The organism is Nocardia sp. NPDC004260 (assembly GCF_053603155.1).
This window is the reverse complement of record NZ_JBSGEZ010000011.1, coordinates 1-57,671: the sequence shown is the minus strand read 5'-3', so window position 1 is coordinate 57,671 and position 57,671 is coordinate 1. Positions and strand designations below refer to the sequence as shown.

Below are 57,671 nucleotides of genomic sequence, written 5' to 3'. Positions count from 1 at the left end.
TCGCCGATGGTGGTGACGATGAAGTCGGTCTTGGCGAACGGCACCTGGTTCGGCCTGCCGCTGCCGAGGCCGGTCCCGGCGAGACCGCCGGTGGCCAGGCCGAACAGCGACTGCGAGATCTGATAGCCGGTGTTGTTGTAGTCGTCGAACGGGTGCAGCCAGGTCTCCACCCGGACCCGCACGTGGCCGAACAATTGGTAGGCGAAGACGAATCCGAGCGCGAGCAGTCCGCCCCCGATGACCAGCCAGCCGACCCGTTCGGTGGCGATGTAGAGCATCACGAGCACCGTGCTGAAGATCAGCAGCGAGGTGCCGAGATCCTTCTCGAACACGAGCACGCCGATGCAGACGACCCAGACGGCCAGGATCGGTCCGAGGTCGCGGCCGCGCGGGAACTCCATGCCGAGCACATGGCGACCGGCGGCGGTGAAGATCTCGCGCTTGGCCACCAGGACCGAGGCGAAGAAGATGATCAGCAGGATCTTCGCGAACTCACCCGGCTGGACACTGAACCCGGGCAGCCGGATCCAGATCTTCGCGCCGTTGGTCTCGGAGAACGCGCTCGGCAGCAGAGCCGGAATGGCCAACGCGACAAGGCCGATGAGGCCGAGGGTGTAGCTGTAGCGGGCCAGGGTGCGGTAGTCGCGCAGCGCGATCAGCAGCGTGATGAACACGAGCGTGCCCAGCGCGGTCCACAAGATCTGCTGATTGGCGTCGGGGGAGGGGGTCGCCCACGAGTTGTAGGCGGCGGTCTGCTGGTCGGCCAGGTCGAGCCGGTGGATCAGCACGAGACCGAGTCCGTTGAGCAACGCCACGATCGGCAACAGCAGGGGGTCGGCGAACGGGGCGAACCGCCGCACGGCCAAGTGCGCCACCGCGAACAACGCCAGGTAGGCCAAGCCGTATTTGGCGATATCCAAGGTGATCGACTGTTCCTGACTGGCCTCGACCAGGAACAAGGACACCGTGGTGATCACCGCCGCCGCCCCGAGCAGCAGAAGTTCGACGTTGCGTCTGGTGCTCGGCGGTGGCGCGGGAGCGAAGCCGCCCGGGGGACTGGGAAAAGCCCCAGCCGACGGCGGTGCCGGCGCGGACATCAGTCCGTCACCCGGCAGTTCTCCCCCGCGGTCTGGGGGGCGGGCGACGTGCTCGACGGGGGGACAGGAGCCTCCGACTTCGTCGGTGTCTTGATTTCGGTGCCCCTGGCGTCACCCTGTTCCGGCGCCGGCGCCGGCGCCGGTGCCGGTGCTGGCGCGGGCGCGGCGGTGGCCGGAGCGGGCTGAGCGCCGTTGGGTGCGGGGGCCGCGGTCTCGGCAGGCGACGGGACGACACCCGGCTGCGGCGCCGATTCCTTGACCGGGCACGGCGGCAGCAGTTCTCGCTGGGCGAGGTAGGTCATCGAGTCTCTGGCCTTGTCCAGCGAGCCCGGCGGCAAGCCCTTGTCCACCTGCTCGCGGCCGGTCTGCTTCAGATCGGTGACCTTCAGCGGCTTACACGCCGACGGCAGACTCTCGCCGGGCTCGGTCAGGGTGAGTTCCCCATTGCGGGTCACACATCCGACGAGATTCACGTCGTGGATCGAGTAACCGATGATCGAACCGGGCAGCCCGCGCAGGATCACCACCGAACCGTCGGCGGCGCCGACGTAGTAGTTGCTGCGAATCATCTTGTAGCCGACCACGAGCCCCACGCAGACCGCGACGATGAGCGCCAGCGCGAGCACGATCCAGCGCAGCCGGTGCGACTTCTTCGCGGGTGGCTCGGGCGCGGCGGCGGCGCGCCGCGGCGCGGCGCGCGGCGGGCGCAACGCGGAGGCCCGGCCGGCGGCGGTGTTCGGCGGCGGCGTGTCCTCGTCGACGCCGGAGGCGGCGCCCGCGACGATCGGGTGGCTCTGGCCGTAGTCCAGGTCGATGACATCGGCAACGACGACGGTCACGTTGTCCGGACCGCCGCTGCGCAACGCCAACTCGATGAGCCGGTCGGCGCACTCGTCGGTGCTGCCCTCGCGCATCGTGTTCGCGATGGTCTCGTCGCTGACCACGTCGGAGAGACCGTCGGAACACAGCAGGTAGCGGTCACCGGCGCGCGCTTCGCGCATGATCAGCGTCGGCTCGATCTCGTTGCCGGTGAGCGCGCGCATGATCAGCGAGCGCTGCGGGTGCGTATGCGCCTGCTCCGGTGTGATCCTGCCCTCGTCGACCAGCGATTGGACGAAGGTGTCGTCCCGGGTGATCTGGCCGAGCTCGCCGCCGCGCAGCAGGTAGGCGCGCGAGTCGCCGATGTGCACGAGGCCGAGTTTCTTGCCCGCGAACAGGATCGCGGTGAGCGTGGTGCCCATGCCGTCGAGCTCGGGCTCCTCCTCGACCTGATCGGCGATGGCGGCGTTGCCTTCCCGGGTGGCCGCGTCGAGCTTGCCGAGCAGATCGTCGCCGGGCTCGTCGTCGTCGAGGTGGGCGAGCGCGGCGATCATCAACTGGGACGCGACTTCTCCCGCGGCATGGCCGCCCATGCCGTCGGCGAGTGCGAGCAGCCGGGCGCCCGCGTACACGGAATCTTCGTTGTTGCCTCGGACGAGACCGCGGTCGCTGCGCGCTGCGTAGCGGAGAACAAGTGTCACGATCGCAGCTCGATCACTGTTTTGCCGACACGGACGGGTGTGCCGAGCGGAACACGGACGGCGGTGGTGACTTTCGCGCGATCGAGGTAGGTGCCGTTCGTCGAGCCGAGGTCCTCGACGTACCAGTCGTCACCACGCGGAGACAGTCGCGCATGCCTGGTCGAGGCGTAGTCATCGGTGAGTACCAGCGTGGAGTCGTCCGCACGCCCGATCAGCACCGGTTGGGTGCCGAGCGAGATGCGAGTGCCGGCGAGTGAACCCTGAGTCACCACAAGAAATTTGGCGCCCTTCTGGCCCCGGCTGAAGGAAGGCAGCACCGCGGAACCGCGTGCGGCCCTGGGCTGGATCCGAATGCCGGATGCCGCGTAGATGTCGCTGCGCAACGTGCGCAGCACAGCCCACACGAACAACCACAACAGCAGAAGGAACCCCGCACGGGTCAGTTGCAGGATCAGTCCCTGCACGGCGCTCCACCTCCTGTTCGACCGTGTACGTCGGTGCCGTAGGTGCGGTTCGACCACCCCCACCAGCTTGCTGGTCTTGCCGGCCCCGGGGTCGGCGCCGCGCGTGTGTTGGCAGCATCATAGGGCCGTCGGTCGATTTCGATCACGATACGACCGACGAATCCCTCGAGAGCCATGTCGTGACCTGCACCGCGAGCTTACGGGATCAGACGATACGGATCAGGATCTCGGAGTGCCCGGCACGGATGACGTCGCCGTCGGCGAGCTGCCAATCCTGCACGGGGGAGCCGTTCACCAGGGTGCCGTTGGTGGAGCCGAGGTCGGACAACATCGCGGTCTGCCCGTCCCAGCGCACCTCGATGTGCCTGCGTGAGACGCCTGTGTCGGGCAGCCGGAAGTGCGCGTCCTGGCCGCGGCCGATGATGTTGCTGCCTTCCCGCAGCTGGTAAGTGCGGCCGCTGCCGTCATCCAGCTGGAGCGTCGCCGAATAGCCCGAACCGGCCTGCGGCGCGGCGCCGTAGCCTTGCCCGCCCGCGTAGCCCTGCTGCGCGCCGTACCCCGGTTGCTGTGAGTATGCCTGGCCGTAGCCGCCCTGGTCGTCCTGAGCGTAGCCGCCTTGGTCGGCGTAGTTCTGATCGCCGTAGCTCGGATCGGTGTATCCCGACTGCCCGTAGCCGGGCTGACCGTATCCTGGCTGGCCGTAGCCTTGGTCGCCGTATCCTGGCTGGCCGTAGCCCTGGTCGCCGTATCCTGGCTGGCCGTAGCCCTGGTCGCCGTAGCCCTGCTGGCCGTAGCCCTGGTCGCCGTAGCCTTGCTGGCCGTACCCGCGCTCGCCGTAGCCGCTCTGCTGGCCGCCGTAGCCGGACTCGCCGTAGCCGCTCTGCTGGCCGCCGTAGCCGGACTCGCCGTAACCACCCTGCTGTCCGTAGCCCTGGCCACCCTGCGGGTAGTCGTAGCCGTTCTGATAGTCGCCGTAACCCTGCTGCGCGTCCGGCGCCTGGTAATCCGCCCCGTATGCGCCGCCACGGCCGTAGTCGTCGCGGTACGCGCCGTTCTGCGGGCCGCCGCGTCCGGCAGGCGGTGGAGCGTACCCGCGGTTGCGTGGATCGGACTCCGCGGGCTCACGGCTCGGGTCGTAGCCTGAGTTCTGCGTCATGGGGCCAGCTCCTGGTTGCGGGTGTGCAGGTCGTTGTGGCGGTGATTCGGGGCCGCGAGCCGCGCTGGCTCTGTGTCCGGCGTCGGGATCGACGCGGCCACTCGCCCTGAACTGTCCGGTGTGCAGCGTAGGTGATGCCTCGAACGCCACGTGTACTTCGCCGTAGGTCTGCCAGCCTTGCTCGCGGATGTAGTCCTGTAGATGTTTGGCGAATGCGCGGGTGGTGAGGTCGTGGTCGGCATCCAGCTGCTGGTGATCGGAGGTGTTGATCGTGATCACATAGCTGTTGGGTGCCAGCAGGTGCCCGCCGCCCAGGTCCTGGACATGATCGGCGGCCTCGCGTTGCAGCGCCGCCTCCACCTCCTGGGGTACGACACTGCCGCCGAAGACTCTGGCGAACACGTCACCGACGGCGCCTTGCAGGCGACGCTCGAATCGCGAAACGATGCCCATCTCGGCCTCCCTTCGGTGCGCGTCTCTTCCTGATTCGTAACAACGACACGCGTGTATGGCGTGTCGTTAATCGACCACGTTCATTGCATGATATCCACGATCGTCCACACCTGTAACTCTTGGCGACGGCCCCAGGTTCCCGTACCCGTTCAGCCCCCCGGTCAGGTTTCTGAAATGGCGATTTCGTATCCAGCGCGAGGCCGTGATACTGTCTCCCAGTCGCTCGGGCGAGTGGCGGAATGGCAGACGCGCTGGCTTCAGGTGCCAGTGTCCTTCGGGACGTGGGGGTTCAAGTCCCCCTTCGCCCACAGGCTGAAGCCGCGCATCAGGTGTTGATGCGCGGTTTCTCTTTTGTAGTCGGAAGGCCGCGTCGATCGTGTGACGGATGTCCCGACCCGGGCTAGTCAGCGTCTTCCCACTGCGGGTAGCACTCCCAACTGTTGCAAGAACCCGAGCACGTCCCTGTCGGACCACTTCTCGGCGAGCTTGCCGTCGGCGATCCGGTGGATCGCGGTACCCGTCACCGTCAGTTCGCGCCCGGTCGCCGGTATCCCGGGCAGGTCCCTGGTGTGACGCCCGTACGCGGTCAGCCGCGTGACGACGCGGTCGCCTTCCGCGACTTGGTCCTCGATCTCGTGCCGCCCTGGAGTGGCGGCCCAGAACATGCGAAATGCCTGCTTCAGGCCTTCTCGGCCGGGGCCGATGCCGGGAAGCGGCGGCGGCGAGTGATCGATGTAGTCCTCCGCGACGAGGTCGTCCATGGCGTCGATGTTTCCCGTGTCGATCTCCCGATAGAACCTGCGGACCAGCGCCTTGTTGGTTTCCAGCGACATGATCGGGCCTCCTCCTCGCGGGTCGAGCGAACCGTCGAGGCGGTTCGCCGAGTCTCGCGTCGCGTGACAGCAACCTATCCCATTCGAGATGGGGATACCCAGGAAGATTTATGGCGAACTGTCAGCAAATATCCGGCGCCGAGTCAGACCACCAGCCCGTGACGGTCCAGGAAGCGCTGTTCGAACGCGGCGACGAATTGCCCATGATCGATGGCCGACGACGCGTGCACGAATTCGCCGTCGTCGGCGATATAGAAGACCGCTCGGTGGGCTTGTGTGTTCTCGGGAGCGGGCACGTGCACCATCCAGCCGAAGCGCAAGCGGTCGGCGGTCAGCCGGGCCAGCGGGTATCCGGCGGTGTCCAGCTGCCGACCGGTGATGTAGTCGCGTACGCGGCTGATCGCCTGTTCGGCGGGCATCGGCTCGGGCGCCGTGGACAGTAGGCCTGCGGCCGAGAATTGGTAGAGCGCGCCGTCGAGGTCGAAACGGCCGTCATCGCCGAAGACGGCGATCAGCGCCGCTCGCGTCACCCCTCCCGTCTCTGCGGCGGACAGTAGGGCTCCGATGGCCTCCGACGCGTCCTGGGTGCCCGGGAGCAGGCCCGCCACGACCTTGATGGTCGTTTCCCGCGTCCACACGCCCGGCACCGCGGGCGCGCATTCCTGCGCGGACGGTGACTGCCCGCGGTACCAGCGCCCCGCTTCCCACCAGTAGCAGAAGGACAGCAGGCCCGAAGCAGCCCGCGGATTCAAAACCGGGTCGGCGACCCAATCCGGCGCGCCGCCGTACAGCTCCGGCATCGGTGCGCCCGCGTTGTACACGGCGTCCAAGGTCGGCGCATTCCATACTCCGCCGGACAACACGGCTCGCCCGGCCGGAAGCGCGTGCAACGTCGATCCACCGCGTGCGGTGCCTTCGAACACGCCGACCCAGGGCAGCATCCGCGGACCCCATTCCGACTTCGCTGCCACGAAGGCCGCCGCGATGGTCGTCCATCGGGCCCACATCTGCGGGAACGGCGGGAACTCGTTCTCCGCGAGCACCGCCCACACCTGTTCGGCCCGGTCGGCACGCGCTCGGGCGGCGGCCTGCTGTGGAGTGCGCCGCTGCCGGTCGCCGTGGCCGATATAGGCGGCCAACCACACAGGTACTTTTCGGCGCGGATACGCCTCGAGGTCGGCGCGGTACGCCTCCGGCACGAACAGCTGACCGTCCGGGAAGGGCTCGTCGCCGTAGTCGTATGCGACGTCGATCTCGCCGGAGTTCGTCATCGCGATCATCATCCGCCACCACGGTTCCCGACCGGAACTTGCGGCGACCGCACGATGCTCTCGCACTAGGGCAAGCGTCGGCTCCGGCGGGTCCACCGGCATCACTTGCTCGCCGACCGTGTACACGAGCTGGGCGAGCTCACCCGCCACCGTGACCGCGAACACCGCGTCCACCCGCTGCCACCCCGTCGGCGCGTGCGCCGCCAGCGCTCGAGCGAGCGGGTGTTCGGCGGTCAGTCCACCGGGTTCGTCTGCCACGTAGTCCTCCATATCGCTGGTCGCGCCGCACACGGCCGAGTAAGCAGTCCGTACCGGCAACGCGAACGTCGAAGATAGCCGGGACGCGACGTGTGTCCATCTGCTTCACGGTCGCCATGAGCGGAGAATTTCGAGTTGCGCGCGTGGCGGCAGCAGCTTGGTATGACCGGATAGCTGACGCACCTGGATCACGGCCTCAGTGAATTCGGTGTCGATGAATTCGATCAGTTGAGGAGTGAGTAGTCCGGCGACAGCCAGCGGCGCCAGTTTGACGGTGTCGTTCATGACCCGCTTGAACTTCTCGAGCCGTGCGAATTTGACCATGTCGGGTCCACCGAGTTCGCGAGGCACCTCGATGGCGGGAACGAGATGCCCCAACCGGGCCCAGTCGTAGGCACTCGGACCGGTGACGGCGAGCTCCCAGTCGAGCAGTGTTACATGCAGTTCGTTGCTGATGAGGAAGTTTCCCTCGTTCGGGTCGGCATGCAGGATGTGGTGGCGGGAGTCCCGCATCGACCGGGCATCGTCGACCAGCGGTTCGAAAGGATTTCCGCGGAGCAGGCCGAACTCATCGAACAGGGCACCGAAGCGGTCATGGTGCCGCCGATAGAAATTCTCTGTGTACCAATCGATATGGTTCAGGTACCACCCGCCGGTGTCACCCCTCGCGACGCCTGGTGGTGTCAGTTGGACCAGCAGCGGATGGTCCTCCCGCATCGCGAGTAGCTGCTCGTGGATGTTCGCGAAGGTCCGCAGTATCAGACCATGGTGGGACCGGATCGTTCTCCGGTCGGCTCGCCGGAATGTCTCGGCGAGATCTTCTCCCCCGGCGAGCCTTTCGATGAGAATCGGCGCCGATTCATCGACGATGCGCCCGTCCGGCATGCGGCCGATGAGGACTTGCAGAAGTTGAGGTGCGTTCCGAACGTATTGAGAGATGACGGGGAGGGTTTTGTGCTCGGGTCCGAAACGGGGATCGAAACTTGCGGTATGGGGGTGACCGACACGCAGGACCAAGCCGAGATCTTCAAGGAGGACTGTCGTGTTGTAGGTTCCCGACAGCGCGTCCTGGAGCAGTGGTTGTGCTGCTCGGTACACCGTCAGGCCCTCGTCGCGAGTCATGGTCCATCCCCGGTGGCCCCCCAACGGTCGGTATTCGTGCGCGGAGAGCAACTGAGAGATATCACGGACGGTGGTGGGCGTCTCGATCAGCGGAGCGGCCGATCGACTCGAGGCGTCGGTGGCGGTCTCGATATCGTCGCCGTGCCCGACCATGATGAGTCCTATGGTGTTCGGATCGTCGTTCCGTTCGCGGTAGGGGTTGAGCGTGTACACATTTTCGGTGCCGATTTGGAGCTGACTGGCGGTGAGGAGCCGGTCGTCGGCCGAGCCGGGAACGAGAACGATCTGGTCCACAGCCGCACTCAGCCGTAGAGTATCGGCGGCTCCGCGCAGCACACCCATACCGTCGCCGTGCCCGATCGCGGTGAATATCTGGGACCTTCGAGCCCAACTTTCATTGCTGCTGTCAAGGGCCAATTCGCGGGTTGCCTCGTAGGTGATGAGTTCCCGCGCCACGATGGGCCCCGCTACGTTCGGGGCTTCGCCGACATTGCCCTGTGCCGGGGTATGCGGCCCAGCGGTGCGTGCAGGTGCACCGATCCCATGCGGTGAGCCGACCGTGAACATGATGGCTACGCGGGCGTCGCCCGGCGCATGCTGCTGCGCTTTCTCGTACTGCTGGGCGGCGTGCACCGACCAGTGCGCCAGATCTGTGACAGGGGTGTCGGCTCCGATGACGTTGAATGCGATGAAGGATGCGCTGTCGGCTTCGCCGATCGAGACGACAGCTCGGCCCGTACCGCCTTTCGCGACGGGATCATAGGAGACCAGCAGTACCGGTGGCGCGCTGGATCCGGGGATGGCGAGTCCGTGCGCACCTCGTCCGACCTCCGCCAACTGGTCGCGCAGCACGGCGAGTTCCTCCCGCTGCTGGGGCGCGAGGCGGGGGGACGCGAGGTCACGGGCGAGCGATAGCCGATTCGCCAGATCCCGCGCCCGGTACTCGATGCCCCCGGCAGCCCCGATGATGTGGGGATACTGTCTCAGCACCGCCAGCTGTATCTGGTTTACGGAGAAGTCTGCGGCTCCCTCCAGCAGGGTGCCGATCGATACGTGCCCGCTGGTCCATCTTCCGAGCCGGTACCACCACCGCATGTTCTTCCCGACGCTGTCGAAGATGCTCTCGACCAGATCGGGGGAATCGCTGTGGCGTAGCAAGGACTGGATGTCGGCCTCCGGTCCGTGCATATTTTGTAGCAAGTCCAGTGCGGTTCCGGCGAGGGCACGCTCGTCATCGGTGGTATCCCAGTCCCACGGCAGCACGGCATCCCGAGTATGCCACTCGAACGCGTAGTCGATCCCCGGCTTCTGACTGCCCAGTCCCCACAGCGCCCGTATTCCCCAGCGGAAGGATCGGTTGAAGGCGGAGTCCAATTCATCGCTGAAATAGTCCGACAGGATTTCATGCATTTGCTGCGCTCGAACTTCGAGCGGACGGCGGGAATTCGCGACGACGATGTCTTCGTACAGTCTGTGTACGCTGTCGGCGGCATCCTCGAGCGCATAGATGGCAAAGTCAGGGAAGCGAGTGGCGGCGTCGGCCAGCAGGGCGTCGGCCTGCCTCAGGTAGCCCAGCCCCAAGGCGAAATTGCTCGTGGGGAGCAGGTAGAACGCCGCATCGAGTAGATCCGGCAGGGCAGTGGCGATCGTCGCAGCGAACAGTCGGTCCGAGCCGGTTCGTGCCCGATCGAGCGCAGCGGCGTGGACGGGCAGCGACTCGAAGATTGCCTCGTACCTCGGTGAGAAGAACTCACTGGATCGCGGCTGTAGCAGTGCGTCCATGACATAGGCCCAGTCCATGACCATTCGAGCCACCGTGCCGCCGCGCACCCCGTCTCGCAGGAAGGACTCCACCAGCCGCACATGTTCCGGAACGAGGGCGTCACCCGGTGGGAATGAACTCTCCTCGAGCCGGATGCCGGGCTGGTCGGCCTCCTCGATACTGCGCGCTATTTCCGCGACATGTGCCGGGACCGTATGCTGCCCCGCAGCCACAGACCAGCGGTGCGCAGTGGACGTGCGGGTCACGGCGTATGCGGCGTCGAGCACGGCGGTCATGGCGCTGTGCAGGTCGGCAACAGTGCGCCGGTTCGCTTGCAGCCAGGGTGCGATAGCGAACAACTCCCGGTAAGTGGTCGGGGTGGTAGCAGGAACACTGTCGCTGAAGCGGAAAGTCACTTCCGTCACGATCGCGCCCAACAGGCGTGCGGGATCGATCACACGGTCGGTCACCGGTGGCGGATCGCCGCGATGAATGGCCGCTATCCGCTCGGTGACCATGTGGGTGAACATGGCCAGCAGGTGGCGAAGGTTGTCGTCGGAGAGGCGTGCGGCCCAATCTCGGAGGTCGTCGAATGTGGCCTCGACGCGGAAGGTCGACAGCGCAGCGCGGGCGATTCGCTCGGCTTCGCTTCGTCCGTCGCCGAACGCGCCGCCATTCGGGTCACCTGCAATCGCGGCATGCGCCACCACGCCGGCGGGCAAACCGGGCGGCGCGTCGCCGAAGCGATTCACCACTGTCGGTGGCGGACCGAAACCGAGCCCATCCATACCACTGGCACGTTGCGCCGGGAGATCGAGTGCGAGAGCCGGATCGGGCGGTTCGTGTCGGCTGCCACGTGCCCAGCTACCGCCAACGATGGGCTCCTGATCGGGCGCGGACGACTGCCTGCCGTCTGTCAGCGCGCCTGTGGAAAGGCCAGTCCCCGGCTGTGGCAGCGGGTTACGAATCTCGAACCAGACTGCCTGACGCCAGCGCGGCGCTGAGCGGTCGAACAGGTCGACACCGGACCGTACGAGGGGGGAATCGCCCTCGGCTGCAATCGGGCCGGGCAAGGCAGCGACGTGGTCGCGGGTGGTGTCGAGCAGAGTGACGCGCAGCGTGTCGGCGGTTTCCTCGGCGACGATGTGCACCTCGCCCTTACGCTGCGCCAGCGCGTCGGTCACCATCGACATGAGCGTGGAACGGGCGACCCGCACCTCGCGGGGCGGCCAAGTGGTGAACTCGGCGGCCAGCCAAGCCGCGGCGCGCTCGGCCGCGGCGACCGCTGTCTCGGCTTCGTGCAACTCCCCGTTTTCGGCGCGCACCACGAGTTCCGCCGATCGGGTCGGCGCGTCGGCCGGCGAATGCGCGGCGTCGTGCAGCGATCGGTCGCCGAGCGGTGGGGTGGCGGAGTTCGCGGTGACGAACTCACCCGTCGCCAGCACCAGGAAAGGCTCGCCCTGCTCGTTTTCGGTGTGGTAGGGCTCGTCGTCGGGCCCGAGGAGCGCACCGTTCGTGTCCACTGTCGGCCGCACCAACTCGACATCGGATGCGCTGACGAGTGGGATCGTCGGCGGGGAAACCGTCTTGTACCCGCCGTTGTGGCGGGGACTGGTGGCGCCATCCGGCAGCGCAGCATGCCTTGGTTCGGGGTTGTCGCCGGTGCGGTCGGTGGGTGGGGTGGTCTGCGGCTCCGGGTCCGCCGGGCGGCCCTGCATCTTGTGCGGGTGTCGGATATGCCGATATGCCGGGACGGGTTTGCGGACGGGGGAGGGGGTGCCTGCGATGCTGGTGTAGTAGGCGTCGAAGACCTTTACGACCTTGTGGTACTTGGGCTCCCATTTATTTTCGCCGTTTTCGTCGCCGTCGTAGTTTCGTACGCGGGGGAGGCCGCTCTCGGCGTCGTCGACGAGGGTGTCGAAGACCAGGACTTGGCCTTCGACATTGACGAAGGTGTAGGGGTGTGCGTTCTCGCCGTCGTCGACCACGACGACGGCCAGGTCGATGCCGTCTCGTTTGGTGCGAACGGTTTCCGCGACGGCGGAGAAGCGGGGGTCGCCGTCGTACTCGGCCGGGCGAAGCTGTGTGCCGAGCGTGGCCTCGACAAGTTTCCAGTTCTTGCGGGCATCCCATCGCGAGTCGGTGTCGTCTGGCTCGGGCGAGCCGTCGTGCATCAGCGCCAGGGCCCGGAACACGCGAGCGAGATGAATGGCGCAGTTCGCGATGACCTCGGGGTCGACAGTGGACGCGTCCCGTGCCGCGCCAAGGCCTCGTCTCACGAGAGTGAGCACGCCGTAGCTCGCCGCGGCGGCCACGGTGATGCCCGCTCCCATCGTGGCGGCGTCGCCGCCGTGTGCGCCGGCCACAAGCAGACCTGCGGCGGGTCCGATTCTCAGGAAGAGCCCTCTTACACTCCCCGCGCGCCCTCGGAGTTCCCCGGGTATGACTTGCTGCTGGTATACACCCATCCTGGTGTTCGTTGCCCACATCATCATCGCGTCGAGGGCTGACGCGACCGCAATCACGGCGGGCTCTTTGGTCGACGCTTGGAGGACGGAGAACACGGCCATATTGGCGAGCGCCACCTGATACAAGGTGCTGAGATCCATCTTGTCGAACGCTCGCACAACGAAGTCACTCATCAGCCCGCCCACCGCGGGGGCGGCGACGACCGCGCCGGTGGCCCAACCCGCCAAGTCGGCGTCGTGCACTACGGTGGCGGTGCGGAGCCCGAGCATCGCCCACGCGGCGTTGTTGATCGCGCCGATCGCGGTGACGTCGCGGAGAAACTTCTCCTGCCACAGTGTCCGCGCGCCCTCGCCGATCTCGCGGAGCAAGTTGCGCGAGACCCTGTCCGCCTGGGGCGGAAAGGACACGCCGCGCATGTTCAGGAGATTCCCCAAGTACGACAGGGTGTTGAAGCCGAATGGAGCCCACGTGGCGACGCCTGTGGCCAGGGCGGGGCCCAATGCCTGACCGCTGATATCGGCCGCCTGTCCGGTGAGAGTTCGCAGCCGGGCTCCCGCATTCTGGTGTGCTTCGGTGAGGAAATCCCGGGCGGCCGCGTCGAAGGCGCGCAGATAGAAGGTAGCCGCGGTGGATTCTGCCAGCGTTGCCGCGGTCAGCCAGGGCCCGAGATCGGGCGCGTCGAAGAACACCAGGCCAGCAGCGGCGGCAGCGGCCGCCGCACCGAGCCATTGCGCGGCGATCATCAGCTTTCGCCGATTGACGAAGTCGGCCGCGTAGCCGGCGGGCAATTCGAACAGCGCCGGAATCCACACTGCGGCGCCGGCCATACCGGCGGCCATCGCTGAATCCGTCTCATTCAGCACCACGTAGGGGAGGGCCGATGTCGCCATGACGGTGCCGAGCTTGCTGGCGACCTCGCCGGGCGGCCAGACGATACGCTCGCCCAGCAACAACTTCGCGAATGGCTTGTTGACTGCGAGCAGTTCCCTTATCGAAACCGGCTTGTCGGCCGCCGGATCGGCAGGCTGCCGTTGCACGGAGGGTTGAGGCTCCGAGCTCGTCTCGTTGCCGGTTGGGGTCGAGTCGCGCTCGAGATCGGGTCTCGCGTGTTCATTCGCTGGGCCGGAGCCGGGCTCGTCGTCTCCCTTGGGAGCACGAGCGAAACCCCCGCCGTCGGCGTTGAATTCGGCGAGCCTGTTCGTTCGTTGGTGTCTGGATATCCGGCCACCGCGGTCCCAAGGTGGTCCGCTCTCGTCGAAGGGGTTCTCGAATACCGTGACGCCTACCGACAGCGCGGTAGGCCGGGCAAGCGCGGGCCTCGGCTTCGGTGCCGCGTCTTCAGCGGGTCCGCGCCCCGTCACCTGCTGTGCGGTGGAAGGGACACCGGCATCGTTGTCGTCGCTGCGTTCAGGATTCGGCGTCGGGTGGTCGGCGCTTACCGGTGTGCCGCTGCCGTCGCGGCGGGTACGTCGCGGAGGTTCGTGGTCCGCACCGGTCTGGGCATCCCGGGAGTATTCGGGTGTCCCAGGCACCGCAGGAACTCGATCCGCGTGACCAGCGGCATTGTCGCGCGGGGATTGGTCGACGATCGCCGGCGCCTGTTCGTCGCTCTCTGAGAGGGGGCCGTCGGCCGGCAAGGTGGGGCTGTCACCTGCGGGCGTCCCCGCTGTCCGGAGCGATGCCTCTTCGGAAGCGTTTCCACTGTCCGTGGGGACGTCCCGAGGACTCCGATCATCGTCGCGGCGGATGATGCCTCTTTGCTCGGCTGAGGGGGAGGGTTCGGCACTTGGCTGTTCGGCCGGAGGCATCGGCCGGCTCGCGTTGGTGCTCGAAGTGCCCACGCGGCGCAACTCCTGCAGCGTCTGCTCGAGTGCTGGGAAAAAGCCCGCGTGCGGAGCGAAAATGGTCAGCGCATCTTCCTGCATCTTTCTCGGCAGTTCGTAATCGGGCAACTTCTGCCGCCAACCGGCAATCAATCTGTGCAGCGCTGAAATTCGCCGCTCGGCGTCCTGCGCCGGTTGCCAGTGAGGCAGGCGACGGGCGGTTTCGGCAAAGGCTCGATCGGCCCGGTCGAGCAGGTCGAGCGCAAGTGCGACATCGCGCGTCCGCAGCACATAATGCGTGATCGTCGTGGTCAGAACGGGCAGATAGGAAGCCGCGGCGCGAGCGAAATCTTGTTCCGGTCCGGCCTGCGCGTCAGCGAAAGCCGCCGCTTCCGTGGACAGCGACGCAACGGCACGGGTGAACTCGGGATCGAATCCGAGTTCGGATGCCGACGTCAAGCGGCGGTCGATCATCTCCGACCAGTTTCTGCCCTCCGAATCGCGGATTTCGTCGAAATACAGCCGCAGTTCCGCTATCTGTTGAACCGCCGCGTTCGTAAGTCCCACATGTTCGTAAACCGACACAGTTTCCTGTGTGAGCGACGACTCCTCCGACCAAGGCACGGAATCGAAAGATCGCTCGATCTTGGCGACCGCCCGGCCGAGATGCTCGGGGAACCTGTGCAGAACAGTGGAACTCCACTCCGCGACCGAGGGATGCGCCGCAGTGGCGCCGGCGGCAAGGGGACCGAAGGTTCCGGCCACGGTGAAGGCGGTATCTGCCGCCGCGGTCAGCTCTCGGACAGCAGGTAGCCGGGCGGCCAGCCGGCGGCTGACGGCGAACAGCGTCGCATAGTCGTTGATGGGGCCGGGGTGCGTGTCTGCTCTGAGCCGGTGAGCTTGCTCCCACACCAGGATGTTGAGTGCTCGTGCGGTCGCGACCGCTTCTGCCGCCGCCGGTGGCGCGCCACGCTCGGCTGCCTTCAGATGCTCGATGGCCTCGGCGTGCACGTGGGTGAGCAGCGTGCCCGCGTCATCGACGGAGAGCGCGGCGGCCCAGGCGCGAAGGTCGGCGTAGGTGGCGTCATGGGGTGGAGGGAGTGCGCCGGCATCGAGCGGTCGCAGAGCCCGCCCGCGTGCGATGTCCGGATCGGGGGGAACGATATTTTCGCCCAGCTGCCGCTGTCGCGATTCCAGAGTGCTGCCGGCATCCCGGCGGGTCAACAGCAGAGCATGTGTGGTCTGCGCCGTGAACGGCGGATCCTCGGGGTTGAAAATCGCCTTCGGTCTCGGTGCCTGCCGGTCATGGATCCAGATCTGTTGACCGTCGTTGTGCAGCAGGAACATGTGCCCGATCGCCGCACCTACGGGGCGCGCGTTCACCAGCATTCCCGCACCGGTCCCCAGACCGGCCAGGAGTTGCGCCACTTCACCGAGACCGCCATCGAACCGCTTGTGGTGCGCCCCAGCTAGCCAGGACACCGCCGCCGCTGGAACAGGTCCCTCCACGCCCACCGGTTGCTGCACGTCGAAACCGAGATTCTCGGCATCCGCGAAAGCTCCTACTACACAGGGGACATCCGCGGTGACATCCCAGGGTTGCGAGTTGTCCGCGGCGGCCGAGGGGGGCCTCGCCTGGACGCCCTGCGTGTTTTCCTTGGACTCGGGTTCAGGGGTTGAGCCTTCGATCGGGTTTCCCGGGCGTGATCGTCGGGGACGGCCGGGGTGGCGGAAGAAGTGCGACCAGGGGATTCCCGCCCTGTCCAGTAGCTCTTGTGTTAATTGGTCCGGGGGATCCCTATGGAATACGACGTAGTCGATGTCGGAGACTGTGGGGTCGACCACCTGTGCCTCGATATAGCTGCTACCGGTGAACCGTTTCCCGGCGTAGTCGCGGTTGATGCCCTCCAGTCCTATATAGCCGAGCGTTTTATGATCACGTGGAGTGGCGGCGAATGACTCGGGTTGCGGATCGGTGACCTTGCTGGGTATCGCCGCGACCGATTTCGAATCGCCTACCATGGCCGTCGTTCGTTCTTCCACTGTCGATTTGAAGACGATGTCGACGTCGCCGTACTGAGCGAGGGCGTCGCCCTCGGTCACCCGATAGGACGGTGCCGTGCGGATGAACCCGTAGATCGGCCGCGATTCTGCCGGAAGGTCCGGCGGGTAACCGAACAAGGCTTGCTCGAGGGCTATCCGGTCGGCCAAGAGGCGACGCCCTACTTGACCGTTCCCGGCGAAATCGAACTCGGTCTTGAACTTGCCGCTGCCGAGGATGCCTCGCAACGACCCCGAGGTGGTTCGAGTCACGATCTCGCCGTCGAATATCTGCCGCAGCTCTTCGACCATCAACGTTCGGAGCCGATCGAGTGAGATTCCGAGCTCCGCCGCCAGAGCGGCCGTACGACGCTCATTTTCGGCGAAGCGCTTCGCATAGGCGCGTTCTCCGGCATCCGGGATGCGCTGTTCGACCTCCACGATCAGTTCTTGTGCCCGCCCATCGGCAGCCTCCGCCGCATCGAGATAGCGGTGCCACACCTCCAACGCCGTGTCACTCGGCCTGCCACGTAAGATCGGCCCCGCGGCGGTCGGCACCTCGTCTTGTGGTTCTGAAATCTGCGACTGCTCCTCGCCGGGCGCCTGAACCGCGGTGGCCGGCTCCGGACCGCTGTCCATCGCAGTGTGGTCCGCGTTGGCAGGGTGTGCCTCGCGGGATTCCGCGATTCGCGACAGCTGTGGGGCATCGGGGCCGGGAGGATCGGAACGCAGCTCGCGCTCGACGGATTCGCCGGTTCCATCCTGATGGAGTTCTTTGATCGCTATCGGGGTGTCCGGAAAGCGTTGCAGCAAAGCGGAATCAATAAGCGCGCGTACGGTCTCGAAATTGGCATTTTCCTGTACCGGCGAAACGTAGATGATCATCGCCTCGGCTGATCCCGACTCGAAAAATCGGTCGAGAATCATCACCTGCGCAGTGAGATCGCCGCTTGTGATGGTGATGGGAGCGAAGCCGCCGACTTTGCCGGCCAGCGCCGGATGGCTCATGTCCGGTGCTTCGACCGCATGCAGTACCAATGAGGCAGTGGTCCGGGGCACTCCTGCTTCGTCGATCACCGTTGTCGGGGTGGAATCGGCTTCCGGCCCGACCGCCGTCACGAGGCCGCTGATCGTGAAGCGCTTCGAGAGTTCGGCGGTTCCCTTGGACAACGTCTGGAAGACGATCGCTCCCGATACCTCGATCGTGGAGTTCCGGGGTGGTTCGCCGCCTTCCAGTGGTGGAGGCGGGACGGTTTCTTCAGTTGGCTTCGTCTGCGTTGTGCGGTTCCACGGCGTGGTTGAGGAGGTCGCGGTGGCGGGAGCACTGGAATCGGGTACGGAGGTGGCTGGGTCGGCATCGCTGGTGCGCGCCCGCTCGGCCGGTGTGTCGTTCGCGGCGGGCTTGGTTTCCGCGCCGGGATTACCGCTCCATGGGGTGGTCGGGCGAAGTTGCGCCGAACTCGTCTTCGCTGATGGTTCGGCGGCGACGACCGAGTCTCGTTCGGACAGCGGCTCCTCCGCCGCGGTACCGGTGGACGGGCGCTGGGGGGTGGCGTGCGCCGTCTCCGACCCGCGGAGGTCGGCCGACTCCGCGTTCGGGCCGGGAGCGCCGCCGGCGGAGAGTTTCGGGGGCTCCGGGGTGACCGAAATGGGGTCGCTCGGCTGACTGAACTCCGGTGCTTGGCTGTCGGTGGTCGGCTGGTTGTCCACATTGTGTATGGATTCGGCGGTGTCGTTGGGTGGTGTCGAGTGAGCCTTGGCCGGGTTAGGCGGTACACCGTCGCCGTAGGGGCGGCCCAGCGGATCGTTCTCGTCGTGATGGAAGACGCGGAAATCTGGTCTGGCTACGCCCCCGAACCGCCGAATGCGGCCGGGTCTCTCGCGTGCCAGCGGATCGACGTCTTGGAAAGAAACCGCGGGGCCTGGGGTCTGCCCACCACCACCGGACCGTCTGGGCTGTTCGGAATCTCCGGACGGAGAGGTGCTGCCCTCGTCGTCCCCGTCCTGCGGAGTTCCGTCTCCATCGACGGGAGGCAACGCTGTCCGCAGCGTTTCGATGGCCGTTGCCATGACCTGCTGAGCCTTGTCCAGTGAAATATGCAGACGTTCACTGACCTCAGCGAGGGACAGTTCACCCTCGTCTAGGAATCGGAGCCCCAGTATCTTCTGTGCCAACTCTCCATCGGGCAGTTCGGAAAGGGTATTCCACGCATCAGTCAACCTTTCGTCGGCGAAAGACGTTTCGTCCGGTTCCTGGTCGGTTTCCAGAGCGGATACCTCTGCAGGGGCTGCGATTTTATATCCATCGTTCTGCGAACCCTCGTGAGTCGGCGCGTCCAGTCGCAGGGGTTGTCCCGGCAGTGCTCGCGCGCTGGTTACTTCGGCCTCGTCGAGGCCCAATTCTGCCGCTACCTCGGAATCACGGGGATATTCCTGGTTTTCGTCGTAATATTTGTCTCGGTATTTGCCTATTTTGACCAGCAGATCACGAGATTTCCTGTCCGAAATGCCGGGATGGCGGTACTCGTAAAGCGTAGACAGCATTGCGTAACGTACGTAAGACGCGGCGAACGATGCGAAATTTCCGGTGGGTGGAATGAAATTCGTGATAGCCCGCAGAATAGCCATGTGGGCAATCTGGATCAAGTCATCGCGTGGTTGGTCCGGGATCCGCCAGTAACGGGTCGCCAATGGCGCGACCCATGCGTATCGTTCGATGATTCGATTTCGGACCGACTCCTCTTCCGGCGAACCCACCGGAGTCGATATGAGTTCCCAGAACAGGGCTTCGTCGGTTTCGTCGAGTACCGCGACGTCGTCGCGGGCGTAGAAACGCCGCAGCGCTGCGACCAGCGTGTCGTTCGGCATGCCCAGTGTGTCTCGGAGTTCTCGAAGAAACCGAAGACCTGGTTTGCTCCTGCTCTCCGTGTAGACGATACGCCTTTTTTTCCTGCCGACGTGCTCTGCAAACTGCTCTTGGGTCATCCGCTGATGCAGGCGCAGCGCCTTCATCCACTCGTGCACTGTTCGATAGTCGGCCGGTGCAGGGAAGGTTTCGCCCGCAGGATTCATGCGGTAGCTGTAGCCCCATGCTTTTGCCAAATCGTTCCACGGGCCCGCTCGGTGCAGCACACGGTCGTAGGCGGCGAGCATTTCGAGGTCTTCGGATCGAGCCGTCTCGCCGACCTCGTGCGAGCGCATGGTCTCCGCTGAGTATCCGAGAATACGCGCTGCGTCCGCGAGTTGAAGATTGTTCATCCGGCGGAACAGTTCGAGGTATTCTCCGAACGACCTGGTGGCCCTTGGGCTCGGAAATATCGGTAATTCTCTTGGCAGATACGAGAAAGTTTCGGTGATCTCGTCTACGGTTACGCCCTGGGTGAATCTCAGCTTCTCCAGCAAGGCGGTGACCATTTTTCTTCCGGGCGAGCGTGTGCCTCGCTCCCAGACTTCGATCGTGCTCTTGGATTTACCGAGAAGCTGAGCCAGTTGCGCCTGGGTGAAACCGTTCGACTCGCGAAGATATCGAATATACTCGCCGATCCGGGAATAGCCCTCTGGGTATATCTTCCTTCCCGACCGAGACAGCAGACCCGGATAGTGTGCAGCTACCTCCGTGTAAATGGTGTAGCCGTCGGGTACCAGTCGACGCAGCAATGCCCTGACATGCGCTTTTTCCAGTTCCGCTTCACCCAATTCGGCCGACTGCCAGGTGCCTGGTGTCGCGCCTACGAGCTCATCGAGTTGTTCTGGGGACAGACCCGAGTATCGGCGAACCTCAAAGAGCCATGCTGTGGTATCGGCGCCGTCCGGCCGTGGGATGGTTGCTGCGTGCGCCGGCTCATCGCTACTCGCCGACGGTTCGGCATGGGGTGCGGTTTCGCTCGGCAGTCGATTGAGGAACTCGGCGCCGAGGCGTATGCCTAGGTTCGAGTCGTGGCGAACGAGGTGCAGTAGCGATTCGCTCTTCTTGCCTGCTTCGGCATTTTCTGGTTCTTCCGATGTACCGGATTTACCGGATGCGGTTTTCTCGGTACCGGACTCATTCGCCACGGGGGACGGCGCCTGAGTGTCCGGCGATTCCGATGCATGCTCGGTCGTGTTGCGCTGTTCGGAATTCGGTGCGGATGCCTGCGATCGCGTGGCGGGTTGATGCCCGGCGCGTGTAGGGGCGGAACTGCCACGTGGCCCATGCAGCTCGAACCAGGTGGATTTGCTGTCGTCGGTGACCGTGAATCGGGTTTTGCGGGTGTCGTCGGTATCCGTTGCCGTGGCGACGACCGCGACCTTGCCCTCGGTCCACCGCAGTGCATTCGCCACCATCTCCGAGATCAGCAGTTTCGCGGTTTCGATCTGGTCGGCGGTGAGCCAGGGCAGCTTCTCCGGCAGCGACGTCACCCATCGCCGAGCGTCCTTGGCGGCGGCGACTCGCGGGCCTTCGTCACCGATCTCGCCGATCGCTTCGCCGACATCGCGGACCACGAACTCCTCGTGGGCCAGCGGTGCGGACGGCTGGCTGCGCTTGCGCGGCTTCGGCTGCGGCGTCGGCTTCGGGACCGGCGCCGGTGGCTCGGGTGTCGGCTGTGGTGGTTCGGGTGGGGATGGTTGCTTCTTCTGGGTACGTTTGCGCCGTTTGGGTTCGTCCGGATCGGCGCCCATTCGGGTGATCAGGCGCTTGTGCTCCGTCTTCTTCGGCGGTGGGGCAGGTTGCAGGTGTGGGACTCCGCCGATGGACGGCAGGCGGCTGGGGTCGTCGTTGTATTCGAGGGAGTGCGGGTTGAGTTGCGGGGCAGTGGGTTTCTGGGGCGCGCCGGGGACGTCGGGGCTGGGTTCGGTCGCGTACCGGGATGGCATGGCGAGTGAGTCGGGCGTTTTGCCGAGTCCGGCGTCGAGATTGGTTTCGGGTGCGGCCGTATGGCGATCCGAGAGGGGGTTGGTGATATCCGGAGCGCGTGGTGAGGTGGGGCCAGGGGTGTTTTCGGGGTCGTCGGGGTTTTGGGCGAGGCGCCCCAAGCCGACGGAGTCGTTGGGCAGGGGAGTCAAAGAGGGGGTGTGCGGGATGACGGGTATGGCGTCGGCGGGGGGTTCGTCTTCCAGTGGGTAGGTGACGCCGGGGATGACTACGTGATCGCCGGCGGGCTTCTTTTGGACGCTGTGGTCCCGGGGGTCTTGTTGGACGCTGTGTTCCCGGGGGTCTTTTTGGATGTTGTGTTCTCTGGGGTCGTCCACGACGGTGCCCGGTGGGGTGGGGAACTCTTCGGGATCGGCGTCGGGTTCGTCGTCGCCCGGTCGGCCGGTTGCGGCGGCCGGGGCTGTCGCGGCGGAGTGGGGAGTTTCTCCGGGATCGGTGGGCAGGAATCCCGTTGGCGAAGTCGATGCTGTCGGCGAGTTCGTTCGAGCGACAGGGTTTCCGAGATCCTTTGACGGGAATCCTGCCGCCGGAGCCGATGCTGTCGGCGTGTTCGTGGGGGCGGTGGGGTTGTTGGCATGCGGTGTGTGGCCCGCCAGTGGTGCCGCGAGCGGGCTGGTGCCGCCCGAACGGTGCGTGCCGCTGGAGTTTGTCGGCCCGACAGGCGGTCTGGGCTCGCCGGTGTGTGAGGTATTGCTCGCCGCCGGGGCGCTGGCTGCGGGGGATGCGGTCGACGGGGGAACGGGGTTTCGCGGCTCGGGCGTGGCGGAGGCATACCCTGCGGGGGCGGTGTTCGGTGGCGGAGCCGTGGCCTGTGCGACCGGATTCTGCGTATCGGAACCGACCGGTGTCGCGGGCGCGGGATCCGGAAGGGACTGTGCGTGCCCCGCCACGGCGTCTTCCGTTCCGGCGTGTGTCGAGGGCGGTGGTGTGGTGTCCGAGGCTTGTGGCGGCGCTTCCACCGATGGTGCGGTGGTGTCCGCGCTCGCTGGTGGTGAAGTCTGAGCCAGCTCCGCTTCCAGCTTGGCGATCTCGGCGTCGAAATCGACCGTGTGCAGGGGCTGTCCCTCGTGGGTAGTCGCCCCCTCGTCCAGCGTTTCACCGACCGGTCGTGGTCCCGCCGTGTCCTGAGAGGCGTTGCCCGCCGGATGTTCCGGCGCGACCAAGTACATCTCTCCGGCAGGTCCGTGTTCGACCATGAGTGGGCTCGCGTAAGAACTGCTGCCGTCGTCGAGAAGGACTTCGGTGCCGGGCTCGTGGGTGCCCGGCCGGGTGGCGGACCCTTCGGCAGTCACAGTGATTCCCCGCTGCTCCGGGCGCAGCTGAGGATCGCTGATCTGTGCCTGTCGGGTCGGCATCGGTGTGGCCGAACCCCCTTCGGGATGGGTGGCCACGGCGACACCGCCTCGTGTGGTCTCGGTCATGTTCCAGCCGGACCATCCGGTGCCGCCACCGCGCGACGACGAAGACGATGACCCTCCCGACGGGTAGTCGGGCGTGCTCCTCGGTGCGATTCCGCCGCCGCCGTCCAGCGACTGGCCAGGGCCCTCGCCGCCCAGGATTCGGGCGATGGCGTCGTCGACCATGTCGCGCAGGATCTGATCGCCCTCGGCCATCCTCGCCTCGGACAGGTCCGCGGGCCGGTCCATCGAACCATCACCGGACTCCGAACGCCTCGCCTGCGGCGCGTCCACGTCACTGGTGGTGGACGTGGACTCGGGCGTCGCCGTCTGTGTTTGCGGCGGACGACCATCCCCGGGCGCGGAAATCCGGGCCGATGGTGCCGCGTCGGAAGGCGGCCCCGAATCGAGAGAGGGCACCGGTTCGATCGAACTCGCGTTCACCCCGGCACGCCCGGCGCGCACCCCCGCCCCGATCCCCCCGACGAGGCCGGAGCCGAATCCGGTCCACACCATGGTGGCCAGGTCCTTGCCGCGCAGGTCACCGCCCGTCAAACCCCACGCGGTCAGCCCACCCGCCAAACCACCGGCCATACCGCCCACGCCGCCGGCCGCCACCGTGCCCAGCACACGCCCGCCCGCTTTGATCGCCAACGGCGCGACGCGACGACCGACCTCGACACCGACCAGACCACCGACAGCACCCGCCGCGGCCCCGATCCCGACCTTCCGCCAATCCACCGTCTCCCGGTGGCCCTGCGCGATCTGGACACGTTGCGCGACATAGGGCACTCCGCCGCCGACCACCGTCCCGAAGAACACACCCTTCGTAGCCAGCATCAGCCGCGGGTGCTCCGCGACGAACCGCGCGACCCTGCCCAATATGGTCAACACCAGATCGCGCTGCGCGAGTTCCATCCCCACCCTGGCCTCGGCGCGATCGGAGATCGCCTTCACAATGCTGCCGGGCGGCGGCATGGCCATGTCGATGATCCACTGCGCCAGCAGCGCTGCTGCGATGCCGATGAGGACGTACTGCCCGTACTCGGTATCCGTGGCGTTGGCATACAGTTTCCGGGCCATCGAGTTGTTGAACTCGATCTGCGCCTCTACCTGGTCGAGGATCTTGCGGTACTGCTTCTGTATTTCCGTACCGGTCTCGCCCTCGACCGCCTCGTCCAACCGCTCCAACGCCGCGCGGAGCCGATGCGCCACCGGCACCAGCGCGTTCGCCGCGTCCGACCAGGCGTCGGCGTCGCGGCGCATCGCCTCCGGGTCCCCCTCCGGAAAGTGCCCCAACACCATGTCGGTCAGCCAGTCGGGGAAATAATCCGGGATCCGCACCATCAGGCGCTCGATCGTCCGCGGGCGTGCTCGATGACCAACCGGTGCAGCACTTTCGCGGGCCCGCAGGCGCGCTCGCCACGCAGTTCGACTTCGGTGAACCCTTCCACCACCGCCGCACCAGGATCGAAAAGATCACCGCAGAAGCACGCGCGGATCAGCTGGGCGCGCCACTGCCGGTAACCACGCACGATCGCGGCCAGCGTGTCACCGCGATCCCACGGCCCGCTGATGCGCCGATACTCCATGAGCAGCGACCGGTGCGCCGACTGCCGCACATGCAGGCCTGCCCCCGCCTCGAGTATCCGGCCCAGGTCGCGAACGATCGTCGAATACATCGGCCGGTCCACGGACCCGGCCACCCGCTCACCCGCACCCGCCGCGGCCTCCACCCTTTCGGCGAGCAGTACGGGATTGGCCACCGCAACCCGGTCCAGCAGCATCCACCCACCGGTGACCACGTCCGCTGTGCCGTCGGGCACGCGATGCGGCACCACGCGCGACACCGCGCCATCCCGCAGGTCGGTGATCTCGATCCCGCCCGGCCGAATGAAAGGATATTTGCCGAGGATGCCGTCGACGGCCGCCGAGATCTCGTCGACCGTAGGTTTCGACACACCGGAGTCTTCGAATCCGGCGATCCGGAGGCCGTGGCGAGCGGCCAGCGCCCGCGCGGCGGCCACGGCATCCGGGTCCGTCCGTACCCGGGAGTGCTTCGCTTCCGCCGGTGCCGGTTTCGGCTTGCGCGCTTTCGGGGCCTTGCCGGGTTTCGCCGCGTCGGGCCTCGGCCCCTTGCGGCGTGGCGGGAAGGCCTGATTCTGTGCCGGACCGCCCGGGCTGCGCGACCACGGCGTGCCGGATGTGTTTCGCATCCATGGCGAATCAGCGGGCGGCCTCGTCCATCGAGTCTCCGGCGTGCGCGGGACGGACGCGGGTCCGGACGCGCCGGGCTTGGATGTCGCCGCAGGGGATGGTTCGGCGGCGGTAGGTGTGGCAGTGGCCGGTGATGTCGGGTTTCGCGCGGCGTCTCGCGCCGTTGGCGTCGCCCGGTCCTGGACGGAAGGCGTCGAGGGGAAGTTGGCGGACGGCTCCTGCCCGGACGAGTCGGGAGTACCGGCCGGGCCGTAGTCGCCGGGGTTCGTCGAGCCGGGTGCGATCGGGTTGCTGGTCGGTTGATAGCCGGGCTGTCCTGTTCCCTGTGTGGCAGTAGGGCCACTCGCCGTAGCGGTTGGGTTGTCGACCTGGGTGGCGGGGTTGTCGGCTTGGGGGGTGGGATTGTCAGCCGAGGTGGTCGCAGTGGTGTCGCCGGCGGATCCCGGCTCGGTGTTCGGCGTGGCGCCGGACTGCGACGGCACCGGACGCCGCGACTGCGGCTGGCCGTAAGGAGTGTTGCTGACCGGCATGGAGTCGAACGGGTTCTGCTCGCGGAGCCGGGAGCCGCTGTTGTGGTCCTGGTCGTGCAGCGCCTCGCCCGCGTCGGCGACGCTGCTGCTCATCCCGTGCAGATTGTGGACCAGGTTCTCGAAGCCGGTGATCCCTTTTTCGGACGCAGGCTCGTAGCTGTCGCCGAAGGCCCGGCCCGGCTCGTCGTCGCCCCAGCATTTTCCCTCGGCGGCGAGTCTTTCCTTCAGGCGCGCCAGTTCTCCTTGCGCGGTGTCGGCGATGGCGGCCAGTTCAGGAGTGATGGCTCGCAGCAGGTCCGTGTCCACCCGCAACGATTGAGCCATGCCCCGGTAAACCCTTCGCCCGCGTCAACGACACCGAGAGAGAACATTGTCCGCCAGGATCGTTCCGGCCCCGTGTGCTCTGTTCCCGAGGTTGGGAAAGAACCTCGCCCTCGTCGCCTCGTGGTCCATCGACGGTGGGACATCGCACGGTGGTCGGCTCGAGTCGGGCGTTCGCCGCGCGGATCCCGGGCGCACGGTCGGTGACGCCGGTGCACCGATCGATAGTGTGTGCCATCGGCCTGCCGGACCGAGCCCCCGCCGGGTCGCGATCAGGCGGGCAGGGGCGTGTGATCGCGACAGCTGGGTGCATTGTCGCGTTCGGTGATGCGGACGTACAGCCGGAGCAGCACCTCACGCAAGGTGATGCCGAGCTCGGCGGCGTGCATGGCGGCCAACTCGAGCGCGAGGTCGCTGGCGAGTGTGCCGGGATCGCTGAGCATTTCGTCGAGCACCATCCCGCTGACGGCCTGCTCGCGGGTAAGAGTGACTGTCGGCAGCCAGCTGAGTTCCCAACCGGTGTCAGAGGAATAGGGGAGCAGCCGCGCCGTTTCCGGGGTGATATCGCTGGTGATGATCGAATCGGTGATGTCGAGTGCCATGATCCGCTCTCATTCACTCTGTTCGTTATGACGCGGGACCCGCCGGGCTCGCCCGGAGTGCGGTGACCCGCGCTCGGCCACGGCGCGAACATGATGACTTCGTCCGTGCCGGAATTACTCGGTGCACTGATGCTCAGGGAAGGCGCGAACGACGAAGGCGACGTTGTCATGTAAGGCCACGGATGCGGCCGGATCGGCTCGGCTCGCGCGGTAACGAGGTATCCGTATCCGGCACCTCCTCGAGTTATCGAGCCACCGAGCGCGGCAGGTGGGAAAACCCCTGCGGCGAAGTGAAATTGCGGTGGCTTCGAGATCAAGGCTAGGTAGTGACACCTCATGCTGTCAACGAAGCTTTAGCGCTTCGTGACGATATCTTATGGGCATTTCTGCTCGACAATAGTCATGTAGCTCAGAACATGTCGCCGGTCGGCGGAAGTTGCGCTCCTCACTACCTGGTGGAGTCCGAAAAGCGTGTTTGTGAGCGTCTTCGATCCTGCGGCGGCGGGACATTGATCGTCCAGCCGGATTGCTGGTTGACAACGAAATTCGGCGAACGCGATACATCCGCCGCCACTTGACACTTGACGACTAAAATGTCGCATCGTGATACTCCGTGAGCATGCGTATGCAAGGCGCAGAATGGGAGGCGCGGAATGGCTGACTCGGGCTCGGACGAGCAGGTCGGCAACCTGGTCCGCAGGCTACGACTGGAGCGCGGTTACACCCAAGCGTCGCTCGCCACCAGAGCGGGCTGCTCCCGCAGCCTGATTCAGCAGATCGAGAACGGCAGCAGGATTCCGCCGCTGGCGTTGCGCGAACGTCTGAGTCTGGCGCTCGGCGCGGAGTTGCCGACCGACGGCAGCGCCGATCCCGCGGCCGATCCGACCAGCAGCGCCTACTACGACCTGCGGATGCGATTCAACGTCCTGCTCGGCAAGGACCCTCAATTGGTCTCGCGCGCACTGAGTATCGCGCAGAGCCTGATCGATGCCTCCGGAGCGCGGGCGGAGATCGAGCCGCTGCGCCTGGTCGCCGATCGGCAATTGGAGCGCGCCGAGGAGATCCTCGCGCAGATTCCCTCGCGCAGCGCGACGGTATGGGAATGGAATACCGTCACCGACTGGCTGACGATCCTGGAGCAGGCCACCACGTCGGTGCGCGCGATTCACACCGCGGACCTGGGCACGATCGGCGGCGATGTCGGCGACGACTATCACGCGGCGATCCTGCGCCTGGCCGACATGACCCATCCACCGAAGATCGATGTACGGCGGATGTATGTGCTCGACGACATCTCGGACGTCTGGCCCTACGACGACAAACTGTGGAAGCAGGCCCGATCGGGCGTGGAAAGCGTGCTGGTCAAGCGCGAGTATGCGCGCAACGCGCAGAGCATGCTCGTAGTCGATGACCGCTACGTCGCGGTGGGCGAGTACGACTACTCGCGCCAGGCCCGGGTCGCGACGCGCTTCTCCGCGCTGAAGCACGACGTCGCGTTCGCGGTCCGGCGGTTCGAGAAACTCTACGACCTCCGGCGCGCCGGTTCGGCCATCGTGGTGGACCAGATCGTCGCGCAGCCGCCGCTGGCGGAGTTCGAACGACTCACCGAGGGCAACTGCCGCAGCCTGTTCCGCGCCGCACTCGAGGAGAAATGGAACACCATGCCCGCACCGGGAGACGCTTCAGAAGGCGAGGTTCCGTGACTCAGAGCCAGGTGCTCACCGATCCGCTCGCCGACCTGGCGAGGCTGACCAATCGCTCCGAGGCCAGGAAACGTGAAGTGCGCGGGCATCTTTCGAGAGACACCTGGTTCGCCGGGACCGGTGGCCGCCGCTACTCGGGCGTCATCGACGCCTACCACGGCGAAACCGGCCGGGCTCCGGACGCGCACGCGGTCGCGGCGCTGGACCGGGCATGGCGCGAAAGCCTGCACATCGCACCCCCGGCGGAGTACCTCGACGGCAGGCTCTACGACAAGCGGCAGCCGCTGATTCTGCGGGAACTCGCGGCCCGCAAGCTGTTCGAGCGCCTGTCGCATCCGGTGGAAGGCGTGCCCGGCGTCCGGGTGCGCCCGGAGGAGGCGATCGTCTGCCCGTACTCGAGCACGATGTTGCTCGAGGAGGCGGTGGCCACCCTCGCCAGGCCGGGCGGGGCGATCGTGTGCCCGGAGGGCTTCTACAAGAGTTCCAGCATCCATGTGGAGAAATTCGGCTTGCGAATCGTCTCGTGCCCGGTGGCTCCGGACGACGCGTTCAAGATCGATCCGGCCCGGCTGGCCCGCTGCCTCGCGGAACTGCGGGCGACGGGCGAACTGTGCGGCGTGCTGCTCACACTGCCGGGCAACCCCGTCGTCGCGGATTACACGGCCACCGAGCTGGCGGAACTCGGGCGGGTGCTGCTCGACTGCGGTGTTCCGGTGATCTGCGACATGGCCTTCGACCGGCTGGTGGCCTCGCACATCCCGATCGCGGCACTGCACGTGGAGACCGAGCAGGGCATCCGGCGGCTGTACGACGTGGTGCTGACAATTACGGGGAACTCGAAGGGCTACAACGCCTTCGGCCCTTGCAAAATGGGCGCCGCCTGCACCGGCGACGGCGCGTGGCTGGCTCGGATCCGGGAACGGCTCACGATTTCGTTCCAGCGCGAGACCACCCATCTGGCCCGCGCCATCCTGGAGCACACCTCCGAGGACTACTTCGACCGCAATCACGCGCTGATGCGCGCGCAGATCGATCGGGCATGCGGCCGGATCGCCGCGATCAACACCCGGCTGGGAACCGACGTGCTGCGACCGTTGGGCAACCCGGAAGGCATGTTCGTCTCGGTGGTGTTCGACACCGCGCTGCTCGACAAGGCGGGCGTGCACACGAGTGCGCAGGTGGAGGACATGTTGCTCGCCGTGGCCGGCGTCGACAGCGTCGCGCTGGACCGGACCGGCTCGCTGCGTCCCGGTGTCCGGTTGAACGTCCTCGCTCCGCGCAAGGCGCCGCGGCACGAGTCGCCCGCCTTGATCGAGGAACTCTTCGACCGGCTGGAGCAATTGGTTCGCGACATCGTCGGCGGGCTCACCTATCGCGACGCGCTCGCCGATCGCGGCCTGACCGCTCTGGTGGCGGAGCCCGGGACCGCACGATGATCGTCGGAGTGCTGCGCGAGACCGCGTCGCGGGAGACTCGCGTGGCGCTCACCCCAGACGAGGTGCGCACGCTGTCGACAGCGGGACTCCGCGTTCTCGTGCAGGAAGGCGCGGGTCAAGGCGCGGGTTTCACGGACGAGGACTACAGCGCGTCCGGGGCGGTCGTCCTCGAGGATCGCGCGGCGGTGTTCGAACGCGCGGGCATCGTCGTCTGGGTGAAACCGCCCGCGTTCGAGCTCGACTCGATGCCGCTGCGTGCGGGGACGACGCTGCTCGGCTTCCAGGATCCGCACCACCGGCGCGACGAGATCGACCGGTTGCGCCGTCGCGGCATCGAATCGGTGGCCTTCGACGCGGTGCCACGCGACGACACGACCACCGAGTTCGACGCGCTGTCCACCATGAGCCGGATCGCGGGCGCGGTGGGTTACGCCGAAGGCAGGCGGCTGCTCGCTCCCGGGCGGCTTGCCCGCCCGGTCCGTGCCTTCGTGCTGGGGTGCGGGGCCGCCGGTCTCGCCGCCATCGCGGCCGCGCGCACGTTCGGCGACGAGCGGCCGACGGCGGTCGGCAACCGCATCGAACAGCGAGTGGCCGCGATCGAGGCGGGCGCGGGGAAATTCGTACCGAACCGGGACGACAACGCGGCACTGCTGGACACGCTCGCCGCGACGCCGCCCGATCTGGTCGTCTGCACGGCCGTGCACCGCGGATCCCCGGCGCCTCGCCTGCTCGGACCGGCGGCGCTGGACCTGCTCGGCTCCGGAACGGTGATCGTCGACCTGGTGGCCAAGGCGGGCGGCAACTGCGTCGCGACCGTGCCGGACAAGACGGTCACCCTGCCCAACGGCGTCGTCGTCACGCATCGCTCCAACTATCCGGCGGATCGGCCGGGCTCGGCCAGCCGTGCGTACGGCGCCGCGACGGCGGCGATGGTGCTGCGAATAGCCGGGGGAGCACGGCGAGTCCCTTGACGCTCGATGAGAACGTGTTCTAATTTTTGGCATGCGCAGATTTGACGGCCGCCGCGTGGTGGTGACGGGAGCGGGATCCGGCATCGGTCAGGGCATCGCCTTGCGGCTGCTGGACGAAGGGGCGCAGCTGGTCGCCGCCGACATCGACGCCGCGGGCCTGGCGGCCACCGCGGAGAAGGCGGGCGACGGCGCGGAACGACTGCGGACGGTCGAGGTCGACACCGCCGATCCGGCTTCGGTGCGCACCGCGACCGCAGCGGCGCTGGAGTTCCTCGGCGGACTGGACGTGCTGGTCAACGCGGCGGGCATCCTGCGGCCCGCGCGCACCCACGAGATGCCGCTCGAGGTGTGGGACCAGGTGATCCGGGTGAATCTCACCGGCACCTTCCTCATGACCCAGGCCGCGCTGCCCGCTCTGCTGGACACCGGACGCGGCGTGGTGGTCAACATCTCCTCTACCGCGGCCTTCAGCGCGGCGCCCTACCTCGCCTCCTACGCCGCGTCCAAGGGCGGCGTGAACGCCTTCACACACGCCATCGCCCTGGAGTACGCCAAGCAGGGCTTGCGCGCGGTGAACATCGTTCCGGCCGGCATCACCAGCGGTATCACGACGAAGTCCATCCTGGATCAGCCCGAGGGTTTCGATCCGCAGCTGTTCTCCCGGATGACCGGATGGCTCAACGGGGGAGCGCTGGGCAGCCCGGAGGACATCGCCGGGGTGGTCGCGATGGTCGCCTCCGACGACGGCAAATACATGACCGGCACCGAGATCCGGGTCGACGGCGGCGCGCTGATGTAGTCAGCGGGGACGTCGCCACCAGCAAATGGTGCGGAATCGGCGTGCTCGCATGCCTTCGTTGCTCGACGGTGCAGCCCGCCTGTTCCAACGCCGCCACCACCTCCGGGACCGGGCGCAGGGTGAACCCGTACGAAGTGAACGGAAGCTTCGCCATCGCATTGCCGCTGTTCCGGGTGGCCCGGCGAATACCCGAATACTGTTCTCTCCGGTGTTCGGATACCGCGTTGCCCAGCGAAAGAGGACCGCGATGCGTCGGCCGATGACCCTCCTCGCCGCCTGCGTGCTGGCATTGCTGCCCGCTCAGCCCGCGTCGGCGGCCGGGCCATGGAGTCCGCTCGCGCCGCCGAATCCTTTCCTGGGGCCGACCGGCACCGCCACCATGCACGGTGACGCGGGGTCCTCGGACGCGACACCGCTCGCCGGTCCGGACGCCCGCGCCGCGGCGATCGGCGCGTACCCGCTGGCCTCGGCGTGCCCCACCTTGCTGGAGGGATCGGACCGCCTCGTGGTCGCGCTGTGCACCGCGATCGCGGGACAGACCCCGACGGTGTATCTGCTCGATCCGGCGGCGCCGGGCCCGTTGGCGCCATCGCTCGCCGCGCTGCCGTTGACCAAGGGCAGTCTGCTCGGCGGTGTGTACGCCTACCTCGATCAGGACGACCGTCTGGTGGTCGTGGACGGCACCGACCGGTTGCTCCGGGTCCGGCACGAGCGTGACGCGGCGGGAGCGTGGCGGCTGATCAGCGAAGAGTCCGCCGACCTCGGGTCGGTGATCCCGTCGGGGGACAACGTGACGGGACTCGTTCCGGACTGGTCGGGCAACGTGTGGTTCGCGACCGGCCGGGGAGTGGTCGGATTCGTCACGCCGGCCGGTCTGGTCACCGCGTTGACGCTGCCCGCGGGGGAGCAAGTGGCGAACAGCATCTCGGCGGCTCCGCGTGGACAGGTCGCGGTGGCTACGACGCACGCGCTGTACGAACTGCGCGTCGGCCCATCCGGCGCTCCGGAGATCGCGTGGCGCGCGGCCTACGACCGGGGATCGGCGCGCAAGCCGGGACAGCTCAGCTGGGGCACCGGGTCGACGCCCACCTACTTCGGTCCCGAGACCGGTGCGGACTATCTGACCATCGTCGACAACGCCGACGGACAGGTGCATGCCTTGGTATTCCGTTCCGGAACAGGCGAATTGATGTGCACGGTTCCGGTGCTCGGCGAAGGTGGGGCCGGAAGCGAGAATTCACCCGTCGGCATCGGCCGCTCGATCTTCGTGGCGAGCACATACGGCTACCCGTATCCGGCGCTGCCCGAGGGGGCGGGGCCTGCGTCGCCGCCGAATGCTGCGTTCACCGGGGGGATGACGCGAGTCGACGTCTCCGCTGACGGATGTCACGTGATGTGGGAGAACAAGATTCGCAGTGCCGCCGTTCCGCGGCTGTCCACCGCCGACGGCGCGCTCTACACGGTCGCTCGCGTCGGCTCCGAGCACACCACGCCCGTGGACGGGTACGCGTTCACCGTTCTCGACCCCGAAACCGGTGCGGTCACCGCATCGCATCCGCTGCCCGGCACCATCGTCGACGATCCGCTGGAGACCGCACCGTTGATCACACACGACGGCCGTCTGTTGCAAGGCACGGTCACCGGGATACTGCGCGTCGGTTGAGCCCCCTATCGCCTTGAAGGTGATTCAGGTCATTTTCGCGGAGTGATTCGAGTCGCGGACTGCCGTTGCGGCGGTCCGGTTCGATCGTTGGAGTGCAGCATGGCCGTGCGTCGACGGTGACGTGGGCCACTCCAAGTCGAGTGTCACGGCGTCGATTTCGCGCGGGTCGACGCTCGGTAACGGCAGGTGAGGCGAAGATCACATGCCTCGTTATGGTTGCGGCTCCGGTGCTGAATCGGGCGTGCGGGGCGGGTGAACTGGATCCTTTTCACTCACTGGTTAATGCGGAGCCTGTCGGGGAACTGCCCGGTCTTCCCGGCGTGCCGCTATGTCTTTACCCGGTTTATTACCGCGTAAACAAACTTCTGGTCTCTTTCTATTGGGCGATGACCAGCAACTGCCCTTTCGTGCAAATGAACGTGCAGGTGGGAAGGGGTGTCAGCAACCATGGAGGGGTCTATTGAAACGCTCCGCTAACGCCCGAGACGAGCTCCGATTCATTGCCGTGACGTATTCCCCGTGACTATTCCGGCGGTGTGGCCGGAGCAGTGCCCGGTTGCCGAAATCATGGTCGCCCGGGTCGCATGCAGTTAGCTGGCGCGGGGCGGAAAGGTGCTGCCGCAAGGGTTTGCTGGGGTGCTGCTTTATACGCTTGACCTCGACAGGCAGGGTTGCGTAGGGATAACGGTTGTGTAGAGTTGACGGTAACGCTGGCCGCAGCTAGAGCAGCGACTCGCTGCGGCCAGCGGAACTCAAATGGGGGACTTCCGAACCGATCTGGCGCCGCTTGCTGCCGATTGTCCCAGTCACTTCATCCAGCGTGTGCTGAATGTTGGCTGCGTCACAGTGGTCAGATGATCGCCCGAGGGCTCGGCACCCGGCTTCGCCTGCTCCGTGACCGCGCGGCGCCCCACCCCGAACACGTACACCAGGAACAACGCCTCGGCAGTGAATCCGATCGCGACGCGAATCGGTGTGGGCAGCGGGCTCGGCGTCACGAAACCTTCGATGAAGCCACAGACCAGCAACACTCCGACCAGGCCGAGCGCTACGGTCGCGGTCGCCCTGCCCTGCCTGGCCACCGCCTCCACCCGGCTGAGCCGACCCGGATCGACCAGCGTCCAACCCAGTTTCAGGCCGACGCCACCCGCGACGAACACCGCGGTCAGCTCCAGCGTGCCGTGCGGAAGGATGAAGCCGAAGAACGAATCCAGCCGCCCCGCATCAGCCATCAGGCCCGCGCTGACACCCAGGTTGAGCGCGTTCATGAACAGCAGGTAGACCGCGGGCAGGATCAAGACGCCGGTGAACAAGGCGATCGCCGTCACCCATGCGTTGTTCGTCCATACCTGCGCGGCGAAGGCCTCCTGCGGATGTTCCGAGTAGTACGTCTCGAACGCGCCGCCCGGCGCGGTGAGACTCTTTGTGTCCTCGGGAATTCCGAGCACCTCGCGGGCCGAATCGAACCGGTCCACCCAGACTGCCAACCCGGCCGACACCGACAGGAACACCGCGGCGACGCCGACCCACCACGGCCATGCCCGATAGAGCGCCGCCGGGAAGCGGTGGCTGAAGAACCGTCCGATCTCCTGCCGAGTGTCGGCTCGCGTGCCGAGCACCCGGCCGCGCGCACGCGCCAGCAGCGCGCTCAGCCCGGCGATCAGCTCCGGGTCCGGGCTGTGTGACTGCAGCCGCGCGAGCTGCTGGGAGGTGCGGCGGTAGAGCATGACGAGTTCGTCCGCCTCCGCGCCGGTGAGCTTGCTCCGGTTGGACAGGTAGTCGAGCCGGTCCCACGCCCTGCGGTGCGCCAGGCTGTATGCGTCCACGTCCATTCGGTTGCCTCCCACTCCCGCCGGTCGCAAGAATGCTATCGACATGGCTGAGTTCACCACCGGCGAAGCAGTGGCCCTGGAACTGCCGATCGCCCGCATCCCCACCAGGGCCACCGCGTTCCTGATCGATGTGCTGGCCCAATGCACGCTCGGGTTCGTGCTGTTGTTCGCGATCGTCACGTTGCTGCTGCCCGCTGGCGTCGACTCGGCCTGGTTGGACGTGGTCGTACTGGTGACCATCGTGACCGTGCTGGTCGGGTACCCCGTGACCTGTGAGACCGCTTGGCGGGGACGCACATTGGGCAAGCTGATGCTCGGGCTGCGGGTGGTGCGCGAGGACGGCGGGCCGATCGATTTCCGGCACGCGCTCACCCGCGGCCTGGCGGGCGCGATCGTCGATTTCTGGATGCTGGGCGGGTTCGGCGCCATCGCGGTGCTCACCTCGATGTGCTCGCCGCATGCGCGGCGGGTCGGTGACGTGCTCGCGGGCACCGTGGTCGTGCACGCGCAACGCCCGCTGCCGCCGCCCGCGCTCGCGATCGCGCCGCCGTGGCTGACCGGCTGGAGCGCGCAGCTCGAGCTGTCCGGACTACCGGAAGATCTGGCGCTGGCCGTGCGGCAGTACCTGACCCGCTTGCGCACCCTCACGCCCGCGGCGCAACACCAGCTGGGGACGGCGCTCGTGGCCGAGGTGTGCGGCCGGCTGCGCGTCGCGCCACCGGCCGGTTGTCCGCCGTCGCAGATTCTCGGCGCGGTCATCGCCGAACGGCAGCGCCGGGTGCTGCCGTGGCCGCTGTTCCCGGTCTTCCCGCCGCGCGCCGGTCAGCCGTTCGCCGCCACGTAGTCGTCGATCTCGCGCAGATAGGCGTCCTGCCGGGCGGGCGTGATCCACGAGGCACGGAAGGAGTTCCTGGCCAACTCGACCACCTGATCGGTCCCGAGACCACCTTGCTGGGCGAGCGCGAGGTAGTTGTCGGCAACGTAGGCGCCGAAGTACGCGGGGTCGTCGCTGTTGACCGTCACCGTCAGCCCACGGTTCAGCAGACCGACGATCTCCTCGGCTTTCATCTGCGCCGTGACGAAGGAGTTCGACACCGGACAGCAGGTGAGCGCGATCCCCTTGGAGCAGGCCAGTTCGACCAGACGGTCGTCCTCCACGATGTTGGTGCCGTGGTCGATGCGGTCGACGGCGATGTCCTCCAGCGCCTGGCGGATGTGCTCGATCGAATCCGGCTGGTCGATGTCGCAGTGCATCGTCAGCAGGAACCCTTCCGCGCGGGCGCGTTCGAAGACGGCGGCGAACTTGCTCGGCGGGTTGCCCCGCTCGTCGGAATCCAGCCCCACCCCGAGGATCCAGCTCTTGTACGGCAGCGCTTCAAGCAGCGTCGCCATGGCGTACTCCGCGGAATGGTCGCGCAGGAAGCACAAAATCAGTTCGGCGGATATGCCCAGCTCCCGCCGCGCCCGTGCGATCGCCGACCGGTATCCGCTGATCACCGTGGGGAACGGGATCCCGCGCCCGGTGTGCGCCTGCGGATCGAAGAACAACTCGGCGTGACGCACGCCTTGCCCGTGCGCCCGGCGCAGGTAGTCGAAGGCGAGGTCGTGGAAGTCCTCCGGGCGCCGTAGCACGCGCATCGCGGGGTAGTAGACCTGGAGGAACGACGTCAGGTCATGGAATCGGTAGGTCTGCTTGACCTCTTCCACGCTCTTCTCCGGCAGCTCGACGCCGTTGCGCCGGGCGAGGCGGAACTTCAGCTCCGGCTCCAGCGTCCCTTCCAGATGCAGGTGCAGTTCCGCTTTGGGCAATCCGCGGACGAAGGCGGCGAGATCTGAGGCCATGGGGTCATGATCCTCCTCGGCGCGCGCGCGAGGACGCGCTTCGACGAGACCGCGGCGCCCGGCGGAAAGGCCTCAAAGGGCTCCGGATTGTTTCAGCTCCAGATATTCGTCCGCCAGGGCCTCCGGCAGTCTTTCCGGAGCCGCCGCGACGACCGCGATCCCGGTGCGCCGCAGCGATTCCTGGACCAGCGCGTGTTCGGCCAGCACGGATTCGGCCGCGGCCGCGGCGTAGAGGTCGGACAGGTCGTCGCGCCGGCTGGCCGCCGCGGCGACATCGGGGTCGGTCACCGAGACGATGAGCACGCGGTGCCGTTGCGCCAGGACCGGCAGCACGGGCAACAGGTTCTCCTCCACCGCGGCGCCGTCCAAGCTGGTGAACCAGACGACCAGGCTGCGCCGGCGAGTGCGCTGAATGGCCGCTCGCACCAGTCCGGCGCTGTCGGTGTCGACGAGGGCGGGAGTGATTCCGGCCATCGCGTGCATCAACTTCAGCTGGAGACCCTTTCCGCCGACACCTCGGACCTCGGCGCGCACTCGGCGGTCGAAGGCGAGCAGGTCGACCGAATCCCCCGCGGCGGCGGCGAGACCGCCGAGCAGCAGGGCCGCCTCGATGCTCGCGTCCAAGCGCGTACCGTCGCCGGCCCGGCCCGCGCTGACCCGGCCGGTGTCCAGCAGCATCAGCACGTGCCGGTTGCGCTCCGGCCGCCAGGTGCGGACCAGAACGTCGGTGGCGCGGGCGGTGGCGCGCCAGTCGATCGCGCGCACGTCGTCACCGGCGACGTACTCGCGGAACGAGTCGAATTCGGTGCCCTGCCCGCGCAGGTTGGCCAGATTGCGGCCGTCGAGATGCTGCAACCTTTTGACTTTCGACCGCAGCAGCCGTTCGGCGCGGAACGCGGGCAGCGCCCGCACCCGGGCGGGCACGTCCCGCCTCGTCTGCCTGCCCGCCAGTCCGAGCGGGCCGAGCAGCCGCACCGTGATCCGGCCCGCGACCCGATCGCCGCGGTAGGTGGGCGTGAGCGTGGTGCGGAAACGGACCTTGGTACCAGAGGCGAGATCCAGCACGTGCGCGCGGTTCTCGGCGCGTGCGCTGTCGGGCCAGTCGTCCCACACCGTCCCGCGCAGCCTGCGGGCTCCGGTGTTGACCGCGACGAGTTCCACCTCGGCGGAGCGGCCGAGCCGCACCGTGGTCAGTGCCTCGCGGGACAGCGACAGGTCGCGCGCCCGCCCCACCGCGCCGAGATCGATGAGCAGCCCGGCGGCCAGGACGCAGGTCACCACGACCACGCCGACCACCGAGGGCAGGACCAGGGTGACGAACAGCGCCGCCACGCCTGCCGCGGCGGCCAGCCGACCGGTGACGACCATCGGCTACACCGGGACCGGGACCGACAGCAGCAGCGACGACAGCACGGCTTCGGTGGTCACACCGTCCAGTTCGGCCTCCGGGCGCAGGTGCAGGCGGTGCCGCAGCACGGCGACGGCGACGGTCTTCACATCGTCCGGCGTGACGAACCCGCGCCCGTTGAGCCAGGCGAACGCGCGGGCGGCCGCCATCAGGGCGGTCGCGCCACGGGTCGACGCGCCGTGCTGTACGGCGGGCGAGGTGCGGGTGGCCCGGCACACGTCGACGGTGTAGGCGAGCACCTCGGGGCTGATCGTGGTCTGCGCGATCGCGGTGCGGGCGGCGGCGATGTGCGCCGGGCCCGCGACCGGACGCAGTCCCGCGGCGGTGAGGTCGCGCGGATCGAAACCCGAGGCGTGGCGTTGCAGGATGCGGAACTCGTCGTCGCGTCCAGGCAGGTGGATGTCCACCTTGAACAGGAACCGATCCAGCTGCGCCTCCGGCAGCGGATAGGTGCCCTCCTGTTCGATCGGATTCTGAGTGGCGACGACGACGAACGGATCGGGCAGCGGCCGTGGTTTTCCGTCCACCGAGACCTGGCGCTCCTCCATCGACTCGAGCAGGGCCGACTGGGTCTTCGGCGGCGTGCGGTTGATCTCGTCGGCGAGCAGCAGGTTGGTGAAAACCGGGCCGTGCCGGAAGGTGAACTCGGCGGAGTGCGGATCGTAGATCTGTGACCCGGTGACGTCGCCGGGCATCAGGTCGGGGGTGAACTGCACCCGCGCGTGCTCCAGGTCCAGCGCCGTGGCCAGCGCCCGCACCAGCAGCGTCTTGGCCACCCCCGGCACGCCTTCGAGCAGGACGTGGCCGCGGCACAGCAGCGCGAGCACCAGGTACATGACCGCGTTGTCGTTGCCGACCACCGCCTTGCCGATCTCGGCGCGCAGAGCGTGGAACGCGGCGCTCGCCTGCTCGGCTGTCGGGGCGGTCTCGGTGCTGGTCATTCCATCTCCTGTGGTTCGCGGGCGTTCCCGCGGGCGGTGAGCCGGGCGAGGATCGGGCGAGGGCTTCTCATCCGACCTCCGATTCGATCCATTCGAGCTGAGCGGCGACCACCCGGAGGGTCTCGGGATCGGGAACCGGGCCGAACAGGGCGGCGCCGATCTGGGCCGGGTCGGCGCCGACGCGCGCGGCGATCACGGCGACGATCCGGTCCGGCGGGGTGTCGGCCGTGATGCCGAGCGGGGTGCGGATGCGGCGCAGCGCGGCCGCTCGCAGCTTCCCGGCGACGTGATCGTGATCCTTCGAGCGGCGATACAGCGCGGCCTGGCCGCCGAGCAGTTCGTTCGCGGCCACTTCGACGGGGCGGGGTTCACGCACCAGAGCGCCCCGTCTGCGGGCACGCCACCACACCACCAGCGCGGCGGCGATCAGGAACTGCACGCCGCCGTAGAAGACCGGTGCGGGCAACCGGTCCCAGATCGCGTCGTCACCCGCCCCGAAGCCGGGGCGGTCCGGCGGAGGGACGTCGGGCAGATCCGGCGGCGGGTGCGGCGGCGGGGCGGTGGGGGCGATCGGCGCGCCGCAGGACTGCGCGACGCCGTAGACCAGCAGCAACAACGCGGCTGTCGCGGCGAGCACCGCCCAGAACCTGGGTTCGCGCAACAGGTTCGGCAGCGGCGGCAGTTTTCGCCTGGTGCGCGGCGTCTGCTCGACCGCCCCGATCTCGACCGGTTCCGGTGCGGGGGGCGGCGCGGACCCGGAGAACCGGTCGGCGTATTCCAGCCTGCGGTATTCGTCCTCGGTGGCGCGGCGTCCGCCGTAGACCACCTCGTCGAAGCTTCGTGCGGCGGGCTGGAACTCGGTGGCGGCCTCGAGCGGTAACGCGGTCGTCACGTCGTCGGCGGTCTCCCGCGCGGTGCGCGACCGCCGGACCTCCAGCACACCGCCTTGTTCCAGGCCGCGCAGCACGGCGCGGAAACGTTCTCGCAGGGCGCGGTCGAAATCCCGCTGCGCGGCGGCTGTTTCGGCGGCGGCGCGATGATCGGCGGCGGCGCCGAGCCGCGGGATGCCGGGCGCGGGGTCGGCCGTTCGCGGCTCCACCGGCACGGGATCGCTCATCGCGCCTCCCGCCGGGGAATGCGAATGTCCAAACCCTCTCTCCGGCAGCGGCGATCGATGTAGCACACCACCCGCGACGAAGCCTCGACCACTTCGCCGAATGCCGTCAGCAGCAACACCGCCGACGTGGTCAGCACGATCACCGGCCACCGATGGGTGCCGGAGAAGTCCGAGACGAACAGCGGGATGCCGAGCAGTGGGATGGCGAGCAGCGTGAACAGGGCCCGCTGGGCGATCCAGAGCCCGGTGGTCGGCCACTCCGCGCCTTCGGCGAGCAGTTTCGCGCGCGCGACGCCGTCGCGATGCGACGTGCGTTCGACGAACAGCACCGGCACCGCGACCCAGCGGCGGGCGCGCAGCCGGCCCAGCCAGATCGCCGCGAGCGGCAGCGTCACGATCAGCAGACCGCCCACCGCGAGTACGCCGACGCCCACCATGGTGAACAGCAGTTGGAAGACCAGCAACGGACCGAGCGTCCCACCGAATCGGCGCAGCGCGGTCCGCAGGCCGATCGGGGCTCCGTCGACGGTCGCGAGCCCCAGGGCCACGGTCGTGCCACGTAACGCGAACCGCAGCAGCCATGCGCAGGCGGCGGTGGAGAGGATCGCCGCCCACGCGGTGCCGGGGTCGGAGCCGTCGGTGAGCGCGGAGGCGCCCGCGGTCACCGCGACGACCACGGCCTCGGCGAGCAGCAAGCCCGTCACGCTCAACCCGGCCAGGGCGCGGATGTTCGCCTGGATCAGCGCGAACGGCACATCGAGCAGTTCGCGGAAACTCAGCGGTCGGATCGGCACCGTCGTTCCAGGAGACCCCGGTACCGGATCTGTTCCCGCCCCGACGGCGCCGGCCGGTTCGGCGGCTGGCAGCACGGGCCGAGTCTAACCGTCAGCGCCGCAGTAAGCGGTCCACCACGTGTCGGTAGCGAACGGGATCGATGGGCGGGAGACCGAGCAGCGCGCGCAGGTACACGCCGTCGCCGACCAGCCGGATGAGGTCGGCCTGAACCGGGTCGGCGACCTCCTCGTCCAGGCCGTCCGACCAGGAATTCATCAGGTCCACCAGCGCCTGCTGCACCTCGTCCGGCTCGGGCGTGGCGTCGATGGTGCGCATGGTCGCGAGCAGGGACCGGTAGAGCTCCAGCTCCACCGCCTCCGCCTCGACCGCCGGGTTCGGCGTCTGCAGGTACCACTCGGCTACCGAGCCGCCTTTGGCGACCGAGTTGTCCAACTGCTGGCTCGCACGGTCGGCCAGTCTGCGCACCAAGCCCGCGAGCAGCGCGTCCTTGCTCTTGAAGTGATAGAGCAAGCCGCCTTTGGAGACGCCCGCGGTGGCCGCGACGTTCTCCAGAGTCACGTGCGACATGCCTTTTTCCAGGAGCAAGGTCTCGAGCGCATCCAGGATTCGATCGCGGGTGTCTGCCGTCACCGGGCTGACTATACCGTCCGGACGGTTATGTGAGTACTATACCGTCTGGACGGTAAGAAAATGAACGACGGAAGTCGAGAAAGTCATGACCACCCAGACCGCGCAACCCACCGAACGATCGACCAACGCCCCACTTCGAGCGGGGACACGCGAGTGGGTGGGGTTGTCCGTGCTGGCGCTCGCGCTACTGCTGCTTGCCGTCGACGCGACGGTGCTCGATCTGGCCGTGCCCGCGATCAGCGCCGATCTCGCGCCGACCACGCCGCAACTGCTGTGGATCATCGACGTCTACTCGTTCGTGCTCGCCGGACTGCTCGTCGTCATGGGCAACCTGGGCGACCGGATCGGGCGGCGCAAGTTGCTGCTGCTCGGCGCGGCTGGATTCGGTGTCGCCTCGATACTCGCGGCGTGGTCCCTGACGCCGGGAATGCTCATCGCGGCGCGCGTACTGCAGGGTGTCGCCGGTGCGACACTGATGCCCGCGACGCTGGCACTGATCAGGTCGATGTTCCTCGATCCGCGGCAGCGGACCGTCGCGATCGCGGTGTGGAGCGCGATGGCGGGTGGTGGCGCCGCGGCGGGACCGCTGCTGGGCGGCTGGCTGCTGGAGCACTACTGGTGGGGTTCGGTCTTCCTGGTGAACCTGCCGGTCATGCTGGTGCTGATCGGGCTCGGTCCGCTGCTGATCCCGGAGTCGCGTGACCCCCGGCCCGGTCGTTTCGACCTGCTCAGCGCCGTGCTGTCGATGCTCGCGCTGGTGCCGGTGGTGTACGCGGTGAAGGAATTCGCGGCGCACGGCCCGAGTGTCCGGACCACGGTGATCAGCCTGATCGGCCTGCTTGCCGGGGTGTGGTTCGTGCGCAGGCAGCGACGACTGGAGCAACCGATGCTGGACCTGGCGCTGTTCGCGCTGCCGAAGTTCCGCACGGCGGTGCTGACCAATCTGCTCGCGGTGTTCGCGCTGGCCGGTGTGCTCTTCTTCGGCTCGCAGTACCTCCAGTTGGTGCTGGGACGCTCCCCATTGCAAGCGGGATTGCTGCTGCTGCCCGGTTTGTCGGCCGGGATGATCGCCTCGCTCGCCGCGGCCTGGTTGGTGCGGCGGCTGCGGCCGGGCACGGTGCTGGGCGGCGCGCTGATCACGGCGGCGGTGGGCGCGGCGCTGTTCGGCCTGCTCGGCCCCGACGCGGCCACCAGTACGACGCCGTTCGTGCTGGGTTTCCTGTTCATCGGGGCAGGCGTGGGCGTCGCGCTCACCGTGTCCTCCGACCTGGTGGTCGGCTCGGCGCCGCCGGAGCGCGCGGGCGCGGCCGCCGCCGTGTCGGAGACCGCGTACGAGACGGGCGTCGCGCTGGGCGTCGCGATCCTCGGCAGCGTGGTCATGGCGATCTTCCGCAACGGTCTCGATCCGACGCACGTGCCGAGCGACCGGATGGCCGCCGCCTCGGAATCCCTGGGCGCAGCAACGGCTTTCGCACGTGAATTGCCGGAGGCCGCCGGGCACGCGTTCCTCGCCTCGGTGCACGAGTCCTTCGTCTCGGGCATCCACTTCGCGGCCCTCGGCACCACCGCGATCTTGTTGATCGCGGCCGCGGTGGCGTTCCGGTTGCGCCGAGCGCGCGGGTGATTTCGCGCGACTGTGTGCGGCGAGCCCCCCGAAGACGCCCTCGGGGGTTCGCCGCGCGGCATCGCTTCGGACGGACTGCGGTGCCGATCAACCGGGCGTCGCGGTCGTGCGCGGGATGCGCTGTGCGCATTGATCCTCGGACCTTGGCCCCGGGTGCGTCCGCACCTCCGGAGCCGGGTAGTCGCTGAGATCGGCACGCACAACATTTAGTTGTAGATCACCGCAGGTTTGGTTGTTTGATCACACCTCCGCGCCTTGCTTTGATCCATGGCGATCAACAGTGAGTTGCGCGATCGAGAGGTGCGAAGCTTGGTGACCGGACGATCCCTCGGTCGGCAGTTCGGATGGTTGTGGGCGGCCTACGCGGTCAGCGCCTACGGGTCGGGTCTGGGGTTCGGTGCGTTGCCGCTGATCGCCGTGCTGGTGCTGCACGCAGGCCCCGGACAGGTGTCCGCGTTGTCGGCGGTGGGGCCCGCGGTAGGGGCGTTGATCGCGTTGTCCCTCGGGCCGTGGGTGGAATATCGCCGCAAGCGACCGGTGATGATCGCGATGGACCTCACCCGGTTCGCGGTCATGATGACGATCCCCATCGCCTATGCCTTCGGCCGACTCGGTTTCGTCCAGCTGCTGGTCGTCTCGGCCGTGGTCGCCGCGGCCAAGATCGCCTTCAACGCGGCGAGCGGCGCCTATCTCAAAGCCCTTGTGCGGCCGGAGGATCTGCTCGTGGCCAACGCGCGATTCGAGTCGACGACGTGGAGTTCCACCGCCGTGGGTCCGCCGCTGGGCGGGGCGGCGATCGGTTTGTCCGGGCCGGTTACCACCGTGGTGGCCGACGCGCTGAGTTACCTGCTCTCCGCGCTGGCGGTCACCGCGATTCGCGGCAGGGAAGAACCCCCGCGGCGGACCGGCAAGCCCCAGCTGCGGGCCGGTGAGTTGCTCGAAGGCTGGCGGTACCTGCTGGCTCATCCGGGATTACGGGCGCTTTACCTCAACCAGCTGCTCGTCGGCGGACTGATCATGGCCACCGAGCCGCTGTTGGCCGTACTACTGCTCCGCGAGCTCGAATTCCCACCCTGGCAGTACGGGCTCGCCTTCGCCGCCCCCTGCGTCGGCGGACTCATCGGCTCGCGCCTTGCCGGCCATGTCGTGGAGCGATACGGCAGGCACCGGGTCCTCCGCACCGTCGGCGCGCTGCGCGCGATCTGGCTGATCGGCCTCGCATTCGTCCAACCCGGTGTCGGGGGTCTCGCGGCGGTGATCGCTGTCGAGCTCGCGATCATCATCAGCATGAGCCTGTACAACCCGGTACTGGCCACCTATCGACTCGAGCACACACCCGAAGACCGCGTCGCCCGCACCCTGTCGGCCTGGTCCATCAGCAGCAGCGCTTCCATCGCAGTGCTCAGCGCGCTCGGCGGACTGCTCGCCGACGTGACCAGCCCGCGCACGGCTATCACGGTCGCGGGACTGCTGATCCTCGCCAGCCCGCTGCTGCTACCCCGTCGCCAGGATTCCGCACCCGCACCCGACCTTGCGGTGGCGACAACCCTTCAATCACAAACGGCAAGCGTTTCGCAGGAAGCCAGGCACAATTCATGACTGTCACCGCACTCGACCCGTCCAGCGCGCTGGTCCTCGTCGACTTGCAGAACGCCCTCATCGACGCGCCGACCGTCCCCTATACCGGTCGAGAAGTGGTCGCCCGGGCGGTCGAGCTGGCCCGCGCTTTCCACGAGCACAACGCCCGGGTCGTCCTGGTGCGGGTGACGGCCCGTGCGGACGGAGCGGATGCCGCTCCAGGTCGCAGCGACATCTCGAGCCCACCAGGTGCGTTGCCCGACGGCTGGGATGTCATCGTCGACGACCTCGCCGGTCACCCGGACGACATCACGGTGACCAAGCGCACTTGGGGTGCTTTCCACGGAACCGACCTAGATCTGCAACTGCGCCGCCGCCGCGTCACACAGATCGTGCTGGCCGGGCTCACCACCAGCATCGGCGTGGAGTCGACCGCTCGCGCCGCCTTCGAACACGGCTACCACGTCACGCTCGCGACGGATGCCATGGCCGATCTGAACGTGGAGGCGCACCGCAACAGCATCGATCGGATCTTTCCCCTCCTCGGCGAAACCGGTTGCACCGCCGAGATCGTCGAAACGCTTGCCATGACCCGCGACTGACCCCGGCAGAAGGTGGATCCGGCCTCGGTGGTGGCGCCGGTCGCAGCTCAGCTCGTCCCGATGCGAGGTCGGGCCGTGTCCGGCGATCGAGTGGGGAGCCGGGGCGCGCGGACAGCGGGCGGTAGCGAGGAGCGTCAGGCCGGGCGGCCGAGCCGGGTCGGCGCGAGACGGCCGCGAAGGGTGACGGATTCACCGAGTCTCCAGTGTTCGGCTTCGGACTCGGCGGACGCCGCGACGGTTGCGCCGGAGGCGAGCAGCAGGCCCTGTTGCTTGGCGAGTTCGCACAGGCGAGCGGCTTCGTTGACGGCGTCGCCGATGACGGTGAACTCGTAGCGCTGATGCGCGCCGACATTGCCCGCGACCACCCGGCCCGCGGCCACGCCGATGGCCGCCGCGAAATCGGTCGCGGTGCTGTCGAGCCGAGCCCGGATCGCGCGGGCGGTGGCCAGCGCCGCGCCCGGGGCGTCGGCCAGCGGAGCGGGCGTGCCGAAGACGGCCAGGGCCGCGTCACCCTCGAACTTGTTGACCAGCCCGCCGTGGCGCTCCACCTCGTCCACCACGATGCCGAAGAACCGATTGAGAATGGCGACCATCTCCGGCGCGGGGATGGTCGCGGCCATGGTCGTCGAGCCGACGATGTCGATGAACAGGGCCGCGGCGTCGGTTTCCACACCGCCGAGCGCCGGGTCGCCCGCCAACGCGGCCGCGGCGACCTCGCGCCCGACATGCCTGCCGAACAGGTCCCTGATCTGCTCGCGCTCGCGCAGTCCCTCCACCATGTGGTTGAAACCGCTCTGCAGCTCACCGAGCTCGGTGCCGTCGTAGACGGCCAGCGCGACATCGAGGTCGCCGTCCTCCACCTGACGCATCGCGCGGCGCACGCCGAGGATGGGCGCGACGGTCGCGGCCAAGGTTTGCGTCATCAGCAGGAGACCGAAGACCAGTGTCGCGCCGCCGAGCGACAGCACGCAGACCGCCAGTCGCGCCTTGGTGACGTCATCTATCGTGAGCGCCAGCACCGCGAGCACCATCATTCCGGCCACCGGCACGCCGGAGCCGACCACCCAGACGACGAGCGAGCGTCCGAAGACGCCGATGCCGCGGCGCCGACCGGAATCCGCGGCTTCCAGCACCCTGGCGGTGACGGGCCGCAGCGCGAACTCGATGATCAGGTAGCTGTTCGCGCACACCACGATGGCGCTGATCGCGATGCCGAAGGCCGCCTTCGGGATCAGTTGCGGTTCGGCCAGCCCGTACAGCGTGGTCAGCAGCACGAGCCCGCCGAACCACAGCAGCGCTTGGTCGCGCACAAGCCTGCGCGGCACCGCCGTGGCCGCGGCCATTTCCTCCTCGGTCGGCACGCGGTCGGGATCGGTGGCCCATCGCAGCGCGCGCAATTCGCGGGCGGTGCCCCACCACAGGCCGAGTAACAGCGCGCAGGTCGCGTACAGCGGTGCGGCGAGTACGTCGAGCAGCAGGAGATCCCGGGTGAACACCGATGGGCCCGGCAAGACGAAGCCGACCAGGACGATCGACACGACCATGCCCGTCAGATTGCCCAACAGCGTGGGCACGGTGAGCAACAGCTGGACGCGGATACGACGTAGCCCCGACGACTCCTCGGCGGACCCGAGCAATCGCGACCCCCACGGCGCCGCGGCGAGCGTCACCTCCCTGTGTTGCATGGGTGCAGCGTAAGCCGCGGAGCGACCCAGCGCCGCAGGTCGCACTCGGCCGGATCCGGCGCCGGGTGGGCCGTGGGTGGCAGTGGTGCGGTCAGCGACCCGGCGGCAATTCGCGGCGGCCGGGCTCGGGGAGTTCGGGGCGGTGGTGGCCCGGCAGTTCGTCACGGTGGGCGCCGGTGGGCAGACCGTAGCCCGCGGCGCCGGTGGGCGGAAGCGAGGAATAGCGCGGGGCGTGCGGCGCGGAGTACGCGGCGTCCACGACGGTGGCGGCGACGTGCTGGGCGTGCGCGATCTCGGGCGCGTCGGGCGGCAACTGGTAGCCGACCGCCTGCGGATGCGAGGTCTGGCCGTCGACGGTGACCTTGCGGGTGCGCCGCAGCGTGAAGGTGATCTCCTCGACCTCCTCGAACGCCTGCCGCGCTGTGCGCAACGGATGCGTGGCCGTATCGATCGCGTTGGCGACGAAGGAAGGAACGAGCGGCCGGATGAAACGCGCCGCGGTGTCGGTGAACGGGACCGTGCCGATCAGCGGCAGCTCGAGACCGCCGCCGCTCGGTGCCGTCGGTGCGGATGCGGCGGCGGGCACCTGCGGGTGCACGCCGGTGGGCGCGGGTAGGTTCGGCGTCGCCTCGTCGGGCATGGCGCTGTCCTTTCGGTCGTCCGCCGTGGCGGCGGGAAGTTCGGGGCGGCGCGGCGGCTCGGTGATGCCGATCTCGATGCCGCCGATGGCCGCGATGATGCGGGTGCGCTGCCGCTCCCGGTCGATGGCCGTGTCCGCCTCGACGGCGAGGCGAGCGGCGGTGAGCTGTTGCTCGGCGCGCAGGGTCTCGGCCTCGGCGCGTACCTCGGCCTGCTTGACCGCGATCACCGCGTCGGCTTCCCGCTCGGCGCGGTCGTGCACGGTGCGCGCCGCGTTGTGCCGGTCGAACGAGGTCTCGCCACGCCACCAGCGCAGCACCAGCGGCAGCAGCGCGAAGGCGACGAACGCCAGGATGGTGAGAATGCGCAGCGGCAGCGCGTCGTGCACGGTGTAGTCGTTCATCGCCTGCCAGCGCGCGCCGAGCCCACGGTCGGCGTCGGCGAAGGCGGCGGTGCGCGCGGCCGACAGGGCGGCCTGGTCGGCGTCGATCCGGCGATCGGCCGCGTCCACTCGGTCCTGCGCGGTGGCGAGATGCTTGCGGGCGTCGTCGAGCATGGCGTTGGCCGTCTGCGCTTCCGGCCCACGGCCCGGCACGCCGGTGATCCTGGTCCGCGGGCACTCCGGGCTCGGATTGAATTCGCAGCGTGCGATCACCAGGGCGTGGTCGATATCGTTCTGGGCCATCGCGATCGCCTGTTCGAGCGCGGCCCGGTCGGCTTTCGCCCGGTCCAGTTCCGCCTGCGCCGCGACGACCCGCGGCGCGGAATCGAGCGAGCGCTGCGCCTTCTCCGCCAGCACCCGGTCGACGGACCCGCTGAACAGCACGATCGCGGCCAGTTCCGCGAGCAGCCCACCGGCCAGCAGGGCGACCGCGATGCGCGCGATCAGCCCGAGCCGATCCGGTCCGCCGCTCGGCCGCGCCGTGGCCAGTGCCCTGGCGAGCGCGCCGGTGAGCGCGGCGACCGCGATGCCCGAGGCCAGCGCGGCCGACCACGGCCACGCCGAGGCCGCGGCCAGGGCGGCGACCACACCGGAGATCGTGGCGAACAACAGCACCACAGCACCGGTGACGGCGTATCCGGCACGCTCGTGACGATCGCTGATCGCGCTGGGCCGGCCGCCGCCGAGCCAGGTGAACAAGCCGGTGACGGTCATCGGAATGCACATCCTCTACGTCCCAGGCGCTTTCACGGGCGCGACGAAACTGTCACGGATTCGTTGTGACAGCGTGACAGGCTCGCCCGGGGCGCAGCGAGCAGGGACGGCCGGATGTGGCCAGGCTCACAGATCATCCGGCGTAGCGCGGAGCGCGGCCGGTTCGTTCCCCTACGCTGGCGCGGTGCTTCGTATCCGGGGTGGGCGATTCCAGGAGGTCACAACATGCGCGGAGTCTGGTTGACCCTCTTGGCGGCGGCGCTTCTGATGTGGCCGGTCAGCGCGGGCGCCGCTCCGGCCGACCGGTCGCTCGACCGGCTGGTCGCCCTCGTGGTCGAGCGCTTGGACACCGCCGACGCGGTGGCCGCCGCGAAGTGGTCGACCGCGGGTGCGCGCGGCATCGAGCCGACCATCGACGATCCGGTCCGTGAGGCGGAGGTCTACGAGGTCATGGTCCGGCTCGGCCACGACCGTGAGCTGTCGGAAAACTGGGTGCGGCAGGTTTTCCTCGGGCAGATCGAGGCCAACAAGACGGTGCAGCGGGGGCTGATGACGAGGTGGCGCTTCGACCCGGCTGCGGCGCCCACCGCGCCGGTGGGGCTCGACTCGGTGCGCCCGGTCATCGACCGGGTGAACGTCGAGATCCTGGATCAGCTCGCCGGGCACCGAGCGGAGCTGGCCGCGCCGGATTGCGCGGAACAGTTGGCGCGCAGCGTCTTCGGCGTGGTCGTCGCGGACCGCGCCGATGTCCTGCACCGAGCGGCGCTGGTGCGGGCCGCCGTGTCGCTCTGCCCGGCGTAGGCCGCGGCCGGGCCCGCCGGGCGACCCCGCGCGGAAAGATGTGTCCAACACCACTTCCCGATATTTGCTGGATATGTGCTGAATCCCACAATGGGCAAAAGAGTCCGGACGGTCGGATCATATTCATTGCTTGTCACGCAGCTGTCGGAAATCTCTCATCGGTCACAGCGCCGAGTTAGCCGCCGCCACTTGGTTTGCCGGGCATCCAGCGGGGGAAATCCATTTCGACGCAGGTGAGGGCGGTTTCCGGGTCTTGTGAGGAAGGTCTCGGGTAGGTGTCGCGCGTCGGTTTTCCCAGCTGGCACCGGGTGCCATGGGTATCGATCGCATGGCGCTCGCTGCTTTACACTGGACGACGCGCACACGTGGAGGACCCAATGCAGAAGCCCAGCTAAACCTGGTTATTAGCGCAACCTAAGTTGGTTGGGCCCTGGACCTGACTTATCGTTTGCTCTTACGCCGAACACAGAACGTTCGGCTACCTCGCCCGCTCGGGCAGCCCTAGCCAGGTGCTCAGCGTAGCGGTCGAGCACCCGCTCGGAGGTAAGGATCTTGTTAGGGATCCGTTACCGAAGGGCACCCACTACGTCACAGAAGCGGGTGGAAAAAACTGCAGACCTGACTGCACGCCGAAGACCATCAGCGCGGCTGGCTTCGGAACGTACGGGCGCAGTCTTGTACGGAGGCGTTCGACGAAAGGCCGTTTTCTTCGAAGGCCGACTTTCTTGAAGGCAGAGGCATGACGCAACTTCCTGGCCACCGGTCACCTGGACCCATCGGGCTCTACGACCCGGCGAACGAGCACGACGCCTGCGGCGTCGCATTCGTCGTCGACATGCACGGCCGCCGCAGCCGCGACATCGTCGACAAGGCTATTACGGCTCTGTTGAACCTGGAGCACCGTGGTGCCGCGGGCGCCGAGCCCAACAGCGGGGACGGTGCGGGCATCCTGATCCAGGTCCCGGACCGCTTCTTCCGCGCCATCGTGGACTTCGAGTTGCCGCCGGAGGGTTCCTACGCCACCGGTATCGCCTTCCTGCCGCAGGCCCGCCGCGAAGCCGCGCGCGCCGCCTACGGCGTGGAGAAGATCGTCAAGGAAGAGGGCCTCGAGGTCCTCGGCTGGCGCGAGGTGCCGATCGACGAGTCGTCGCTGGGCGCGCTGGCGCGCGACGCCATGCCGAGCTTCCGGCAGATCTTCATCGCATCGCCGAAGAACGCCTCCGATCCGCTGTCGGATATGGATCTGGAGCGTCGGGCCTACGTGGTGCGCAAGCGCGTCGAGCGTGAGCTCGGGTCGGCCGGAGCCGGTGAGGGTCCGGTCGGCAGGGAGTCGGTCTACTTCCCGAGCCTGTCGGGGCAGACCTTCGTCTACAAGGGCATGTTCACCACGCCGCAGCTGCGCGCGTTCTACCTGGATCTGCAGGACTCCCGGGTGGAGAGCGCCCTCGGCATCGTGCACTCCCGGTTCTCCACCAACACCTTCCCGTCCTGGCCGCTGGCGCACCCGTTCCGCCGGGTGGCGCACAACGGTGAGATCAACACCGTCACCGGCAACGAGAACTGGATGCGCGCCCGCGAGGCGCTGCTGCGCAGCGACGTCTTCGGCGTCGACTCGGCGGGCAAGAACCGGCTGGAGAAGATCTTCCCCGTCTGTACCCCGGGGGCGAGCGACACCGCCCGGTTCGACGAGGTGCTGGAACTGCTGCACCTCGGCGGCCGCAGCTTGCCCCACGCCGTGCTGATGATGATTCCCGAGGCCTGGGAACGCAACGAGAACATGAACCCGCAGCAGCGGGCCTTCTACGAGTACCACTCGATGCTGATGGAGCCGTGGGACGGCCCCGCGTCGGTGTGCTTCACCGACGGCACCGTCGTCGGCGCCGTGCTCGACCGCAACGGCCTGCGGCCGAGCCGCATCTGGGTGACCGACGACGGCCTGGTCGTGATGGCCTCCGAGGTCGGTGTCCTGGACATCGACCCGTCCAAGGTGGTCAAGAAGGCGCGCTTGCAGCCGGGCCGCATGTTCCTGGTCGACACCGCCCAGGGCCGCATCGTCGGTGACGAAGAGGTCAAGTCCCTGCTCGCCGCCGAGCAGCCCTACCAGGAGTGGCTGGACGCGGGCGTCTCCCGCCTGGCCGACCTGCCCGACCGCCCGCACGTGCACATGTCGCACGACCGCGTGCTGATCCGCCAGCAGATCTTCGGATACACCACCGAGGAGCTCAACCTGCTGATCTCGCCGATGGCCAAGACCGGAGGCGAAGCGCTCGGCTCGATGGGCACCGACACCCCGATCGCGGTGCTCTCGGCCCGTCCGCGCCTGCTGTTCGACTACTTCTCCCAGCTGTTCGCGCAGGTCACCAACCCGCCGCTGGACGCGATCCGGGAAGAGGTGGTCACCAGCCTCAAGCGCAACATCGGCCCGGAGGCCGACCTGCTGCATCCGGGACCGGAGTCCTGCAACATGATCGCGCTCGAGCAGCCGATCCTGGACAACGACGAGCTGGCCAAGCTCGTGCACATCAACGACGACGGATCGCACCCCGAGCTGCGCTCGGTGGTCGTGCGCGGCCTGTATCCCGTGAAGAAGGGCGGCAAGGGGCTGCGCAGGGCGCTGGAGGCGATCAACACCCAGGTGTCGGCCGCCATCGACGGCGGCGCGCGGATCATCGTGCTGTCCGACCGCGAGTCCAACGAGAAGCTGGCGCCGATCCCCTCGCTGCTGCTGACCTCGTCGGTGCACCACCACCTGGTACGCGAGCGCACCCGCACCAAGGTCGGCCTGGTCGTGGAGGCCGGGGACGCCCGCGAGGTGCACCACATGGCCACCCTGGTCGGCTTCGGCGCCGCCGCGATCAACCCCTACATGGCCTTCGAGAGCATCGAGGACATGCTCGAGCGCGGCGCGCTCGAGGTACCGGGCAGCACCGGCGACCTGGCCGCCGACTACCGCAAGGCGGTCGCGAACTACAACAAGGCCGCGGGCAAGGGTGTGCTGAAGGTGATGTCCAAGATGGGCATCTCCACGCTGGCCTCCTACAACGGCGCCCAGCTGTTCCAGGTGATCGGCCTGTCGCAGGACCTGGTGGACGAGTACTTCACCGGCCTGCGGTCGCACTTGGACGGCATCGGCCTGGACGAGATCGCCGACGACGTCGCGCAGCGGCACCGCATCGCGTTCCTGGAGAACCGCAACGAGCGCGCGCACCGCGAGCTCGAGGTCGGCGGCGAGTACCAGTGGCGGCGCGAGGGCGAATACCACCTGTTCAACCCGGACACGGTGTTCAAACTGCAGCACGCCACCCGGTCCGGCCAGTACTCGATCTTCAAGGAGTACACCAAGCTGGTCGACGACCAGTCCGAGCGGCTGGCATCGCTGCGCGGTCTGTTCAAGTTCAAGCACAACGCGCGTTCCCCGATCTCCATCGACGAGGTCGAGCCGGTATCGGCGATCGTGAAGCGGTTCTCCACCGGCGCGATGAGCTACGGCTCCATCTCGGCGGAGGCGCACGAAACCCTGGCGATCGCGATGAACCGTCTCGGCGGCCGGTCGAACTCGGGCGAGGGCGGCGAGTCTCCGGCGCGCTTCGAGCCGGAGGAGAACGGCGACTGGCGGCGCAGCGCGATCAAGCAGGTGGCCTCCGGCCGCTTCGGCGTGACCGCGCACTACCTGACCAACTGCACCGACATCCAGATCAAGATGGCGCAGGGCGCGAAGCCCGGTGAGGGCGGACAGCTTCCGGCGCACAAGGTGTACCCGTGGGTCGCCGAGGTGCGGCACTCGACGCCGGGCGTCGGCCTGATCTCGCCGCCGCCACACCACGACATCTACTCGATCGAGGATCTGGCGCAGCTGATCCACGACCTGAAGAACGCGAACCCGCAGGCGCGCATCCACGTGAAGCTGGTCGCCGAGCCGGGCGTCGGCACCGTCGCGGCGGGCGTCTCCAAGGCGCACGCCGATGTCGTGCTGATCTCGGGCCACGACGGCGGCACCGGCGCTTCGCCGCTGACCTCGCTGAAGCACGCGGGCGGCCCCTGGGAGCTCGGCTTGGCCGAGACCCAGCAGACGCTGCTGCTCAACGGGCTGCGTGACCGCATCGTCGTGCAGGTCGACGGCCAGATGAAGACCGGCCGCGACGTGATGATCGCCGCGCTGCTCGGCGCCGAGGAGTACGGCTTCGCCACCGCACCGCTGGTGGTGTCGGGCTGCATCATGATGCGCGTCTGTCACCTGGACACCTGCCCGGTCGGCGTCGCGACGCAGAACCCGGTGCTGCGCGAGCGGTTCACCGGCAAGCCGGAATTCGTCGAGAACTTCTTCCGGTTCATCGCCGAGGAGGTCAGGGAACTGCTGGCGCAGCTGGGCTTCCGCTCGCTGGACGAGGCGATCGGCCGGGTGGACCTGCTCGACACCTCGCGCGCCAAGCAGCACTGGAAGGCCAGCAAGCTGGACCTCTCGCCGATCCTGGACGACGTCGAGACGGCGTTCATGTACCAGGACCGCCGCTGCACCAAGGCGCAGGACCATGGCCTGGACAAGGCGCTGGACCAGCAGCTGATCGTGCAGAGCCGCGACGCGCTCGAGCGCGGTCAGGCGGTGAAATTCGAGACCAAGATCACGAACGTGAACCGCACGGTCGGCACCATGCTCGGCCACGAGGTGACCAAGCTCTATGGTGGCGCGGGCCTGCCCGACGACACCATCGACATCACCTTCACCGGGTCGGCGGGCAACAGCTTCGGCGCCTTCGTGCCCGCAGGCATCACGCTGCGTGTACAGGGTGACGCGAACGACTATGTCGGCAAGGGTCTTTCCGGCGGCCGCCTGGTGGTGCGCCCGTCGCTGAACGCGCCCGGCGAGTTCGTCGCCGAGCAGAACATCATCGCGGGCAACGTGATCCTGTTCGGCGCCACCAGCGGCCAGGTCTTCCTCAGCGGTGTGGTCGGCGAGCGGTTCGCCGTGCGCAACTCCGGCGCCACCGCGGTGGTCGAGGGCGTCGGCGACCACGGCTGCGAGTACATGACCGGCGGCCGGGTGGTCATCCTGGGTGAGACCGGACGCAACTTCGGCGCCGGTATGTCCGGCGGCGTGGCGTTCGTCTTCGACCCGGACGGCACCTTCGCGTCCAAGCTCAACCCCGAGCAGGCCGACGCCGTCGAGCAGCTGGCCGGTGACGATTTCACCTGGCTGCACGACATCATCACCCAGCACCGTGACCAGACCGGTTCCCCGGTGGCCGAGCGCATCCTCAGCGACTGGTCGCAGCAGGTGAACCACTTCGTGAAGGTCATGCCGCGCGAATACAAAAAGGTTTTGCTCGCCATCTCCGAAGCTGAGAAGAGCGGCAAGGACGTGGACGAGGCGATTATGGAGGCCGCTCGTGGCTGACCCCCAGGGTTTTCTGAAGCACACCGCACGCGAACTGCCCAAGCGGCGCCCGGTGCCGCTGCGCCTGATGGACTGGAAAGAGGTCTACGAGGAGAACTTCTCCCACCAGACCTTGCGGACCCAGGCCAGCCGGTGCATGGACTGCGGTATCCCCTTCTGCCACAACGGCTGCCCGCTGGGGAACCTGATCCCCGAGTGGAACGACCTGGTCTACAAGGACCGCTGGCGCGAAGGCATCGACCGGCTGCACGCGACCAACAACTTCCCGGAGTTCACCGGGCGGTTGTGTCCCGCGCCGTGCGAGGCGTCCTGCGTGCTCGGCATCAACCAGGATCCGGTCACGATCAAGCAGGTCGAGGTCGAGATCATCGAGAACGCCTTCGACGAGGGCTGGGTGACCCCGGTCTACCCGACTCGCCTCACCGGCAAGAAGGTCGCCGTCGTCGGTTCCGGTCCGGCCGGTCTGGCCGCGGCGCAGCAGCTGACGCGCGCCGGGCACACCGTGACCGTGTTCGAGCGGGCCGACCGCATCGGCGGTCTGCTGCGCTACGGCATCCCGGAATTCAAGATGGAGAAGCGCTTCATCGATCGCCGTCTCGCGCAGATGGAGGCCGAGGGCACCATCTTCAAGACCGGTGTGAACGTGGGCGTCGACATCACCGCCGAGCAGTTGCGTGAGCAGTACGACGCGATCGTGCTGGCCGGCGGCGCCACGCTGGCGCGTGACCTGCCGATCCCGGGCCGGGATCTGGACGGCATCCACCAGGCCATGGAGTTCCTGCCCTGGGCCAACCGGGTGCAGCTCGGCGACGACGTCACCGACGAAGCGGGCCTGCCGCCCATCCACGCCAAGGACAAGAAGGTCGTCATCATCGGCGGTGGCGACACCGGAGCCGACTGCCTCGGCACCTCGCACCGGCAGGGCGCGGCCAGCATCCACCAGTTCGAGATCATGCCGCGTCCCCCGGAGGAGCGGGCCGCGTCCACCCCGTGGCCGACCTACCCGCTGATGTACCGGGTCTCCTCGGCGCACGAGGAGGGCGGCGAGCGAGTGTTCTCGGTGAACACCGAGCGCTTCGTCGGCGCGGACGGCAAGGTGACCGGCCTGGAGGCGCACGAGGTCAAGATGGTCAACGGCCGGTTCGAGAAGGTGGAGGGCACCGACTTCACGCTCGAGGCCGACCTGGTGCTGCTGGCCATGGGCTTCGTCGGCCCCGAGAAGCCGGGCCTGCTCAGTGATCTCGGCGTCGGCTACGACCAGCGCGGCAACGTGCAGCGCGACAAGAACTGGGCGACCAACGTTCCCGGCGTCTTCGTCGCGGGTGACATGGGTCGCGGCCAGTCGCTCATCGTCTGGGCCATCGCCGAAGGCCGCGCCGCGGCCGCGGGCGTGGACCGGTACCTGGAAGGCGAGACCGCCCTTCCGGCGCCGATCACCCCCACCATGGTGGCTCAGCGCTAGGTCCCCTCTCTTACCGGAGCGGAAACGAAAGGCGCCTGTGGACAACTCGTCCACAGGCGCCTTTTCGCGTGCGATTTTCCGGCTTCGAGTCGCCCCGGCAACGGAAATCCGACACACTACGGGGTTCGAATGGCATTGCGGCGGGCGTGGCCTTATTGTGATCTCCGGCGTACTGCTGATCTTGGGATGTGGTTGCGAGTGCACCTCATCCGGTCGAGTGACTTCTGTTCACCCGGCGTGCACTGGAACGACATCCGGTGCGTTCAGCATTGACGCGGCAACTCGGCGGGAAGTCGACGAGGGCGAGGTTTGGAGCGGTATGCAGTGGAAGAAGGTCGTCGCGGCTCTGGGTGCGTCCGCGACCGTGATGTCCGGATTGGTTCTCGGTAGCGGTTCGGCGAACGCCGCCCCCGGCTGCCCGAGCCTGTATGTGGTGGCGATCCCGGGTACCTGGGAGACCGGGCACGAAAAGAACCCGCAGCCAGGCATGCTGTCCGGCGTCACCCGTGGCCTACCGTCCTCCGCGGAGGTCGACTACGTGACCTATGCCGCGACCGCCTTCCCGTGGGAGGGCGAGGTTTACGGCAACTCCAAGAAGGAAGCGGTCGACAACGCGCGTGGCCTGATCGCGAACATGGCGCAGCAGTGCGGTGCGACCAAGATCGCTCTGGTCGGCTACAGCCAGGGCGCGGACGCCGCCGGTGACCTCGCCGCCGAGATCGGCACCGGCCTCGGTGTCGTGTCGCCCGACCGCATCGCCGGTGTGGGCCTGATCTCCGATCCGCGTCGTTCGCCCACCGACATCCAAATCGGCCCGGTCGCGCCGGGAGCTGGCGCCGGTGGTCCCCGTGTCGGCGGCTTCGGCTGGATCAGTGACCGCACCCGCACCATCTGCGCGCTCGACGACCTCTACTGCGCCACCGCGACCGAGGACTTCGTCACACGGTTCGCCGGTTTCCTCGCCCAGGCGTCGGACGCCAATCCGGCCAACATGTGGCGCTACCAGATCGAGGCGGGCAACATCCTCGGCGATCTGATGAGTTCGGGCGGTGTCCCGGTCCTGCAGGCGCAGCTGACCGACTCGGCCAACGAGCAGCGAGTCAAGGACCTGGAGCGTTTCTACAAGTCGCAGGCGCATACCCTGTACGGCAGCTACCCGGTGGGTGGCGGCCAGACGGCCATCTCCTGGATGCACAACTGGCTCGCGGGCATGGCCTGACCTGGCACCGAAACCAAAGGGCCCACCTCCGCACGGCGGATTCTAGGGATCGTTGCAACACGTGGTCGTTTGGTTCAGGCCGCAAGTAGTCTATGCAGGCGCTCGGCTGGGGTTTCCCAGCCGAGCGTT

General features: G+C 67.7%; 31 protein-coding genes, 1 tRNA gene and 1 pseudogene (1 of these 33 running past the window's edge). 14 read left to right on the top strand and 19 right to left on the bottom strand.

Features of this window, described 5'->3' with window-relative positions; genetic code table 11:
• The 4 genes from ACWEO7_RS09100 to ACWEO7_RS09085 form a co-directional block, all read right to left on the bottom strand.
• Positions 1-1,097, bottom strand: partial view of an FtsW/RodA/SpoVE family cell cycle protein gene (locus ACWEO7_RS09100; RefSeq protein WP_452422112.1) — the 5' portion only. Its footprint begins 388 nt before the window's first position; only the first 1,097 of its 1,485 coding nucleotides appear in the window; the start codon lies at positions 1,095-1,097; its stop codon lies beyond the left edge, outside the window.
• Entirely contained in the window at positions 1,097-2,617 is a 1,521-nt protein-coding gene (locus ACWEO7_RS09095; protein ID WP_452422110.1) for a PP2C family protein-serine/threonine phosphatase, read from the bottom strand. The genes ACWEO7_RS09100 and ACWEO7_RS09095 overlap by 1 nt, the downstream gene beginning before the upstream one ends.
• Positions 2,614-3,081, bottom strand: a complete 468-nt coding sequence (locus tag ACWEO7_RS09090; RefSeq protein ID WP_014980860.1) for an FHA domain-containing protein FhaB/FipA — start codon at positions 3,079-3,081, stop codon at positions 2,614-2,616. The genes ACWEO7_RS09095 and ACWEO7_RS09090 overlap by 4 nt, the downstream gene beginning before the upstream one ends.
• A gap of 205 nt (positions 3,082-3,286) precedes the next feature.
• The gene (locus ACWEO7_RS09085) at positions 3,287-4,690 is read right to left on the bottom strand and encodes an FhaA domain-containing protein (protein WP_452422109.1); all 1,404 of its coding nucleotides are present in this window, start codon (positions 4,688-4,690) and stop codon (positions 3,287-3,289) included.
• 225 nt (positions 4,691-4,915) lie between these two features.
• Here ACWEO7_RS09085 and ACWEO7_RS09080 point away from each other — a divergent pair.
• Positions 4,916-4,998 (top strand) — tRNA-Leu (locus ACWEO7_RS09080).
• 96 nt (positions 4,999-5,094) lie between these two features.
• Here ACWEO7_RS09080 and ACWEO7_RS09075 read toward each other — a convergent pair.
• The 6 genes and pseudogenes from ACWEO7_RS09075 to ACWEO7_RS09050 form a co-directional block, all read right to left on the bottom strand.
• Positions 5,095-5,523: an ester cyclase gene (locus ACWEO7_RS09075; RefSeq protein ID WP_450015879.1), complete on the bottom strand. Its 429-nt coding sequence runs from the start codon at positions 5,521-5,523 to the stop codon at positions 5,095-5,097.
• 143 nt (positions 5,524-5,666) lie between these two features.
• Complete coding sequence (locus ACWEO7_RS09070) at positions 5,667-7,052, bottom strand: hypothetical protein (RefSeq protein ID WP_452422107.1); 1,386 nt, start codon at positions 7,050-7,052, stop codon at positions 5,667-5,669.
• Positions 7,053-7,157: 105 nt separating this feature from the next.
• Positions 7,158-20,927, bottom strand: a complete 13,770-nt coding sequence (locus ACWEO7_RS09065; RefSeq protein ID WP_452422205.1) for an MFS transporter — start codon at positions 20,925-20,927, stop codon at positions 7,158-7,160.
• A 2,613-nt stretch (positions 20,928-23,540) separates the two neighbouring features.
• Positions 23,541-23,924: pseudogene (locus ACWEO7_RS09060) on the bottom strand (WXG100 family type VII secretion target); the annotation flags it as partial.
• On the bottom strand, positions 23,924-25,648 hold the full coding sequence (locus tag ACWEO7_RS09055) for a hypothetical protein (RefSeq protein WP_452422105.1): 1,725 nt from the start codon (positions 25,646-25,648) through the stop codon (positions 23,924-23,926). The gene ACWEO7_RS09055 and the pseudogene ACWEO7_RS09060, both read right to left, overlap by 1 nt.
• Positions 25,649-25,917: 269 nt before the next feature.
• Positions 25,918-26,247: a hypothetical protein gene (locus ACWEO7_RS09050; protein ID WP_452422103.1), complete on the bottom strand. Its 330-nt coding sequence runs from the start codon at positions 26,245-26,247 to the stop codon at positions 25,918-25,920.
• 653 nt (positions 26,248-26,900) lie between these two features.
• Here ACWEO7_RS09050 and ACWEO7_RS09045 point away from each other — a divergent pair.
• From ACWEO7_RS09045 to ACWEO7_RS09025, 5 genes are all read left to right on the top strand, one after another.
• A complete protein-coding gene (locus ACWEO7_RS09045; RefSeq protein WP_452422101.1) occupies positions 26,901-27,950 on the top strand; it encodes a helix-turn-helix transcriptional regulator in 1,050 nt (349 codons plus the stop codon).
• The gene (locus ACWEO7_RS09040) at positions 27,947-29,386 is read left to right on the top strand and encodes a pyridoxal phosphate-dependent aminotransferase (RefSeq protein ID WP_452422099.1); all 1,440 of its coding nucleotides are present in this window, start codon (positions 27,947-27,949) and stop codon (positions 29,384-29,386) included. The genes ACWEO7_RS09045 and ACWEO7_RS09040 overlap by 4 nt, the downstream gene beginning before the upstream one ends.
• The gene (locus ACWEO7_RS09035) at positions 29,383-30,357 is read left to right on the top strand and encodes a hypothetical protein (protein WP_452422097.1); all 975 of its coding nucleotides are present in this window, start codon (positions 29,383-29,385) and stop codon (positions 30,355-30,357) included. Before ACWEO7_RS09040 ends, ACWEO7_RS09035 begins: the two co-directional genes overlap by 4 nt.
• 31 nt (positions 30,358-30,388) lie before the next feature.
• A complete protein-coding gene (locus tag ACWEO7_RS09030; protein WP_452422096.1) occupies positions 30,389-31,156 on the top strand; it encodes an SDR family NAD(P)-dependent oxidoreductase in 768 nt (255 codons plus the stop codon).
• Positions 31,157-31,403: 247 nt separating this feature from the next.
• Positions 31,404-32,819 (top strand): hypothetical protein, encoded by a 1,416-nt coding sequence (locus ACWEO7_RS09025; RefSeq protein WP_452422094.1) that lies wholly within the window; start codon positions 31,404-31,406, stop codon positions 32,817-32,819.
• A gap of 806 nt (positions 32,820-33,625) precedes the next feature.
• Here ACWEO7_RS09025 and ACWEO7_RS09020 read toward each other — a convergent pair.
• A complete protein-coding gene (locus tag ACWEO7_RS09020) occupies positions 33,626-34,651 on the bottom strand; it encodes a stage II sporulation protein M (RefSeq protein ID WP_452422092.1) in 1,026 nt (341 codons plus the stop codon).
• Positions 34,652-34,694: 43 nt separating this feature from the next.
• On the opposite strand from ACWEO7_RS09020, the gene ACWEO7_RS09015 reads away from it, so the two are divergent.
• Positions 34,695-35,495, top strand: coding sequence for an RDD family protein (locus ACWEO7_RS09015; protein WP_452422090.1), 801 nt, complete (start codon positions 34,695-34,697; stop codon positions 35,493-35,495).
• Here ACWEO7_RS09015 and add read toward each other — a convergent pair.
• From add to ACWEO7_RS08985, 6 genes are all read right to left on the bottom strand, one after another.
• Positions 35,474-36,493 (bottom strand): adenosine deaminase, encoded by a 1,020-nt coding sequence (add, locus tag ACWEO7_RS09010; protein ID WP_452422088.1) that lies wholly within the window; start codon positions 36,491-36,493, stop codon positions 35,474-35,476. The two genes, ACWEO7_RS09015 and add, sit on opposite strands and share 22 nt — an antisense overlap.
• 72 nt (positions 36,494-36,565) lie before the next feature.
• A complete protein-coding gene (locus ACWEO7_RS09005; protein ID WP_452422086.1) occupies positions 36,566-37,861 on the bottom strand; it encodes a DUF58 domain-containing protein in 1,296 nt (431 codons plus the stop codon).
• A gap of 3 nt (positions 37,862-37,864) precedes the next feature.
• Positions 37,865-38,842, bottom strand: coding sequence for an AAA family ATPase (locus ACWEO7_RS09000; protein ID WP_452422084.1), 978 nt, complete (start codon positions 38,840-38,842; stop codon positions 37,865-37,867).
• 67 nt (positions 38,843-38,909) lie between these two features.
• Positions 38,910-39,959 (bottom strand): DUF4129 domain-containing protein, encoded by a 1,050-nt coding sequence (locus ACWEO7_RS08995; protein WP_452422082.1) that lies wholly within the window; start codon positions 39,957-39,959, stop codon positions 38,910-38,912.
• Positions 39,956-40,753, bottom strand: a complete 798-nt coding sequence (locus ACWEO7_RS08990) for a hypothetical protein (protein ID WP_452422080.1) — start codon at positions 40,751-40,753, stop codon at positions 39,956-39,958. Before ACWEO7_RS08990 ends, ACWEO7_RS08995 begins: the two co-directional genes overlap by 4 nt.
• Before the next feature lie 91 nt (positions 40,754-40,844).
• Entirely contained in the window at positions 40,845-41,384 is a 540-nt protein-coding gene (locus tag ACWEO7_RS08985; RefSeq protein WP_452422078.1) for a TetR/AcrR family transcriptional regulator, read from the bottom strand.
• A gap of 85 nt (positions 41,385-41,469) precedes the next feature.
• Here ACWEO7_RS08985 and ACWEO7_RS08980 point away from each other — a divergent pair, with 85 nt between their 5' ends.
• The 3 genes from ACWEO7_RS08980 (at position 41,470) to ACWEO7_RS08970 (ending at position 45,188) form a co-directional block, all read left to right on the top strand.
• The gene (locus ACWEO7_RS08980; protein ID WP_452422076.1) at positions 41,470-43,008 is read left to right on the top strand and encodes an MFS transporter; all 1,539 of its coding nucleotides are present in this window, start codon (positions 41,470-41,472) and stop codon (positions 43,006-43,008) included.
• Between the two features lie 267 nt (positions 43,009-43,275).
• Positions 43,276-44,607, top strand: a complete 1,332-nt coding sequence (locus ACWEO7_RS08975) for an MFS transporter (RefSeq protein ID WP_452422074.1) — start codon at positions 43,276-43,278, stop codon at positions 44,605-44,607.
• The gene (locus ACWEO7_RS08970) at positions 44,604-45,188 is read left to right on the top strand and encodes an isochorismatase family protein (RefSeq protein ID WP_452422072.1); all 585 of its coding nucleotides are present in this window, start codon (positions 44,604-44,606) and stop codon (positions 45,186-45,188) included. The genes ACWEO7_RS08975 and ACWEO7_RS08970 overlap by 4 nt, the downstream gene beginning before the upstream one ends.
• Before the next feature lie 134 nt (positions 45,189-45,322).
• On the opposite strand, the gene ACWEO7_RS08965 is transcribed toward ACWEO7_RS08970, so the two are convergent.
• Positions 45,323-46,873 carry an adenylate/guanylate cyclase domain-containing protein gene (locus tag ACWEO7_RS08965; RefSeq protein WP_452422070.1) on the bottom strand — a complete coding sequence of 517 codons (1,551 nt, stop codon included), beginning with the start codon at positions 46,871-46,873 and terminating at the stop codon, positions 45,323-45,325.
• A gap of 91 nt (positions 46,874-46,964) precedes the next feature.
• A complete protein-coding gene (locus ACWEO7_RS08960; RefSeq protein WP_452422068.1) occupies positions 46,965-48,668 on the bottom strand; it encodes a DUF4407 domain-containing protein in 1,704 nt (567 codons plus the stop codon).
• Between the two features lie 225 nt (positions 48,669-48,893).
• Here ACWEO7_RS08960 and aroQ point away from each other — a divergent pair, with 225 nt between their 5' ends.
• The 4 genes from aroQ (at position 48,894) to ACWEO7_RS08940 (ending at position 57,542) form a co-directional block, all read left to right on the top strand.
• Positions 48,894-49,469, top strand: coding sequence for a gamma subclass chorismate mutase AroQ (aroQ, locus tag ACWEO7_RS08955; RefSeq protein WP_452422066.1), 576 nt, complete (start codon positions 48,894-48,896; stop codon positions 49,467-49,469).
• A gap of 739 nt (positions 49,470-50,208) precedes the next feature.
• The gene (gene gltB, locus ACWEO7_RS08950; protein ID WP_452422064.1) at positions 50,209-54,861 is read left to right on the top strand and encodes a glutamate synthase large subunit; all 4,653 of its coding nucleotides are present in this window, start codon (positions 50,209-50,211) and stop codon (positions 54,859-54,861) included.
• Entirely contained in the window at positions 54,854-56,323 is a 1,470-nt protein-coding gene (locus tag ACWEO7_RS08945; protein ID WP_452422062.1) for a glutamate synthase subunit beta, read from the top strand. Before gltB ends, ACWEO7_RS08945 begins: the two co-directional genes overlap by 8 nt.
• Before the next feature lie 319 nt (positions 56,324-56,642).
• Positions 56,643-57,542 (top strand): cutinase family protein, encoded by a 900-nt coding sequence (locus ACWEO7_RS08940; RefSeq protein WP_452422060.1) that lies wholly within the window; start codon positions 56,643-56,645, stop codon positions 57,540-57,542.
• Positions 57,543-57,671 lie beyond the last annotated feature (129 nt).

Coding starts and splice junctions, on each gene's coding strand:
- ACWEO7_RS08960 (WP_452422068.1), bottom strand. CDS start 48,668: ATGACCGTCACCGGCTTGTTCACCTGGCTCGGCGGCGGCCGGCCCAGC.
- ACWEO7_RS09005 (WP_452422086.1), bottom strand. CDS start 37,861: ATGGTCGTCACCGGTCGGCTGGCCGCCGCGGCAGGCGTGGCGGCGCTG.
- add (WP_452422088.1), bottom strand. CDS start 36,493: ATGGCCTCAGATCTCGCCGCCTTCGTCCGCGGATTGCCCAAAGCGGAA.
- ACWEO7_RS09050 (WP_452422103.1), bottom strand. CDS start 26,247: ATGGCACTCGACATCACCGATTCGATCATCACCAGCGATATCACCCCG.
- ACWEO7_RS09055 (WP_452422105.1), bottom strand. CDS start 25,648: ATGGCTCAATCGTTGCGGGTGGACACGGACCTGCTGCGAGCCATCACT.
- ACWEO7_RS09015 (WP_452422090.1), top strand. CDS start 34,695: ATGGCTGAGTTCACCACCGGCGAAGCAGTGGCCCTGGAACTGCCGATC.
- ACWEO7_RS08940 (WP_452422060.1), top strand. CDS start 56,643: ATGCAGTGGAAGAAGGTCGTCGCGGCTCTGGGTGCGTCCGCGACCGTG.
- ACWEO7_RS08965 (WP_452422070.1), bottom strand. CDS start 46,873: ATGCAACACAGGGAGGTGACGCTCGCCGCGGCGCCGTGGGGGTCGCGA.
- ACWEO7_RS09075 (WP_450015879.1), bottom strand. CDS start 5,523: ATGTCGCTGGAAACCAACAAGGCGCTGGTCCGCAGGTTCTATCGGGAG.
- ACWEO7_RS09035 (WP_452422097.1), top strand. CDS start 29,383: ATGATCGTCGGAGTGCTGCGCGAGACCGCGTCGCGGGAGACTCGCGTG.
- aroQ (WP_452422066.1), top strand. CDS start 48,894: ATGCGCGGAGTCTGGTTGACCCTCTTGGCGGCGGCGCTTCTGATGTGG.
- ACWEO7_RS09000 (WP_452422084.1), bottom strand. CDS start 38,842: ATGACCAGCACCGAGACCGCCCCGACAGCCGAGCAGGCGAGCGCCGCG.
- ACWEO7_RS09030 (WP_452422096.1), top strand. CDS start 30,389: ATGCGCAGATTTGACGGCCGCCGCGTGGTGGTGACGGGAGCGGGATCC.
- ACWEO7_RS08970 (WP_452422072.1), top strand. CDS start 44,604: ATGACTGTCACCGCACTCGACCCGTCCAGCGCGCTGGTCCTCGTCGAC.
- ACWEO7_RS08995 (WP_452422082.1), bottom strand. CDS start 39,959: ATGAGCGATCCCGTGCCGGTGGAGCCGCGAACGGCCGACCCCGCGCCC.
- ACWEO7_RS09085 (WP_452422109.1), bottom strand. CDS start 4,690: ATGGGCATCGTTTCGCGATTCGAGCGTCGCCTGCAAGGCGCCGTCGGT.
- gltB (WP_452422064.1), top strand. CDS start 50,209: ATGACGCAACTTCCTGGCCACCGGTCACCTGGACCCATCGGGCTCTAC.
- ACWEO7_RS09025 (WP_452422094.1), top strand. CDS start 31,404: ATGCGTCGGCCGATGACCCTCCTCGCCGCCTGCGTGCTGGCATTGCTG.
- ACWEO7_RS09045 (WP_452422101.1), top strand. CDS start 26,901: ATGGCTGACTCGGGCTCGGACGAGCAGGTCGGCAACCTGGTCCGCAGG.
- ACWEO7_RS08980 (WP_452422076.1), top strand. CDS start 41,470: ATGACCACCCAGACCGCGCAACCCACCGAACGATCGACCAACGCCCCA.
- ACWEO7_RS09065 (WP_452422205.1), bottom strand. CDS start 20,927: ATGGGCGCCGATCCGGACGAACCCAAACGGCGCAAACGTACCCAGAAG.
- ACWEO7_RS08975 (WP_452422074.1), top strand. CDS start 43,276: ATGGCGATCAACAGTGAGTTGCGCGATCGAGAGGTGCGAAGCTTGGTG.
- ACWEO7_RS09020 (WP_452422092.1), bottom strand. CDS start 34,651: ATGGACGTGGACGCATACAGCCTGGCGCACCGCAGGGCGTGGGACCGG.